The sequence below is a fragment of the Micromonospora sp. NPDC047074 genome, assembly GCF_040643815.1.
In the GTDB taxonomy this organism is placed as follows: domain Bacteria; phylum Actinomycetota; class Actinomycetes; order Mycobacteriales; family Micromonosporaceae; genus Micromonospora.
The window spans coordinates 1-56,304 of record NZ_JBEYVB010000038.1 but is presented as its reverse complement, the minus strand read 5'-3'; the positions used below and the strand labels follow the sequence as shown (position 1 = coordinate 56,304).

Annotated in this window: 56 protein-coding genes and 1 riboswitch (1 of these 57 only partly in view); of the genes, 13 read left to right on the top strand and 43 right to left on the bottom strand. The window is 73.5% G+C overall.

What is annotated here, in order from left to right; translation table 11 throughout:
* The 6 genes from ABZ809_RS28820 to ABZ809_RS28795 all read right to left on the bottom strand — a co-directional run.
* A protein-coding gene (locus ABZ809_RS28820) for an acyl-CoA dehydrogenase family protein (RefSeq protein WP_357565754.1) crosses the window boundary here: on the bottom strand, nt 1-1,755 show its 5' portion. Its footprint begins 267 nt before the window's first position; only the first 1,755 of its 2,022 coding nucleotides appear in the window; it begins with the start codon at nt 1,753-1,755; its stop codon lies off the left edge, out of view.
* Nucleotides 1,756-1,883: 128 nt separating this feature from the next.
* Nucleotides 1,884-2,387, bottom strand: a complete 504-nt coding sequence (locus ABZ809_RS28815) for a DUF6328 family protein (RefSeq protein ID WP_357565753.1) — start codon at nt 2,385-2,387, stop codon at nt 1,884-1,886.
* A 118-nt stretch (nt 2,388-2,505) separates the two neighbouring features.
* Entirely contained in the window at nt 2,506-3,255 is a 750-nt protein-coding gene (locus ABZ809_RS28810; protein WP_357565772.1) for an SIS domain-containing protein, read from the bottom strand.
* A gap of 66 nt (nt 3,256-3,321) precedes the next feature.
* Entirely contained in the window at nt 3,322-4,152 is an 831-nt protein-coding gene (locus ABZ809_RS28805) for an alpha/beta hydrolase (protein WP_357565752.1), read from the bottom strand.
* A gap of 30 nt (nt 4,153-4,182) precedes the next feature.
* Nucleotides 4,183-4,932, bottom strand: coding sequence for a TIGR03943 family protein (locus ABZ809_RS28800; RefSeq protein WP_357565751.1), 750 nt, complete (start codon nt 4,930-4,932; stop codon nt 4,183-4,185).
* Nucleotides 4,929-5,927, bottom strand: a complete 999-nt coding sequence (locus tag ABZ809_RS28795) for a permease (RefSeq protein WP_357565771.1) — start codon at nt 5,925-5,927, stop codon at nt 4,929-4,931. Before ABZ809_RS28795 ends, ABZ809_RS28800 begins: the two co-directional genes overlap by 4 nt.
* 199 nt (nt 5,928-6,126) lie before the next feature.
* Nucleotides 6,127-6,232, top strand: a riboswitch (TPP riboswitch).
* A gap of 72 nt (nt 6,233-6,304) precedes the next feature.
* Between ABZ809_RS28795 and ABZ809_RS28790 the strand changes: the two genes are divergently transcribed.
* The 3 genes from ABZ809_RS28790 (at nt 6,305) to ABZ809_RS28780 (ending at nt 9,342) form a co-directional block, all read left to right on the top strand.
* A complete protein-coding gene (locus ABZ809_RS28790; protein WP_357565750.1) occupies nt 6,305-6,895 on the top strand; it encodes an ECF transporter S component in 591 nt (196 codons plus the stop codon).
* Nucleotides 6,896-7,010: 115 nt separating this feature from the next.
* Nucleotides 7,011-8,426: an ABC transporter ATP-binding protein gene (locus ABZ809_RS28785; RefSeq protein ID WP_357565749.1), complete on the top strand. Its 1,416-nt coding sequence runs from the start codon at nt 7,011-7,013 to the stop codon at nt 8,424-8,426.
* A gap of 115 nt (nt 8,427-8,541) precedes the next feature.
* On the top strand, nt 8,542-9,342 hold the full coding sequence (locus ABZ809_RS28780; RefSeq protein ID WP_357565748.1) for an energy-coupling factor transporter transmembrane component T: 801 nt from the start codon (nt 8,542-8,544) through the stop codon (nt 9,340-9,342).
* 46 nt (nt 9,343-9,388) lie between these two features.
* On the opposite strand, the gene ABZ809_RS28775 is transcribed toward ABZ809_RS28780, so the two are convergent.
* The 6 genes from ABZ809_RS28775 to recO form a co-directional block, all read right to left on the bottom strand.
* Complete coding sequence (locus tag ABZ809_RS28775) at nt 9,389-9,625, bottom strand: hypothetical protein (protein WP_357565747.1); 237 nt, start codon at nt 9,623-9,625, stop codon at nt 9,389-9,391.
* A 469-nt stretch (nt 9,626-10,094) separates the two neighbouring features.
* Nucleotides 10,095-10,856, bottom strand: a complete 762-nt coding sequence (locus ABZ809_RS28770) for a pirin family protein (protein WP_357565746.1) — start codon at nt 10,854-10,856, stop codon at nt 10,095-10,097.
* A complete protein-coding gene (locus ABZ809_RS28765) occupies nt 10,853-11,047 on the bottom strand; it encodes a thioredoxin reductase (protein ID WP_357565745.1) in 195 nt (64 codons plus the stop codon). The genes ABZ809_RS28770 and ABZ809_RS28765 overlap by 4 nt, the downstream gene beginning before the upstream one ends.
* Nucleotides 11,048-11,366: 319 nt before the next feature.
* Nucleotides 11,367-11,552 (bottom strand): hypothetical protein, encoded by a 186-nt coding sequence (locus ABZ809_RS28760; RefSeq protein WP_357565744.1) that lies wholly within the window; start codon nt 11,550-11,552, stop codon nt 11,367-11,369.
* 64 nt (nt 11,553-11,616) lie between these two features.
* Entirely contained in the window at nt 11,617-12,429 is an 813-nt protein-coding gene (locus ABZ809_RS28755) for an isoprenyl transferase (protein WP_357565743.1), read from the bottom strand.
* Entirely contained in the window at nt 12,426-13,268 is an 843-nt protein-coding gene (gene recO / locus ABZ809_RS28750; RefSeq protein ID WP_357565742.1) for a DNA repair protein RecO, read from the bottom strand. The genes ABZ809_RS28755 and recO overlap by 4 nt, the downstream gene beginning before the upstream one ends.
* A gap of 100 nt (nt 13,269-13,368) precedes the next feature.
* Between recO and ABZ809_RS28745 the strand changes: the two genes are divergently transcribed.
* Nucleotides 13,369-14,196 (top strand): DUF4097 family beta strand repeat-containing protein, encoded by an 828-nt coding sequence (locus tag ABZ809_RS28745; protein ID WP_357565741.1) that lies wholly within the window; start codon nt 13,369-13,371, stop codon nt 14,194-14,196.
* On the opposite strand, the gene ABZ809_RS28740 is transcribed toward ABZ809_RS28745, so the two are convergent.
* The 8 genes from ABZ809_RS28740 to ABZ809_RS28705 form a co-directional block, all read right to left on the bottom strand.
* Nucleotides 14,183-15,268 carry an acyltransferase gene (locus tag ABZ809_RS28740; RefSeq protein ID WP_357565740.1) on the bottom strand — a complete coding sequence of 362 codons (1,086 nt, stop codon included), beginning with the start codon at nt 15,266-15,268 and terminating at the stop codon, nt 14,183-14,185. The two genes, ABZ809_RS28745 and ABZ809_RS28740, sit on opposite strands and share 14 nt — an antisense overlap.
* A 235-nt stretch (nt 15,269-15,503) precedes the next feature.
* Nucleotides 15,504-16,400 (bottom strand): GTPase Era, encoded by an 897-nt coding sequence (gene era / locus ABZ809_RS28735; RefSeq protein WP_357565739.1) that lies wholly within the window; start codon nt 16,398-16,400, stop codon nt 15,504-15,506.
* Entirely contained in the window at nt 16,397-16,783 is a 387-nt protein-coding gene (locus tag ABZ809_RS28730) for a cytidine deaminase (RefSeq protein WP_357565738.1), read from the bottom strand. Before ABZ809_RS28730 ends, era begins: the two co-directional genes overlap by 4 nt.
* A complete protein-coding gene (locus ABZ809_RS28725; RefSeq protein ID WP_357565770.1) occupies nt 16,776-18,188 on the bottom strand; it encodes a hemolysin family protein in 1,413 nt (470 codons plus the stop codon). The genes ABZ809_RS28730 and ABZ809_RS28725 overlap by 8 nt, the downstream gene beginning before the upstream one ends.
* Entirely contained in the window at nt 18,164-18,637 is a 474-nt protein-coding gene (gene ybeY, locus ABZ809_RS28720; RefSeq protein ID WP_357565737.1) for an rRNA maturation RNase YbeY, read from the bottom strand. Before ybeY ends, ABZ809_RS28725 begins: the two co-directional genes overlap by 25 nt.
* Before the next feature lie 15 nt (nt 18,638-18,652).
* Entirely contained in the window at nt 18,653-19,711 is a 1,059-nt protein-coding gene (locus tag ABZ809_RS28715; RefSeq protein ID WP_357565736.1) for a PhoH family protein, read from the bottom strand.
* Nucleotides 19,712-20,081: 370 nt separating this feature from the next.
* Nucleotides 20,082-21,458, bottom strand: a complete 1,377-nt coding sequence (locus ABZ809_RS28710; RefSeq protein WP_357565735.1) for a serine hydrolase domain-containing protein — start codon at nt 21,456-21,458, stop codon at nt 20,082-20,084.
* A complete protein-coding gene (locus tag ABZ809_RS28705; RefSeq protein ID WP_357565734.1) occupies nt 21,455-21,814 on the bottom strand; it encodes a histidine triad nucleotide-binding protein in 360 nt (119 codons plus the stop codon). The genes ABZ809_RS28710 and ABZ809_RS28705 overlap by 4 nt, the downstream gene beginning before the upstream one ends.
* A 172-nt stretch (nt 21,815-21,986) precedes the next feature.
* Here ABZ809_RS28705 and ABZ809_RS28700 point away from each other — a divergent pair, with 172 nt between their 5' ends.
* Nucleotides 21,987-22,748 carry an SDR family oxidoreductase gene (locus tag ABZ809_RS28700; RefSeq protein ID WP_357565733.1) on the top strand — a complete coding sequence of 254 codons (762 nt, stop codon included), beginning with the start codon at nt 21,987-21,989 and terminating at the stop codon, nt 22,746-22,748.
* Nucleotides 22,749-22,833: 85 nt separating this feature from the next.
* Here the strand turns inward: ABZ809_RS28700 and ABZ809_RS28695 are convergent, their stop codons facing one another.
* From ABZ809_RS28695 to hrcA, 3 genes are all read right to left on the bottom strand, one after another.
* Nucleotides 22,834-23,568 carry a 16S rRNA (uracil(1498)-N(3))-methyltransferase gene (locus tag ABZ809_RS28695; protein ID WP_357565732.1) on the bottom strand — a complete coding sequence of 245 codons (735 nt, stop codon included), beginning with the start codon at nt 23,566-23,568 and terminating at the stop codon, nt 22,834-22,836.
* A gap of 99 nt (nt 23,569-23,667) precedes the next feature.
* Nucleotides 23,668-24,810, bottom strand: coding sequence for a molecular chaperone DnaJ (gene dnaJ, locus ABZ809_RS28690; protein WP_357565769.1), 1,143 nt, complete (start codon nt 24,808-24,810; stop codon nt 23,668-23,670).
* A gap of 73 nt (nt 24,811-24,883) precedes the next feature.
* A complete protein-coding gene (hrcA, locus tag ABZ809_RS28685) occupies nt 24,884-25,906 on the bottom strand; it encodes a heat-inducible transcriptional repressor HrcA (protein ID WP_357565731.1) in 1,023 nt (340 codons plus the stop codon).
* Between the two features lie 241 nt (nt 25,907-26,147).
* Here hrcA and ABZ809_RS28680 point away from each other — a divergent pair, with 241 nt between their 5' ends.
* Complete coding sequence (locus ABZ809_RS28680; protein WP_357565730.1) at nt 26,148-26,879, top strand: DUF4870 domain-containing protein; 732 nt, start codon at nt 26,148-26,150, stop codon at nt 26,877-26,879.
* Between the two features lie 51 nt (nt 26,880-26,930).
* On the opposite strand, the gene hemW is transcribed toward ABZ809_RS28680, so the two are convergent.
* A complete protein-coding gene (gene hemW, locus ABZ809_RS28675) occupies nt 26,931-28,154 on the bottom strand; it encodes a radical SAM family heme chaperone HemW (RefSeq protein ID WP_357565768.1) in 1,224 nt (407 codons plus the stop codon).
* A gap of 19 nt (nt 28,155-28,173) precedes the next feature.
* Here hemW and ABZ809_RS28670 point away from each other — a divergent pair, with 19 nt between their 5' ends.
* The 3 genes from ABZ809_RS28670 to ABZ809_RS28660 all read left to right on the top strand — a co-directional run bounded on the left by ABZ809_RS28670 (nt 28,174) and on the right by ABZ809_RS28660 (nt 31,102).
* Complete coding sequence (locus tag ABZ809_RS28670) at nt 28,174-28,983, top strand: enoyl-CoA hydratase-related protein (RefSeq protein ID WP_357565729.1); 810 nt, start codon at nt 28,174-28,176, stop codon at nt 28,981-28,983.
* 134 nt (nt 28,984-29,117) lie between these two features.
* A complete protein-coding gene (locus tag ABZ809_RS28665) occupies nt 29,118-29,978 on the top strand; it encodes a hypothetical protein (RefSeq protein WP_357565728.1) in 861 nt (286 codons plus the stop codon).
* Between the two features lie 188 nt (nt 29,979-30,166).
* Complete coding sequence (locus tag ABZ809_RS28660) at nt 30,167-31,102, top strand: phytanoyl-CoA dioxygenase family protein (protein ID WP_357565727.1); 936 nt, start codon at nt 30,167-30,169, stop codon at nt 31,100-31,102.
* A 175-nt stretch (nt 31,103-31,277) separates the two neighbouring features.
* On the opposite strand, the gene ABZ809_RS28655 is transcribed toward ABZ809_RS28660, so the two are convergent.
* From ABZ809_RS28655 to ABZ809_RS28625, 7 genes are all read right to left on the bottom strand, one after another.
* A complete protein-coding gene (locus tag ABZ809_RS28655) occupies nt 31,278-31,919 on the bottom strand; it encodes an MOSC domain-containing protein (RefSeq protein ID WP_357565726.1) in 642 nt (213 codons plus the stop codon).
* Nucleotides 31,920-32,033: 114 nt separating this feature from the next.
* Nucleotides 32,034-32,864 (bottom strand): carbohydrate ABC transporter permease, encoded by an 831-nt coding sequence (locus ABZ809_RS28650; RefSeq protein WP_357565767.1) that lies wholly within the window; start codon nt 32,862-32,864, stop codon nt 32,034-32,036.
* A gap of 23 nt (nt 32,865-32,887) precedes the next feature.
* Nucleotides 32,888-33,874, bottom strand: coding sequence for a sugar ABC transporter permease (locus ABZ809_RS28645; RefSeq protein WP_357565725.1), 987 nt, complete (start codon nt 33,872-33,874; stop codon nt 32,888-32,890).
* Complete coding sequence (locus tag ABZ809_RS28640; RefSeq protein ID WP_357565724.1) at nt 33,871-35,160, bottom strand: sugar ABC transporter substrate-binding protein; 1,290 nt, start codon at nt 35,158-35,160, stop codon at nt 33,871-33,873. The genes ABZ809_RS28645 and ABZ809_RS28640 overlap by 4 nt, the downstream gene beginning before the upstream one ends.
* Before the next feature lie 216 nt (nt 35,161-35,376).
* Entirely contained in the window at nt 35,377-35,664 is a 288-nt protein-coding gene (locus tag ABZ809_RS28635; RefSeq protein ID WP_357565766.1) for a GlsB/YeaQ/YmgE family stress response membrane protein, read from the bottom strand.
* Nucleotides 35,665-35,991: 327 nt separating this feature from the next.
* The gene (gene lepA, locus ABZ809_RS28630; protein WP_357565723.1) at nt 35,992-37,869 is read right to left on the bottom strand and encodes a translation elongation factor 4; all 1,878 of its coding nucleotides are present in this window, start codon (nt 37,867-37,869) and stop codon (nt 35,992-35,994) included.
* A 156-nt stretch (nt 37,870-38,025) separates the two neighbouring features.
* On the bottom strand, nt 38,026-38,562 hold the full coding sequence (locus ABZ809_RS28625; RefSeq protein WP_357565722.1) for a DUF4240 domain-containing protein: 537 nt from the start codon (nt 38,560-38,562) through the stop codon (nt 38,026-38,028).
* A 190-nt stretch (nt 38,563-38,752) separates the two neighbouring features.
* Between ABZ809_RS28625 and ABZ809_RS28620 the strand changes: the two genes are divergently transcribed.
* A complete protein-coding gene (locus ABZ809_RS28620; RefSeq protein ID WP_357565721.1) occupies nt 38,753-39,739 on the top strand; it encodes an aminoglycoside phosphotransferase family protein in 987 nt (328 codons plus the stop codon).
* Between the two features lie 307 nt (nt 39,740-40,046).
* The gene (gene rpsT, locus ABZ809_RS28615) at nt 40,047-40,313 is read left to right on the top strand and encodes a 30S ribosomal protein S20 (protein ID WP_357565720.1); all 267 of its coding nucleotides are present in this window, start codon (nt 40,047-40,049) and stop codon (nt 40,311-40,313) included.
* A gap of 270 nt (nt 40,314-40,583) precedes the next feature.
* Here the strand turns inward: rpsT and ABZ809_RS28610 are convergent, their stop codons facing one another.
* The 10 genes from ABZ809_RS28610 to pepN form a co-directional block, all read right to left on the bottom strand.
* Nucleotides 40,584-41,072 carry a hypothetical protein gene (locus ABZ809_RS28610; RefSeq protein WP_357565765.1) on the bottom strand — a complete coding sequence of 163 codons (489 nt, stop codon included), beginning with the start codon at nt 41,070-41,072 and terminating at the stop codon, nt 40,584-40,586.
* A 26-nt stretch (nt 41,073-41,098) separates the two neighbouring features.
* Nucleotides 41,099-42,076 (bottom strand): DNA polymerase III subunit delta, encoded by a 978-nt coding sequence (gene holA / locus ABZ809_RS28605; protein ID WP_357565719.1) that lies wholly within the window; start codon nt 42,074-42,076, stop codon nt 41,099-41,101.
* 124 nt (nt 42,077-42,200) lie between these two features.
* Nucleotides 42,201-44,828, bottom strand: coding sequence for a ComEC/Rec2 family competence protein (locus ABZ809_RS28600; protein WP_357565718.1), 2,628 nt, complete (start codon nt 44,826-44,828; stop codon nt 42,201-42,203).
* Nucleotides 44,825-45,778, bottom strand: coding sequence for a helix-hairpin-helix domain-containing protein (locus ABZ809_RS28595; RefSeq protein WP_357565717.1), 954 nt, complete (start codon nt 45,776-45,778; stop codon nt 44,825-44,827). The genes ABZ809_RS28600 and ABZ809_RS28595 overlap by 4 nt, the downstream gene beginning before the upstream one ends.
* A gap of 126 nt (nt 45,779-45,904) precedes the next feature.
* Entirely contained in the window at nt 45,905-46,672 is a 768-nt protein-coding gene (locus tag ABZ809_RS28590; RefSeq protein WP_357565716.1) for an SDR family oxidoreductase, read from the bottom strand.
* Between the two features lie 173 nt (nt 46,673-46,845).
* Complete coding sequence (locus ABZ809_RS28585) at nt 46,846-47,706, bottom strand: DegV family protein (protein ID WP_357565715.1); 861 nt, start codon at nt 47,704-47,706, stop codon at nt 46,846-46,848.
* A gap of 39 nt (nt 47,707-47,745) precedes the next feature.
* Complete coding sequence (locus ABZ809_RS28580; RefSeq protein WP_357565714.1) at nt 47,746-48,369, bottom strand: histidine phosphatase family protein; 624 nt, start codon at nt 48,367-48,369, stop codon at nt 47,746-47,748.
* Nucleotides 48,366-48,776, bottom strand: a complete 411-nt coding sequence (gene rsfS, locus ABZ809_RS28575; protein ID WP_357565713.1) for a ribosome silencing factor — start codon at nt 48,774-48,776, stop codon at nt 48,366-48,368. The genes ABZ809_RS28580 and rsfS overlap by 4 nt, the downstream gene beginning before the upstream one ends.
* 110 nt (nt 48,777-48,886) lie before the next feature.
* A complete protein-coding gene (gene nadD / locus ABZ809_RS28570; RefSeq protein ID WP_357565712.1) occupies nt 48,887-49,483 on the bottom strand; it encodes a nicotinate-nucleotide adenylyltransferase in 597 nt (198 codons plus the stop codon).
* Nucleotides 49,484-49,554: 71 nt separating this feature from the next.
* Nucleotides 49,555-52,068 carry an aminopeptidase N gene (pepN, locus tag ABZ809_RS28565; protein ID WP_357565711.1) on the bottom strand — a complete coding sequence of 838 codons (2,514 nt, stop codon included), beginning with the start codon at nt 52,066-52,068 and terminating at the stop codon, nt 49,555-49,557.
* Between the two features lie 69 nt (nt 52,069-52,137).
* Between pepN and ABZ809_RS28560 the strand changes: the two genes are divergently transcribed.
* Nucleotides 52,138-52,356, top strand: coding sequence for a DUF397 domain-containing protein (locus tag ABZ809_RS28560; protein WP_357565710.1), 219 nt, complete (start codon nt 52,138-52,140; stop codon nt 52,354-52,356).
* Nucleotides 52,357-52,487: 131 nt separating this feature from the next.
* On the opposite strand, the gene ABZ809_RS28555 is transcribed toward ABZ809_RS28560, so the two are convergent.
* Both ABZ809_RS28555 and ABZ809_RS28550 read right to left on the bottom strand, forming a co-directional pair.
* Nucleotides 52,488-53,858, bottom strand: a complete 1,371-nt coding sequence (locus tag ABZ809_RS28555; RefSeq protein ID WP_357565709.1) for a cellulase family glycosylhydrolase — start codon at nt 53,856-53,858, stop codon at nt 52,488-52,490.
* Between the two features lie 191 nt (nt 53,859-54,049).
* Complete coding sequence (locus tag ABZ809_RS28550) at nt 54,050-54,442, bottom strand: hypothetical protein (RefSeq protein WP_357565708.1); 393 nt, start codon at nt 54,440-54,442, stop codon at nt 54,050-54,052.
* 494 nt (nt 54,443-54,936) lie between these two features.
* On the opposite strand from ABZ809_RS28550, the gene ABZ809_RS28545 reads away from it, so the two are divergent.
* On the top strand, nt 54,937-56,184 hold the full coding sequence (locus ABZ809_RS28545; RefSeq protein ID WP_357565707.1) for a cytochrome P450: 1,248 nt from the start codon (nt 54,937-54,939) through the stop codon (nt 56,182-56,184).
* Nucleotides 56,185-56,304: the final 120 nt, after the last annotated feature.

The window sequence follows — 56,304 nt, the reverse complement described above, 5'->3', positions numbered from 1 at the left end:
GGCGTGGGCGCGCACGCAGACCGCGGACATCGCGAACAACTCGGCGCCGATGTCCACCACCCGGCCGAGGAACGCCTGCTTGCGTTCCATCTTGCCCTGCCAGCGGGACATCGCGTAGAAGGTGGACCGGGCCAGCTTGCGCGAGGCGCGCTCGACCTGCCGCAGGTGGCCGGCGAGCGGGCCGAACTCGGCGTACGCCGACGGGCGTTGCCCCTTTCCGACGGCCAGGGTGGGCAGCCACTTCGCGTAGAAGGCACCGGCCCGCGCGCCGGCGCGGGCCTTGCGGCCGAGGCCGGCGTCGGGATCGATGATGTCGCCGGCGACCGACAGGTGCGCGTCGACCGCCTCCCGGGCGATGAGCAGATGCATGATCTCGGTGGAGCCCTCGAAGATGCGGTTGATCCGCAGGTCGCGCAGCATCTGCTCGACGGCGGCCGGTCGCTCGCCACGCGCGGCGAGGGAGTCGGCCGTCTCGTAGCCGCGGCCGCCCCGGATCTGGACCAGCTCGTCGGCGATCCTCCAGGCCATCTCGCTGGCGTAGAGCTTGACCAGCGCCGCCTCGATCCGGATGTCGTTGCGGTCGTCGTCGGCGAGCAGGCAGCAGAGGTCCAGCATGGTCTCCATGCCGTAGGTCGTCGCGGCGATGAACGAGAGCTTCTGGGCCACCGCCTCGTGTTCGCCGACCGGCCGCCCCCACTGCACCCGGTCGGCGGCCCACTCCCGGGCCACGTTCAGCGCCCACTTACCGGCCCCGACACACATGGCCGGCAGCGACAGCCGCCCGGTGTTCAGCGTGGTCAGGGCGATCTTCAAGCCCTTGCCCTCGCCGCCGATGACGTTCTCCTTCGGCACGAACACGTCGTGGAAGCGGGTCAGGCTGTTCTCCAGGCCACGCAGGCCGATGAAGGCGTTGCGCCGCTCGACCGTGATGCCCTCGGTGTCGCCCTCGACGACGAAGGCGGTGACCCCGCCCCGCCGTCCCTCGGTGGCCGGCACCCGGGCCATCACCACGAGCAGGGTGGCTACGGTGCCGTTGGTGGCCCACAGCTTCACGCCGTTGAGCCGGTAGCCGGTGCCGTCGGGCGTGGGCTCGGCGGTGGTCGCCACCCGGGCCGGGTCCGAGCCGACGTCCGGCTCGGTGAGCAGGAACGCGGACACCTCACCGGCCGCGAGCCGGGGCAGGAAGCGCTGCTTCTGCTCGGCGGTGCCGAACATCTTCAGCGGCTGCGGCACCCCGATGGACTGGTGCGCCGAGAGCAGCGCGCCGATCGCCGGGCTGACCGAGCCGGCCAGCATGAGTGCCCGGCAGTAGTGCAGGTTGCTGAGCCCGTGCCCGCCGTACGACCGGTCGACCTTCATGCCGAACGCGCCGAGCCGCGCCAGCCCGTGGAACACCTCGTCCGGGATGGCCGCGTCCCGCTCGATCGCGGCACCGTCCACCTCGGTGGTGAGGTACTCCCGGAACCGGGCGAGGAACTCGTCGGCGCGGGTCACGTCCGCCGGGTCGGGGCGCGGCCAGGGGTCGATGAGGTCGAGCCGGAACCGGCCGAGGAAGAGTTCCCTGCCGAAGCTGGGGCGGTCCCAGGCGGATTCCCGGGCCGCCTCGGCCACCTGGCGGGCCTCCTTCTCGGAGACCTGTCCCGCCTCCGTCGGCAGCGGCCCCACCACTGCGGCCTTCGCACCGTCGTCGGTCGTGGACTGGTGGTCCGCGCCTGAGCCGTCGGGCGCGGGTCGGCTGTTCTGTGTCGTGGTCACGGCGGCCCCCTCGAACCTCGGTCCGGATGCGTCAACGTGCTCGACGAACAGCACGCTACCCCCGGTTGTTACCCAGGGGTAGCGTGCGATAAATATCGAGTTCCGTCGACCCGGCGCCCGGGCGGCGCTCAGTCTTCGGCGGACGTCCGGGGGTTGTCGTCGTCATCGTCGATGTCGTCCTCACCCCAGTTGCGCCGGGAGAACGGCAGGATCGCCCAGAAGGTGAGGAACCACAGGGCGGTGAGCCCGCTGAGCAGCATGGCGATGCCGCGGTCCAGCACGAAGTCGGTGATCAGCAGCACCGCGCTGACCATCGAGATCAGCATGAAGGCGAGGCCGCCGCTGGCCATCCGGTGGGCGAACCGGACCAGTTCCGGCTTCCGGCCCTGCCGGAACAGCGCACGGTGGAAGGCCACCGGCGAGATGATCATCGCGGTGGCGGCGGCCGCCGCCAGCAACGAGACGATGTAGACGTCCTTCTGGAAAGCGCTGGTGCGGGTGAAGCCGTTGCTGAACGGCAGGGTGAGCAGGAAGGCGAAGAGGATCTGCACGCCGGTCTGGGCGACCCGCAGCTCCTGGAGCAGGTCGGCGAAATTGCGCTGCCAGCGCTGCTTCTCGGTTTCCTTGGACACGCGCTACCTCCGGTCAGACGGTACTGCCGGCGGGGGCGGCCGGCGGCAGCATCGCTGATGCCCCACCCGCCGGTCCGCGAAACCGACTCACCTCACGTCCCGGCGGACCGCCGACGGGTCAGGAGCCGCGCCGGATCCGCCCCGCGTACCGGGCCTCCAGGGCGTTGTTGTGCTCGTCGCCGCCGGCGATGTTGGCGGACAGGTAGACCGGGGGCCGCTCCCCCGCCGCCAGCAGCCGGGCCACCACCTCCACCGTGATCTGCTGCGCCAGCAGCGCCGCGGTGATCGACGAGACCGCACCGACCGCGCCGCCGTCGGGCAGCGGCAGCGTCGCGTCGCCGTACGGGGCGCCGTTGTCGAGCACGACGTCGGCGAAGTCGGCGAGCTTGCGACCGGACGGGTGACGCGAGGTCATCTGCCCGGAGTGCTCCGCCGAGGTGATCGCCACCAACCCGTGCCCCTTCTCCTTGACCAGCGACGCGAACTCCACCATCGCCCCGTTCACGCCGGAGTTGGAGGCGAGCACGAAGACGTCCCGGGGCCCGACCGGAGCCAGCTCGTAGAGGCGGTGCGCCACCGACGGGTCGCGTTCCAGCAGCGGCCCGAGCACGTCCGCCGGGGCGCCGCCGACCAGCACCAGGTCCCGCAGGGCGATCCGGTTGGTCGGCACCAGCCCGCCGGCCCGCCCGGCGATCTCCATGGCCAGCGCCTCGGAGTGCCCGGTGCCGAACGCGTGGACGACCCCGTCGGCCCGGACCGCGTCGGCGATCAGGTCGGCGGCCCGCGCCACCGCCGCACGCTGGCTCTCGGAGACCCGGTTCATCGTGGCGGTCACCACGGTCAGAAAATCGTCGGCGCTCAGCGTCATGTCTGCTCCGTCCATGTCGTACCTCCGTCGGGGTGCGGACCCGGCCGCTGCCGGGAGCGTCGGGGCTCAGGCCGGGTCGTGCACCCGGGCCAGGATCGCCTCGGCCAGCGGGGCGGGCGCCTCGTCGGGGATCCAGTGGCTCACCCGGGGCAGCTCGACGAACCGGTAGTCGCCGGTCACCTGGCCGGCGCACGCCTCGGCGGCGGACCGGCCGATCGCGACGTCACCGTCGCTCCAGACGAATGTGGTCGGCACCGCCACCGGCCCGATGGCCGCCAGGTCCCGGCGGGACATGGCCCGGTACCAGTTCAGGGCCGCCGTCAGCGCGCCCGGCTCGCGCATCGGATCCGCGTACCCGGCCACCCGCCGGTCGTCGCCGACCCCGCGCAGCATCCGGCGCAGCCCGGTCGCGCCCAGCGCCAGCAGCGCCTTCTCCGCCGTGCCCGGCCTGCGGAACAGCGTCATGTACGCCGACCGCGCCTTCTGCCCCGGGTCCTCGGTCAGGGCCCACGCCATCGCGGCCGGGTGCGGCACGGAGACCGCGGTCAGCGTGCGGGCCCGCTCGGGGTGGCCGGCGGCGACCGCCCAGGCCACCACCGCGCCCCAGTCGTGCCCCACCAGGTGCGCCGCGTCGACGCCCAGCGCGTCGAGTACGCCCACCGCGTCGGCGACCAGCTCCGGCAGCCGGTACGCCTCGACCGCCCCGGGCCGGGCGCCCGGCGAGTAGCCCCGCTGGTCGAGCGCGTACGTGCGCAGGCCGGCGGCGTGCAGCGCGGGCACCACGTCGTCCCACTCGCCGCCGTGCTGCGGGAAGCCGTGCAGCAGCAGGACGGGTGTCCCGCCCGCCGGCCCGCCGACGCGGACGTCGAACGTCAAACCCCGGGCCTCGATCCGCATGATCGTGAGCCTACCCAGGGCAGACGTGGGTCACTCGTACTGCTGCCGGGGGACGGGCACCTGCCGCCACGACTCCACGTCCAGGTAGGGGATCTCGGCGTCGTTGACCGGGTCCCGGGCGATCCGGTCGCTGTAGCGGCCGGTCACCTCGATCCAGGTGTCGTCGGCGAGGCCTTCCGGGGCCGCGCCGGTCAGGCCGAGTTTGACCGGCCGCCCGTCGGCGGCGCAGCAGGAGAGCACCATCCGGGCCAGCAGCGGCCGGCCGTCGGGGCCGGTGGTGACGAAGCCGGTCAGCTGGACCCGCCGGTCGCCGATCGAGGTGCCCCGGTCGAACAGCGCCCGCGAGGCGTAGTCGAGCACGGTGACCCGCACCGGGTCGCCCTCGGGCAGCGGCGGATAGTCGGACGGTTGCTGCCGGGTGGTGACGGCGGTGCCGGCCTGCCCGGCCGCGTACGAGCCCAGGGCCGGTGGGGCGACCAGCAGCAGCCCCAGCACGGGCAGGATCAGCAGCCAACCGACGCGCGGCTCGTGGTGCCCGTGCCCGTCGTGGTCGTGGCCGTCGGGTCCGTCGGCCGGTGCGGGTGCGTCGGCGCGGCGGAGGATCGGGCGCAGCTCGTACCAGAGGGTCATCACCGCGGTGGCCACCAGCAGCAGGCCGGCGGCGATCAGGAAGGGCCGCAGCCCCTCCTTGACGTAGCGCAGGTAGAGGTCGGTGAGGCTGGCCCGGATCACCGCGCCGCCCAGCAGCAGCAGGACGACCGCCTGCGCCTGCCGGTTCACAGCAGCACCGCCCCGGTCGCGACGGCCACCGCGACGGCCACCGCGAAGGTGGCCGGGGCGAACCGCAGGGCGAACCTCCGGCCGAAGACGCCGGTCTGCATCGAGATGAGCTTGAGGTCGACCATCGGCCCCACCACCAGGAAGACCAGCCGGGAGGTCAGCGAGAACTGTGCCAGGGAGGCGGCGACGAAGGCGTCCGCCTCCGAGCAGAGGGAGAGCAGCACGGCGAGCGCGGCCAGGGCGAGCACCGAGAGCACCGGGTTGTCGGCGAGCGTCTGCAACCAGCGCTCCGGCACGACGACGTTGATCGTGGCGGCGGCGGCCGCGCCGATCACCAGGAAGCCGCCGGCGTGCGTGACGTCGTGCCGGACGGCCGCCCAGAACGCCCGTCCGCGCGAGCTGTCGTCCAGCTCCGGCCGGCGCGGCAGCCGGATCCAGTCGGCCCGGCCGAGGCGCAGCCACAGCCAGCCCATGACCATCGCGACGACCAGGCTCGCGACGGCCCGGGCGAGCACCATCCGCGGGTCGTCGGGGAAGGCCACGGCGGTGGCGGTGAGCACGATCGGGTTGATCGCCGGGGCGGCGAGCAGGAAGGCGAGCGCGGCGGCCGGGGTGACCCCGCGCCGGATCAGCGACCCGGCGATCGGCACCGCCCCGCACTCGCAGCCGGGCAGCACGACGCCGGCCGCGCTGGCCACCGGCACCGCGAGCGCGGGGTGGCGCGGCAGCGCCCGGGCCCAGAACGACCGGGGCACGAAGACGGCGATCACCGCGGAGAGCAGCACCCCGAAGACCAGGAACGGCACCGCCTGCACCAGGACCGAGACGAAGACGGTGGTCCAGGTCTGCAACCGGGGCGTGGCGAGGGCGCCGGCCAGCGGCTCGCGGAAGACGACGAGCAGGATCAGCAGGCCGGCGAGGACCTCCACCGACCCGATCCGCCCGCCCGGGCGGTGGGGCGCCTCTTCCGGTACGCCCGGGGCGGCCACGCGCACCGCGCCGCCCTCGTCCCGCCCGTCCGGCGCGCGGCGGTCAGCCTCGGATGTCACGTACGTGTCCCTCTGCCGGTTTCCCAGTGGCCGCCCGAGAGTACCGGGCCGGAATCGGGTGCGTCGATCGAACCCGCGGGGTGAGCTGGGGATAGATCACTTTGCCCGATGATCTTCGAAGGTGTTAGCGTCGGCCCGACAACTTCACATCCGACAGGGGAGCGCACAGCGCTGAGAGTGCGGGCACCACCCGCAGACCCTCGAACCTGATCTGGGTAATGCCAGCGCAGGGAGTTCGGTCGACCTCCAGCCGCGTCGCCGTCCGGCACGTCCGGGCGCGGCGTGCGTCTTCTCCTGGTTCTCGTTCAGGACTGGGAGCAACCATGCGAGACAACACCACCGCCCGGTGGCGGACCATCGACGTCGTCGTCGCCGCGGTGATCGCGGTGGCCTTCGGCGTCATCTTCTGGGCCTGGGGCCTGCTGTGGCGGGCCGTCGACCCGGCGTTCGCGTTCTTCCCGGCCGGCCAGGCGATCATGTACGGCGTCTGGCTGGTCCCGGCCGTCCTCGGTGGCCTGGTGATCCGCAAGCCCGGCGCGGCGCTCTTCTGCGAGGCGGTGGCGGCGACGGTCTCCGCGCTGCTCGGCTCGGAGTGGGGCGGCATCACCATCGTGCAGGGCCTGATCCAGGGGCTCGGCGCCGAGCTGGCCTTCGCCGCGTTCCGGTACCGCTCGTTCCGGCTGCCCACCGCGCTGATCGCGGGTGCGCTGACCGGCCTCGGCGCGGCGCTGTTCGACTTCGTCGTCTGGAACGTCGACTACGCGCTGGGCAGCTACCGCATCCCGTACGCCCTGCTCACCGTCGTCAGCGCCACGATCGTCGCCGGTGCCGGCGGCTGGGCCCTGACCCGCGCCCTCGCCACCACGGGCGCCCTGGACCGCTTCCCCGCCGCCCGCACCCGCCCCCTGATCTGACCGCCCCGACCGACAGAACCGCGTTGATCATGAGGTTGACGGCGATGTGGATCTCCATTGGTGCCGCCAACCTCATGATCAACGCCACGGGGGCAGGCGGGAGGAGGGGGGCGGGGTGGGGGGTGTAGTCCTGCGGGGGTTCGGGTGGCGGCACGCCGGGCGGCGGGCCTGGGCGGTGCGCGGAGTGGATCTGCGCGTCGAGGCCGGGGAGCGGGTGCTGCTGCTCGGGCCGTCGGGGGCCGGCAAGAGCACCCTGCTCGCCGCGCTGGCCGGGCTGCTGCCCGAGGACTCGGGCGAGCAGGAGGGCACCGTCGAGATCGACGGGCTCGACCCCCGCAAGGGCCGGGAACGGGTCGGCATCGTCTTCCAGGACCCGGAGACCCAGCTCGTGATGGCCCGCAGCGGCGACGACGTCGCGTTCGGGCTGGAGAACCGCGGCACCCCCGAAGGGGAGATCTGGCCCCGCGTCGACGAGGCGCTGGCCCGGGTCGGCTTCCCGTACCACCGGGACCGCCCCACCGCCGCCCTCTCCGGCGGGGAGCAGCAGCGGCTCGCCCTGGCCGGCGCGCTGGCCCTGCGTCCCGGGCTGCTGCTGCTCGACGAGCCGACCGCCAACCTCGACCCCACCGGCGCGGCGCTGATCCGGGCGGCGGTGGCCGGCGCGCTGCACGCCGACACCACGCTGGTCCTGGTCGAGCACCGGGTCGCCGAGGCGCTGCCCCTGGTCGACCGGGTGGTCGTGCTCGAACCCGGCGGCGGCGTCCGCGCGGACGGCACGCCCGAGGCCGTCTTCGGCACGCACGGCGACGCGCTCGCCGCCGAGGGCGTCTGGGTGCCCGGCCGGCCCGTGCCGCCCCGCCACGCCACCGCGCCGGCCGGCGACGTGTTGCTCTCCGCCGACCGGCTCGGCCTGCCGCCCCGGCTGGCCGCCGTCGACCTGACGGTACGCGCCGGCGAGGCACTCGCCGTCCTCGGCCCGAACGGGGCCGGCAAGTCGACCCTCGCGCTGCTGCTCGGCGGGCTGCTCAGGCCGGGCACCGGCCGGGTCGTGGCGACCCCGGAACTCGCCGGCGCCGACGCCCGCACGCCCCCGCACCGCTGGCGCGCCCCGGCCCTGGCCCGCCGGATCGGCTCGGTCTTCCAGGACCCGGAGCACCAGTTCGTCACCAACACCGTCCACGACGAGCTGGCGCTCGGCCCGCGCCGCACCGGCCAGCCCGAGGCGAGGGTACGGTCCACTGTCGACGCGTTGCTGACCCGGCTGCGGTTGACGAGGCTCGCGGCGGCCAACCCGTACACCCTCTCCGGCGGGGAGGCACGGCGGCTGAGCGTGGCGACCGCCCTGGCCACCGCGCCACGCCTGCTCCTCTGCGACGAACCGACCTTCGGCCAGGACCGGCGGACGTGGCTGGAGCTGGTGGACCTGCTCGCCGAGTTGCGCGACGCCGGGCACGGCCTGGTCGCCGTCACCCACGACACGGAGTTCGTCGCCGCCCTGGCCGACCGCCGCGTCACCCTGGAGCGCCCGTGATCGCGGGTCTGGGCGCCGGAAGGCTCCGGTGGCTCAGCACGGCCCGCCGGTCCCGGTGGCCGGCGGGCGCGGACCCGACCGCCGCACCGGTCACCCGTCGCATTCTGGAGTGGGCGTGATCAGTTTCGAGCCGGTCGCCCGGCCGGAGGCGCCACTGGCCCGGCGCAACCCGGTGGCCAAACTCGTCGCGGCGCTGGTGTTCTCGTTCGTCCTGGTCGCCACCCTGGACCCGGTGGCCCCGGCCATCGCGATCGCCGTCGAGCTGGCCGTGCTGCCGCTGTTCGGGGTCCGCTACCGGGTGCTGGCCCGGCGGGCCTGGCCGCTGCTCGTGGGCGCGGTCGGCATCGTGGTGACGCTGGTGCTGTTCGCGGCCGAGCGCTCCGGCCGGGTGCTGGTCGAGGCCGGCCCGGCGGTGGTGACGTCCGGGGTGCTGCTCACCGCGCTCGGGCTGGTGCTGCGCATGTTCGCCGTGGCGCTGCCCGGTGTGATCGTCTTCGCCACCACCGACCCCACCGACCTGGCGGACGCGCTGATCCAGAACGCGAAGGCGCCGGCCCGGTTCGCCATCGGCGCGCTGGCGGCGTTCCGGCTGGTTCCGCTGCTCGGGCAGGAGTGGCAGATGATCTCCATGGCCCGCCGCGCCCGTGGCGTGGAGGCGGGGCACAACCCGCTGGCGAAGCTGCGGCTGTTCACCTCGACGGCCTTCACGCTGCTGGTCGGGGCGATCCGTCGGGGCACCCGGCTGGCCGTGGCGATGGACGCTCGGGGCTTCGACGCGGGAACCCCGCGTACCGTCGCCCGGCGGCAGCGTTTCGTCGCCGCCGACGGCCTGCTGATCGCCGGCGCGGCGGCGCTCGCCGGGGCCGCGCTGACCGTCAGCGTGCTGCTCGGCACGTTCCGCCCGCTGATCGGCTGACGGGCCGGGTGGAGTCGCCGACGACGACTCCACCCGGGTGACACGATCAGCTGCGCCGGAAGGCGTACCGGCGGGCCTGACCGGCCCGCTGGCCACGCAACGCGCCGGAGCGGCCGGTGCCGGAGACCGGCGGACCGGCCTTCGGCGCCGCCGGCCGCTCGACCGGCAGCACCGGCACGGCCGGCGCCACTGCCACCTCGTCGAGGTTGACCGGCGTCAGGTCCACGGTGGACGGCGTGGGCAGGGTGGTACGGGACTTCTTCGGGTTGCGCCTGGCAGGCATCCGTGCCTCCTTGGTCTGCGGGCCCTCCCGCCCCGGCACGACGGCCGGTGGCTGGTGCCCGCCTCGTCAGGTGACCGTCGCGCGACGGTCGGGCGGAATCGGGACTGCTGCCCGGGATCGACCACGAGGGACACCGCCGCCTCGACGACAGGTGCGGAATGCGGACGCCCGGGAGCACGCGGACCACTACCGCGGAACGCGGCGGGTCGGCTCGGAGTGGGGCGTCAGATACGCATACCCGCACACTATCCGACCCCCCACCCCCGCGCACCCGAATTACTCCCCGCCCGTCGCCCGTCGCCCCCGCACCCGCACCCGCACCCGCACCCGCACCCGCACCCGCACCCGCACCCGCGATCTTGCACTTTCGGCCCGCGTTATGGGGCTTATGCACTGTTCGCACGGGCAGAAACTGCAAGATCGACGGTGGGAGCGGGGGTGCGGGGGTGCGGGGCGAGGTGGAGGAGGGTCAGGCGAGGGTGGCGTGCATCTCCCAGACCAGGATCTCCGCCGGCTCGGTGGCGGTCACCCGCCGTCCGCCCGTCATGGTGAGCCGGGCGGCGTCTCCGGTGCCGAGCGGCCCGGAGTCCTCCAGGATGATCGCGCCGGTCGGGACGTACAGGTGGACGAAGGGCGCGTCCGGAAGGGTGACCTCGTCGCCGGGGTCGAGCCGGGCGGCGTGCAGGGCCGCGAACCGGTTGCGGATCCGGATCGCCGAGGCGCCGTCGTGGCGCTCCATCCCGGAGGCGACCGGCACCAGACCACCGTGCAGGAGCTGGTCGCCGATCTCGAGCTGCTCGTAGCCGGGCTTCACGCCCTGCTCGTCGGGGAGCACCCACATCTGCACGAAGTGGACGGGATCGGTGTGCGGATCGCGGCCGTCGAGCCGCCAGGCGTCGTTCTTCTCCGAGTGCAGGATGCCCGTGCCGGCGCTCATCCGCTGCGCCAGCCCGGGGTAGATCACGCCGGAGTGGCCGGTGGAGTCCTGGTGCACCAGAGATCCGCGCAGCACCCAGGTCACGATCTCCATGTCCTGGTGCGGGTGGGTCTCGAAGCCGGCGCCCGGCCGCACCACGTCGTCGTTGTTGACCAGCAGCAGCCCGTGGTGGGTGTTGGCGGGATCGTAGTGCCGGGAGAACGAGAACGAGTGCTTCGAGTCGAGCCAGGAGATCCGGGTGGCGAACCGGTCGTCGGCGCGCCGGACGTCGACGGACGGCGCGGGAGCGGTCACCAGGCACGCTGCCCGGTCTCGGCGGGCGCCCAGGTGAGGGCCGGCTCACCGGTGGCCAACTCGCCGATCTCCCCGGAGCGCAGTCGCGGCGCGTGGCCGAGTTCGTGGCAGTGCTGCTCGGCGATCTCGGCGCAGATCTCGGCGACCTGAGCGCAGATCGGGTCACCGAGGTCGGCCGCGCTCAACGCCATGATCATTTTGTATCGGAGATCCCGCATCCCCACCCCCGAGGTTCGACGCGGCCAGGGCATCCGCCCCGCTCCCCGATCCTAGGCACCCCCGCCCAGGCTGACCCCCGGAACCCGAACCCCCGATCCGACGGCCACCCGCGGTTCGGGGCCGATCACTCGACCCGGAGGCGGTCGCCGGGCACCAGAACCGCGTGAACGGCGGCCGGGGCGGGGCAGGTCCGGGCAGGGGCCGGAGGCGGGCGCGATTAGGGGCGGGGCGGGGTGCCGGGCCCACAAGTGCTGGGCCCGGCACACCCGCCCCGCCTCGACGCAGGGTGCCTCAGAAGAAGCGGCGGCGCTTGGCCTTCTGCGGACGGAGCATGTCGGCGCCCTTGGTGAGCAGGCGGGAGACGCCGGAGGGGCCCCGCCGGGCCTCGATCGTGTGGCTGAGCTTGCGGGCGCCTGCGGCCGCCACCGGCACGGCGACCGCCATCATCGCCCACTGGGCAACACGCTTCTGAATCATGTGGGTTCACCTCCGTCAGTGGCTGTTGACCGAGGTGGTACCCCGTACGGCCGGCCGGTAAGCCTCAGACCGGTGGGGCGACCGGGTTGGGCAGCGCGCCACCGAAGCGACGGTCCCGCTGCGCGTACAGCTCGCAGGCGTACCAGAGGTGGCGGCGGTCGAAGTCGGGCCAGAGCGTGTCGAGGAAGACCAGCTCGGCGTACGCGGTCTGCCAGAGCAGGAAATTGGAGATCCGCTCCTCGCCGGAGGGGCGCAGGAACAGGTCGACCTCGGGGACCTCCGGGTGGTAGAGGTACTTCGCGACGGTCTTCTCCGTCACCTTCGCCGGATCCAGCCGGCCCGCCGCGGCGTCGCGGGCGATGGCGGCGGCGGCGTCGGCGATCTCCGCCTGCCCGCCGTAGTTGACGCAGAACTGGAGGGTCAGCGTCGAGTTGCCCCGGGACATCTCCTCCGCCGTCTGCAACTCGGAGATGACGCTCTTCCAGAGCCGCCCGCTCCGGCCGGACCAGACCACCCGCACCCCCAGGTCGACCAGTTGGTCCCGGCGGCGGCGGATGACGTCCCGGTTGAAGCCCATCAGGAAGCGGACCTCGTCCGGCGAGCGCCGCCAGTTCTCCGTGGAGAAGGCGTACGCGGACAGGTAGGGGATGCCCATCTCGATGGCACCCTCGACCGTGTCGAAGAGGGAGAACTCCCCCGCCTCGTGGCCCTTGGTGCGGGGCAGCCCGCGGTCCTTGGCCCACCGGCCGTTGCCGTCCATCACCACGGCGACGTGCCGCGGCACCGCGTCGGCGGGCAGCGCCGGCGGTCGGGCACCCGACGGGTGCGGCGTCGGCGGTACCGGCTCGCGACGCCCGGCCCTCAACGATCGGATCACTCGGTTCTCCCCCTGCTCACACCGTCCACGTCGGCGCCGCCGCCGCGTGGCGGTGGCACCGGACCGGCCGTCGGGGCGCCCCGGTCGACCAGCGGCAGCGAGCGTAGCGCGCGTTCGAGGTGCCACTGCAGGTGCGCCGCGACGAGGCCGCTGCACTCCCGGCGTACGCCGGTCTCGGTGGCGTCGGCGACCCGCCAGTCGCCGGTGGTCAGCGCGGACATCAGGTCGATGGTGGCCGGGGCGGGATGGGCCGCGCCGGGCGGCCGGCAGTCCGGGCAGACCGCGCCCCCGGCCGGCACCGAGAACGCCCGGTGCCGCCCCGGCGTGCCGCAGACGGCGCAGGCGGTCAGCGCCGGCGCCCAGCCGGCCAGCGCCATCCCCCGCAGCAGGTACGCGTCGAGCACCAGAGTGGTGGCGTGGCTGCCCTCGGCGAGCGCCCGCAGCGCGCCCAGGGTGAGCTGGAACAGCCGCAGCGACGGCTCCCGCTCGACGGGGGTGAGCCGCTCGGCGGTCTCGGCGATCGCGCTGGCCGCCGTGTAGCGGGGATAGTCGCCGAGGAACCGCTTGCCGTAGAGGTCGATGCCCTCGACCTGGCTGACCGTGTGCAGCGAGCTGCCCTGGTTGCCCTTGGGGTCGCCGGCGAGCTGGAGGTCGACGTGGCCGAACGGCTCCAGCCGGGCGCCGAACTTGCTGGTGGTGCGGCGGACCCCCCGGGCCACCGCCCGGAGCCGGCCGTGCCGCCGGGTGAGCAGGGTGATGATCCGGTCGGACTCACCGAGCTTCTGCACACGCAGGACCACCGCGTCGTCGCGGTAGAGCTGTCGGCGGTACCCGGCCATCGGACCATTCTCTCTCGGGGTGCGGAATCAGGGTCGGCTCGGGGTGGACACACGCGGAACCCCGATGCGCGACGCGGCGGCCGCCTCGTAGCGTGCCCCCATGGCCCAGTACCGCGCTGCCGCCACGCTCGCCGTGGCCGCCATGCTGGTCGTCTCGACCGGCTGTGACAACCTCGCCTCCCGCCGGCTCGACTTCGACGACACCGAGGCGGCCCGGATCACGGCCGTACGGGTGCTTCCGGGAGCCGGCGACGTGAGCGTCCGGGGCATCGGCACGGCCGGCGAGGTGCGGATCAAGCGGGTGGTGCGCTACCACGGCGCCCAGCCCGACACCACGTACGCGGTCAAGGGTGGCGAGCTGGTGCTGGACACCGACTGCGGCGACGACTGCAGCATCTCCTACGAGGTCACCGTCCCCGAGGGGGTGAGCGTGACGGGCGAGACCGGTTCGGGCGACGTCAACCTGAGCAAGGTCGGCGCGGTGGAGATGAAGGTCGGTTCGGGCAACATCCGGGTGTCCGGCTCCGGTGCGGTCCAGGCCGAGACCGGCTCCGGTGACGTCGTGGTCAGCCGCGCCGCGGGTGCCGTCAACGTCAAGACCGGCTCCGGCAACGTCGAGGTGGACGACAGCACGGCCGAGGTCACGTTGCAGACCGGCTCCGGCGACATCACCGGGCGCCGGCTCGGCGCGGGGGTCGCCGCGGAGGCCACTTCCGGCAACATCACCCTCGACCTCTCCGCCCCCGCGTCGGCGCGCGCGCACGCCTCCAGCGGGGACGTCAAGCTGGTCGTCCCCGCGGGCCGCTACCAGGTCCGCTCCCGCACCGGCAGCGGCGACGCCTCGCTGGGGGTCACCCACGATCCGGCCGCGTCCCTGGTGCTGGACCTCTCCACCGGCAGCGGGAACCAGACCCTCACCGCGCGCTGACCTCGACGGTCTCCGATTCCCGGGCGGCCCGGGGTTGCGGCACCGCCACCCGACCGGCGCCCGGGCCGGGACGGGCGCCTCCGGGGACCAACTCCACCGGCCTGCGTGCCGCCAGGTCCTCCACCCAGCCGACCAGCACGGTCACCACCGCGACCAGCGCGAAGACCAGCACCACCCGGATCGCCAGCCCGAGCGGGTCCTGGTGCGACCAGCCCACCACGTCCACGAGCGGGGTGAGCGCCACCACGAACGGCATGTGCCACAGGTAGACGGTGAGCGCCCGGCGGTTCACCACGGTCACCGCCCGGCCGAACGTCGCCCGCCGGTCCACCCAGGCCGCGCTCGCCGGCCCGCGGCCGAGCAGCACGAGGATGAAGGCGGCCGACCAGAGCGCGTTGCCCAGGGGGTTGTCGTTCAGGTCGTACCCGCGCGGGCCGGGGTGGGTGACGATCCAGGCGGCCCCGGCCGCGGCGAGGGCCAGCGCCACCGGCACGAGCACCCGGTTGGCCAGTCGGCGCAGCATCCCGGCCTGGTGTGCGAAGCCGAGCAGCCAGGCCCCGAAGTAGAGCCCGAAGTGGTGCAGCGCCCCCGGCACCGGCGGGAGCAGGCCGAGTTCGGCCGCGACGAGCAGGACGTACGGGGCGATCAGGGTGGGCACCGGGGCACGCCGGAACAGCCAGAGGGCCACCGGCGAGGCGAGTACGAACCAGAGGTAGTCGCGCAGGTACCAGATCACGCTGAGCGCCACCGCGCCCCAGCCGTTGGCCGGCGGGTCGGCGATGGGGAAGAGCCAGAGCAGCACCTTCGGGCTCAACGGCAGCCCGGTGAGCAGCATGGCCGGCACGAAGACGGCGGCGAGCACCCAGAGCGACGGCAGCAGGCGCCGCAGCCGCCGGACGACCGCACCGGTCCCCCAGCGCTGCAACGAGGCAGCCATCAGGGAGCCGGCCAGCGCGAACATCACCGACATCGCCGGGAAGACGAGGGTCAGCGTGGCCCAACCGGTGACGTGGTAGACGACCACTCGAACGATGGCCAGGAAGCGGAGCAGGTCCAGGTATCGGTTTCGCATCAGCCTGCATCTATGTCCGGAGGTGCGGGGGCTGTCCTTTCTCCTACCCTCCGGAATCGGCACGGCAAACGGCAACCGCCCCGGCTGATCGTGACATCCTCCATACGGCCGACCGATATCGATCATCCGTCGGCACGCTATCGACCGACCAGCCGACCCCGGCCGCACGGGAGCACCCGCTCCGGCGCACACCGATCACGTGCGGGAGCGCCGCGCCCGGGGCCGGACCCAGGCGTCAGAAGCCCAGCTTGCGTAGCTGCTTCGGATCCCGCTGCCAGTCCTTCGCCACCCGGACGTGCAGGTCGAGGTAGACCCGGGTGCCGAGCAACTCCTCGATCTGCCGGCGGGCCGTGGTGCCGACGTGCTTGAGCCGGCTGGCCCGGTGGCCGATCACGATCGCTTTCTGACTGGGCCGTTCGACATACACGTCGGCGTATATCTTCATCAGTTGGCCCTCGGGAATCATCTCCTCGACGACCACCGCGATGGAATGCGGCAGTTCGTCGCGGACGCCCTCCAGCGCGGCCTCCCGGATCAGCTCGGCCACCAGCACCTGCTCCGGATCGTCGGTGAGCATGTCGTCCGGATAGAGCTGCGGCGACTCGGGGAGGTAGCCGGTCATCACGTCGACCAGCGTGTCCACCTGGTGCCCGGAGACCGCGCTGACCGGCACCACCTGGGCGAACTCGCCCAGCTCGCTGACGGCGAGCAACTGCTCGGCCAGCCGCTTGCGGTCCACCAGGTCGGTCTTCGTGACCACCGCCAGCACGGTGGCCTTCAGCTCGGCCAGCTCGCCGGTGATGAACCGGTCGCCCCGCCCGATCGGCTCGTCCGCCGGGATGCAGAGGCCGATCACGTCGACCTCGCTCCAGGTCTGTCGGACCAGGTCGTTGAGCCGTTCGCCGAGCAGCGTACGGGGGCGGTGCAGGCCCGGGGTGTCGACCAGCACGAGCTGGGACTCGGGGCGGTGCAGCACGGCCCGGATGACGTGCCTGGTGGTCTGCGGCTTGTTCGAGGTGATGGCGATCTTCTGCCCGACGATCGCGTTGGTCAGCGTCGACTTGCCGGCGTTCGGCCGGCCGACGAAACAGGCGAAGCCGGCCCGGTAGGGATGCTGCTGGAGGTCGCTCACTCCACCACCGTGCCCAGCACCGTGCCGTCCGGGGCGGCCACGTGGATCGGCGCCTCCGCGGCGAGGTCGCGCACCGCCGCGTGCCCGGCACCGTCCAACGTCGACGCCTCGGTCACCACCACGGCCGCCTCCAGCCGGGTCGCGCCGGCCGCGACCGCCGAGGCCACCGCGAGCTGGAGCGCGGTGATCGTCAACGAGGGCAGCGAGACGCTGGCGGCGGCGTACGTCCGGCCGTCCTGGTCGCGGACCGCCGCGCCCTCCACGGCACCCACCCGGCCACGCGCCCCCCGGGCCAGGACGACCAGCTTGCCGTCCTCGGCGCTCAGCTCGACCGGGTCGGACGGAGTGGGCTGGGAGCCCGGTACGGCGGGTGACTCAGGCATCGGCGGGTTGCCTCTCCTCGGATCGGTTCGTGTCGTCCCGGGGCTCGGCCTGCTCGGCACGGCCCGGGTCGTTCTGTGGATCGGTCGACTCCGCCCGGCTCACCAGCACGGTGTCGATCCGGTTGCGCCGGCCGGTGGTGCCCTCGGCGATCAGCCGGAGCCCGGCGACCTCGACCTGCGCCCCCGGGATCGGGACCCGACCCAGGGACTGGGCGAGGAGGCCACCGACGGTCTCCACCTCGTCGGTGGGCAGCTCGGTGTCGAACAGCTCGCCGAGATCCTCCACGGGGAGCCGTGCGGTGACCCGCACCGCCCCGTCGTCGAGGTGCTCGACCGGCGGGCGCTCGACATCGTACTCGTCGGTGATCTCGCCGACGATCTCCTCCAGGATGTCCTCGATGGTGACCAGGCCGCCGGTGCCGCCGTACTCGTCGACGACGATGACCAGGTGGTTGCGGGCGGCCTGCATCTCCGAGAGCAGGTCGTCGACCGGCTTGGACTCGGGCACGAAGGTGGCCGGGCGCATCAGCTCGGCGACCGGGACCTGGCGGTCCGCCGAGGCGCCGCCCTGGGTCCGCCGGATCAGGTCCTTGAGGTAGAGCACGCCGAGCACGTCGTCGACGCTCTCGCCGATGACCGGGATCCGCGAGAAGCCGGAACGCAGGAAGAGCGCGAGCGCCTGGGAGAGCGTCTTGCGCTCCTCGATCCACACCATCTCGGTACGCGGCACCATCACCTCGCGGGCGATGGTGTCGCCGAGCGCGAACACCGAGTGGATCATCTGCCGCTCGCCGTGCTCCACGACGCCGCGCTGCTCGGCCAGGTCGACCAGCTCGCGCAGCTCCACCTGGGTGGCGAACGGCCCCTCCCGGAAGCCACGCCCCGGGGTCACCGCGTTGCCGATCAGGATGAGCAGCGAGGCGAGCGGGTTGAGCGCCCGGCCCAGCCAGCGGACCAGCGGCGCCACGGACCGCCCGACCACGTACGCGTGCTGCCGGCCGATGGTCCGTGGGCCGACCCCGACCACCACGAAGCTGATCACGGTCATCGCGCCGGCGGTGATCAGCGCGGCGCGCCAGCCCGCGCCGAAGGTGTCGACCGCGACCAGCGCCACCAGGGTGGTGGCGGTCAGCTCGGCGAGCAGCCGCAGCAGCAGCAGCAGGTTGAGGTGGCGGACCACGTCCGCGGCGACGGTCTGGAGCGTCCGCGCGCCCCGTGCGCCGTCGCGGGCCAGCTCGGCGGCGCGGGCCGGCGAGACCGCGGCGAGCGCCGCCTCGGTCATGGCGATCAGGCCGGCCAGCACCACGAGGCCGGCCGCGAAGACCAGCAGTTGCAGGTCAGGTAGGCCGGTGGCACCGGCCGCCAGTGTCGGGGTGGTCATCACCGGGACCGGGTCGACCGCCAGCTCGCCAGCAGCCGGGCCTGGAGGGCGAACATCTCCCGCTCCTCCTCCGGCTCGGCGTGGTCGTAGCCAAGCAGGTGCAGCACCCCGTGCACGGTGAGCAGGTGCAGCTCGTCGGCGGAGGAGTGCCCGGCGGTGGCCGCCTGCTTAGCCGCCACCTCGGGGCAGAGCACGATGTCGCCGAGCAGTGCGGGCTCCCCGCCGGCCGCGGTCGTCTCGCCGGGGCCGTGGTCGACGCTGCCCTCGTCCATGGGGAAGGCGAGCACGTCGGTCGGGCCGTCACCACCCATCCACCGGTGGTTGAGCTCGGTCATGTAGTCGATGTCGACCAGCAGCACGGACAGCTCGGCGAGGGGGTTGACCCCCATCTCGTCGAGGGCGTGCCGGGCGACGGCGAGCACGGCGTCCGTGTCGACGTCGACACCGGACTCGTTGGCGATCTCGATGGACAACAGTCTTCCCTCGGTCTAGCGGCGCCGGCCGGCCCGGCCGCCCTGGGCGGGCCGCCCGGGCACGGCGTGCACGCTCTGCGCCTGCTGGTTCTCCCGCTCGGCGTCCCAGCGGGCGTACGCGTCGACGATCTCCCCGACCAGCCGGTGCCGGACCACGTCGGAGCTGGAGAGCTGGGCGAAGTGCACGTCCTCGACGTTCTCCAGAATCTCCCGGACCACCCGCAGGCCACTGGTCGTGCCGCCGGGGAGGTCCACCTGGGTGACGTCACCGGTGACGACGATCTTGGAACCGAAGCCGAGCCGGGTGAGGAACATCTTCATCTGCTCGGGCGTGGTGTTCTGCGCCTCGTCGAGGATGATGAACGCGTCGTTCAACGTGCGGCCCCGCATGTATGCCAGCGGCGCGACCTCGATCGTGCCCGCCGCCATCAGCTTGGGGATGGTGTCGGGGTCGAGCATGTCGTGCAGCGCGTCGTAGAGCGGGCGCAGGTAGGGGTCGATCTTCTCGTTGAGCGTGCCCGGCAGGAAGCCGAGCCGCTCCCCCGCCTCGACCGCCGGCCGGGTGAGGATGATCCGGTTGACCTGCTTGGCCTGCAACGCCTGGACGGCCTTCGCCATCGCCAGGTAGGTCTTGCCCGTGCCGGCGGGGCCGATGCCGAAGACGATGGTGTGCGCGTCGATCGCGTCGACGTAGCGCTTCTGCCCCAGCGTCTTGGGCCGGATGGTGCGGCCGCGCCGGGAGAGGATGTTGAGCGTCAGGACCTCGGCGGGCCGCTCGGCGCCGCCCTGCTCGAGCATGCCGACGGTACGCCGGACGGCGTCAGTGGTCAGGGTCTCGCCTTTCTCGATGAGCTCGAGCAGCTCGCTGAAGAGCCGCTCGGCGAGCGCGTTGTCGGCGGGGGCGCCGGTGATCGTGATCTCGTTGCCCCGGACGTGCACGTCGCTGTCGACCGAGCGCTCGACCAGTCGCAGGATCTCGTCACCCGCGCCGAGCAGGTTGACCATGATCTTCGAATCCGGGACGGTGATCCTGGTCTGTACCCGGGGCGGGCCGGGAGGTGGGGTGCCGGTCATAGGTCGGGCCGAGGGGCCCTACGCCACCTGCTCTCGATCTCGGCGCCGGGCCTGGCGGCGCGGCGTGCTGACGTTCCCTCCATGGTATCGGTTCAACAGCGGCGGCACCTCGCCCATTTCCCCGCGTGCGGGACGGCCACGGCCGGGCGCCGTCGACCGGCGCCGGACCGGACAGCAGGGCGGACAGCGCCCGAAGACGACGGATCGCGCGTGCGAACGCGGAGCGGGCGCGCCGACGACAGGGCACGTGCGGAGACGACGGGCCCGGCGGGGGGCCACGGACGGGATCCGGGTGGGGCGGGCACGTTCGGCCCGCTCCCGCCCGTCCGCCTGATCGCGGTTCCGCCCGGCCGCCCGGCCGCGCCGCAGGTCAGGAGCCGGACCGGAAGTCGTACCGGTCGAAGGTCTGCTGGACGCGGGTGAACCGGTAGGTCGCCCAGTGCATCCGGACCACCTCGCCGCGCTCGTCCCGGGTCAGCCGGAGCAGTTCGCCCGCCTCCCGGCCGGAGACCGTACGGAACACGTCCGGCCGCTCCGGCAGCGGGGCGAAGACCGACGGCGGTCTGCCCGCCGGATCGTCGGCGCCCCGGGCCCGCAGCGCACCGTCGTGCCAGGAGAAGACGTACTCGAAACCCTCGCCCCACCAGCGCCCCAGCAGCCCGCGTACGTGCTCCGGGGCGGGCGGGCCCGGCTGCCACGGCGCGACGTCGGCCGGGTCGTGCTCGACCGCGGCGGCCAGCAGCCGGTGCGGGAGGTCGAGGACCTCGCCGGCGGTGCCGGAGGAACCGAGCACCGCGACGCCCATCGCGCCGGGGGTGCCCTCCCCGCCCCGCCGCCCGTAGACGCCGGCCAGGAAGCCGGGCATCGCCCCGTCGTGCCCGACGTGCATGATCCGCTCGCCCTGCGGCACCAGGATCAGGCCGAGCCCGAAGCCGACGGCCCAGAGCGTCTCGTCGGTGACCGTCGCCGGCCAGCGCATCTCCTCCAGCGTGGCCGGGGCCAGCACCGCGCCGGCCGGGTCCAGCGCCGCGGGGTCGGCGAGGAAGGCCGCCCACCGGGCCATGTCGGCGGCCGTGCTCCAGAGCTGCGCCGCCGGGCCGATCGCGGCGAAGTCGGCGGGCGGCTCGGGGTGCGCCTCGTCCGAGTACGCGTCGACCAGGAACCCGGTCGCGGCGCGCGGCCCCGGCTCCGTCGAGGTCTCGGCCAACGCCAGCGGGGTCAGCACCCGCTCGGCGAGCACCTCCGCCCAGGTGCCGCCGCGCAGGTGGCCGACGAGCCGGCCGAGCAGCGCCATGCCGAGGTTCGAGTAGTGGTAACGCCGGCCCGGTGGCAGCACCCGCTCGGCCCGGGCCAGGTCGGCGACCAGCCCCTCGGCGTCCGGAGCGCACAGCGTGTCCCAGACGTCGCCGTACGGCTCCCGTTGCAGGCCGGCGGTGTGCGACAGCAGCCGGCGCACCGTCAGCTCGCCGTGGGCCGGCAGCTCCAGGTGCCGGCCCAGCTCGTCGTCGAGGTCGAGCAGGCCGTCGTCACGGCATTGGAGGGTCAGCACGGCGGTGAACGTCTTGGTGACCGACCCGATCCGGAACCGGGTGCCCGGCCCCAGCTCGGCCTCGTTGCCGGTCCCGCCGACGGCGCACGTCCAGAGCGGGCGGTCGGCCCGGTGCAGGGCCACCGACACCGCCGGCACCCGGGCCTGCGCCTGGACCGACCGCACCAGCCGGGCCAGGCGGTCGGTCACCGCCGTCACGCGAGGTCCCGGGCCAGCATGGGGCCCAGCGGCGCGCCGCCGAGTACGTGCGCGTGCACGTGGAAGACCTCCTGGCCGCCGTACGCGCCGGTGTTGAACATCAGCCGGAAGCCGTCGCCGAGCAGCCCCTCGTCCTCGGCCACGGCGGCGGCCGTGGCGAGCACGTCCCCGGCCAGTGCCGGATCACCCTGGGCGAGCGTCGCCACGTCGGCGTAGTGCTCCTTCGGGATCACCAGCACGTGCACCGGCGCCTTCGGGGCGATGTCGCGGAAGGCGAGCGTGGTGGCGGTTTCCCGGACGACCGTGGCCGGGATCTCCCCGGCGACGATGCGGCAGAACAGGCAGTCGGTTCCCATGCGGGGCAGTGTAAGGAAGGGCACCTTATTAACGCCTGCGGTAGAGGAAGGGGCCCTTCCTAACGGCGGGCAGCGGCCGACGCACGACGCGGGGACCGGCGCGCGGCGGGCAGGCCGGCGCGGTACGGGGGCCGGCGTACGGCGCGGGGGCCGGCCAGGCATGATGGCCGGCGTGACTTCACGGGCGGTACTGGTGACGGGAGCCTCGCGCGGCATCGGGCGGGCGGTGGCGACCGCGTTCGCCGCCGGCGGTGACCGGGTGGCGATCCACCACCGGGACTCGGCGGAACTGGCCGAGGGGCTGCGCGCCGAACTGCCCGGCGAGGGACACGTGGTGGTCCGCGCCGACCTGACGGACCCGGACGCCGTACGGGCCATGGTGGACGAGGCGGCCGGCCTGCTCGGCGGGCTGGACGTGCTGGTCAACAACGCCGGGGTGTACGGCGACCGGAACGCCCCGCACCCGGTCTTCGGCGCCTCCTACGAGCAGTGGCGCGCGCAGTGGCGGCAGGTGCTGGAGACCAACCTGACCGGGGCGGGCAACGTCATCTGGTGCGCCGCGCAGCACATGCGCGACCGGGGCGGGCGGATCGTCAACGTCTCCTCCCGTGGGGCCTTCCGGGGAGAGCCGGAGCAGCCCGCCTACGGCGCGAGCAAGGCCGGGCTGAACGCCCTCGGGCAGTCGCTGGCGGTGGCCCTCGCCCCGTACGGCATCACGATCGCCACGGTGGCCCCGGGTTTCGTGGAGACCGACATGACCACCGGCCACCTGAGCGGGGACCGGGGCGCCGCGATCCGGGCGCAGAGCCCGTTCAACCGGGTGGCCCGCCCCGAGGAGATCGCCGCCGCCGTGCACTGGCTGGCGTCCCCGCAGGCGGAGTGGGCCTCCGGCACCATCGTCGACCTCAACGGCGCCTCCTACCTGCGCACCTGACCCGCCCGGCCCGGACGGAACCGGCCAGGATCCCGGCCGGAGAGGTCGGAACCCAGGCAGCAGGATCACAACCCGGGGCGACGGGTCACCAGTGGGCGAGGCGGGTGGCGAGGACCGAGAGGGCGGCCACCCCGGCCGTCGAGGTGCGCAGCACCGAGGGCCCCAGGCGTACGGCGCGGGCCCCGGCGGCCAGGAAGGCGTCCAGCTCGGCGTCGGCGATGCCGCCCTCGGGGCCGACGACCAGCACGATCTCCCCGGTGGCGGGCAACTCGACGGTGGTCAGCCGCTCCTGCGCCTCCTCGTGCAGCACGAACGCGGCAGCGGCTCCGGAGATCCGGCGGGTCACCCGGGTCGTCGACTCGTCCGGCGTGCCGGCGACCACGGGCAGCCAGGCACGGCGGGCCTGCTTGGCCGCCTCCCGGGCGGTCGCCGCCCACTTCTCCCGCGCCCGTACGCCCCGGTCGCCGCGCCACTGGGTCACCGACCGGGCGGCCGCCCAGGGCACGATCTCGTCCACGCCGACCTCGGTCATCGCCTGCACGGCCAGCTCACCCCGGTCGCCCTTGGCGATGCCCTGCACCACCACCAGGCGCGGCACGGGCGCGTCGACGTACCCCCGGGAGGTGATCTCGAGGTCGAGGGTGCCGCGGCCGACGGCGGTGACCACGGCGGTGGCCGTGCCGCCCCGCCCGTCGGCGAGCAGCAGGCGCTCCCCGACCCGCAGCCGTTGCACGGTCGCGGCGTGGTGCCCCTCGGGGCCGTCGAGGACCAGCCGGTCGTCGGTGGGCAGCGGATCGACCAGGAACAGCGGCGCGGACACGACGATCAGGCTAGCCGCCCCGCCCGGCGCCGGGGCGGCCAGGCGCACACCGAGCCGGGCCGACGGGCCGCCGCGCCTGCGGCGACCCGGGCCGGACCGTCAGGCGTGGCCGTTGAAGGCGTCGCGCATCCGGGAGAAGAAGCCGCCCTGCTTGCTCAGCTCGGCGACCTCCTCGCCCCGGGTCTTGGCGAAGTCGCGCAGCATCCGCTCCTGGTCGGCGTCGAGCTTGGTGGGCGTGCGCACGTCGAGGTGGACGTAGAGGTCGCCCCGGCCGGTGCCGCGCAGGTGCGGCACGCCCCGGGCACGCAGCCGCAGCGTGCTGCCCGGCTGGGTGCCGGCCTTGACGTCGACCGTCTCCTCGCTGTCCAGCGTCTTGATGGTCAGTCGGGTGCCGAGCGCCGCCGCGGTCATCGGCACCGTGACCCGGCAGTGCAGGTCGTCGCCCTTGCGGGAGTAGACGTCGTGCGGCCGCTCGTGGATCTCCACGTAGAGGTCGCCGGCCGTGCCGCCGCCCGGACCGACCTCGCCCTGCTGGGCGAGCCGGATGCGCATGCCGTCCTCGACGCCGGCCGGGATCTTGACGGTCAGCGACCGCCGCGTCCGGACCCGGCCGTCGCCCGCGCAGGTCGGGCAGGGCTGCGGAATGGTGGTGCCGTGCCCCTGGCAGACCGTGCACGGACGGGCGGAGACGACCTGGCCGAGGAAGGTGCGTTGCACGGACTGCACCTCGCCCCGGCCGGCGCACGCCTCACAGGTGGCCAGGTGGGTGCCGGCCGCCGTGCCGGCGCCCGAGCAGGTCGTGCAGAGCACGGCGGTGTCGACGGTGATCGGCGCCTCGACGCCGAACGCGGTCTCGTGCAGGTCCAGTTCCAGCCGCAGGATCGCGTCGGCGCCGGGCCGGGTCCGTGGCCGTGGCCCCCGCGAACCGCCGGCCGCTCCGCCGAAGAACGCGTCCATGATGTCCTGGAAGCCGACGAACGGCCCGGCACCGCCGGGACCGCCCGGGCCCGCGCCCCCGCCGCCGGGGGCGAGCGGGTCGCCGCCCAGGTCGACGATCTGCCGTTTCCGGTCGTCCGACAGGACCTCGTACGCGGCGTTGATGTCCTTGAACTTCTCCTGGGCCTCCGGATCCGGATTCACATCCGGGTGGAACTGCCGCGCCAGCTTGCGGTAGGCGCGCTTGATCTCGTCGTCGGAGGCTTCCCGGCTCACCCCGAGAATGCCGTAGTAGTCCCTGGCCACTGCGTTCCGTGTCCTCATGTTCGTCTCGCGTTGCACCGGTCGCCGGCCGGAACCGGCCGTCGGCCCTGACTGGTCAGTTCTGGGCCAGCAGCTCGCCCACGTAGCGTGCCACGGCCCTCACCGTGGCGATGGTGCCGGGGTAGTCCATCCGGGTCGGCCCGAGCACCCCGAGGCCGCCCACGCTGGTCGAGCCCGGCCCGTAGCCGGTACTGACCACGGAGGCGGCCCGCAGGTTGTCGATCTCGTTCTCGTCGCCGATCAGTACCCGCGTCGTGCTCGGCTCCGCCTCGCCGATGAGCTTGAGCATCACGACCTCCTCCTCCAGCGCCTCCAGGATGGGGCGCAGCGAGCCCTGGAAGTCGAGCAGGCCCCCTCGGGTGAGGTTGGCGGTGCCGGCCAGCGCGATCCGCTCCTCGTGCCGCTCGATCAGCGTCTCGAGCAGCACCGTGGAGAGGGTGGTCATGGCCGGCCGCAGGTGCGGCACCGACTCCTCGACCAGCGCCTGCACCAGCGGCGGGGTCTCCGACAGGCGGGTGCCGACCAGCTTCTCGTTGACCAGCCGCCGCAGGTCCATGACGTCCTCGGCGGGGATCGGCGCGGGCAGCTCGACCAGCCGCTGCTCGACCCGGCCGGTGTCGGCGATCATGACCAGCATCAGCCGGGTGGTCGAGATCGGCACCAGCTCCAGGTGACGCACCGAGGAGCGGGCCAGGCTCGGGTACTGCACCACGGCGACCTGCCGGGTGAGCTGGGCCAGCAGCCGGACGGTGCGGTGCACCACGTCGTCCAGGTCGACCGCGCCGAACATGAAGCGCTCGATCGCCCGGCGCTCGGCCGGACTGAGCGGCTTGACCCGGGACAGCCGGTCCACGAAGAGCCGGTAGCCCCGATCGGTGGGCACCCGGCCGGCACTGGTGTGCGGCTGGCGGATGTAGCCCTCCTCCTCCAGCACGGCCATGTCGTTGCGGACGGTCGCCGGGGACACCCCGAGCTGGTGCCGCTCGACCAGCGCCTTGCTGCCGATGGGCTCCTGCGTGGCGACGTAGTCTTCGACGATCGCGCGGAGCACGGCGAGCTTGCGGTCGTCGAGACCCATCCGCCCCACCTCCTGTCGCACGTCGGCCCCGCCACCCGGTGGACCGGGCGGCTGCTGGCACTCGACTGTAGCGAGTGCCAGTCTACGTCGGCAGACCCACCGACGCGATGATCAACCTCGGGCGATCGGGCCGACCTCCCGCACCCGGGGCCCGGTCCGGCGCCGGCCCGCACCGGCCATTCGGACATCACGGCCGGTGTCACGCTGGTGCCGCCTTGCCGGCTGCCCCTACCGTGACCTCATGACTGAACCACCTCGCCCTCCCGGAGCGGGGGACCCCGGCGCCCAGCCGGACCCGGCCGCCCCGCCGGGGTTTCCCGGCTCTTCCGGCACCAACGAACCCACCGCACCACTGTCCGGGCCGCCGGGCCCGGGCGGCTATCCCCCGCCCGGTGGCTATCCACCACCCACCGGTGACCAACCGCCGTCGGGCGGCTACCCTCCGCCGGGCGACTATCCCCCGCCGGGTGACTATGCCCCGCCTGGAGGCTACCCACCGCAGGGAGGCTATCCGCCGCCCGGCGCCTACCCGCCGCCCGGCGACTACCCGCCCGGCGGGTTCCCCCCGCCGGGGGCCGGCTACCCGGCCGGTGGTGGCTACGGCCCGCCCACCGGCGGCTACGCCAGCGCCGAGGACAAGAACTGGGCGCTGATCGCCCACTTCGGCGGCGCGGCCGGCGTGATCCTCGGTGGCGGGCTGCTGGGCTGGCTGGCACCGCTCATCGCGATGATGACCCGCGGGCAGCAGTCGCCGACCGTCCGCGCGCACGCCGTCGCGGCGCTGAACTTCCAGATCACCTGGACGATCATCGGCGTGCTGAGCTGGGTGCTCACGCTGATCACCTGCGGCATCCTGTTCTTCGTCCCGATGCTCGTCTGGCTGGTGCCGCTGATCTTCGGGATCGTCGGCGGGGTCAAGGCCAACGAGGGCGTGCTCTACCGCTACCCGATGGTGTACAGCTTCGCCAAGTGACCCGGGGGGCCGGCCGCTCCCCCGGCTGGCCCCCGGCCACGGCCGCCCGGCTCAGGGCAGCAGGTCGCGGACGACCGCGTCGGCGAGCAGCCGCCCCCGCAGGGTCAGCACGGCCCGGCCGGCCGCGTACTCGCCGGCGGCCAGCAGCCCGTCGGCGAGCGCCCGCTCGGCACCGTGGCGGCCGGCGGCGTCGAGGGCGTCCAGCGGCAACCCGGAGGCGAGGCGCAGCCGGAGCATGACGTCCTCCATGTGCGCCTCGCCAGCGGTGAGCACCTCGCGGGCCAGGCCGGGCGACTCGCCGCCGGCCAGGCGTTTCGCGTACGTCGTGGGGTGCTTGACGTTCCACCAGCGCACGCCGCCGACGTGGCTGTGCGCCCCCGGGCCGAGGCCCCACCAGTCGGCGCCCGTCCAGTAGAGCAGGTTGTGCCGGCACCGGGCCGCCTCGCCGCGGGCCCAGTTCGACACCTCGTACCAGGAGAGCCCGGCCGCGTCGAGGGCGGCCTCCGCGGCGAGGTAACGGTCCGCGGCGACGTCGTCGGAGGGGTACGGCAACTCGCCGCGCCGCATCCGGGTGGCCAGCCGGGTGCCGTCCTCCACGATCAGGGCGTACGCGCTGACGTGGTCCACCCCGGCGGCGACGACCTGGTCGAGGGAGGCGGCGAAGTCCGCCTCCGTCTCCCCCGGCGTGCCGTAGATGAGGTCGAGGTTGACGTGGTCGAACCCGGCGTCGCGCGCCTCCCGGGCGGCGGCGACGGCCCGGCCGGCGCTGTGGGTCCGGTCCAGGATCGCCAGCACCCCCGGCGCGGCGGACTGCATGCCCAGCGAGATCCGGGTGTAGCCGGCGGCCCGCAGCGCCTTCAGCGACTCCGGCGTGACCGACTCGGGGTTGGCCTCGGTGGTCACCTCGGCGTCGGGCGCGAGCCCCCAGGTGCGGTCGATGCCGTCGAGGATCCGGGCCAGGTCGTCGGCGGGGAGCAGGGTCGGGGTGCCGCCGCCGACGAAGACCGTGTCGACCCGGGGCGGCGGGGCGTCGCCCAGCACCCGGCGGGCGAGCGCCAGCTCGGCCAGCACGGTGTCGGCGTACTCCTCGCGGCTGGCCCCGCCGCCCAACTCGGCGGCGGTGTACGTGTTGAAGTCGCAGTAGCCGCAGCGGCTGGCGCAGAACGGCACGTGCACGTACACGCCGAAGCCGCGCGCGCCGACGGCACGGGTGGCGGTGGCGGGCAGCGAGCCGTCGGCGGGGACGGTTTCGCCTTCTGGAAGGACGCCGGGCATGGCCACTAGTGTGCCCGGCATGACCTCTCCCGACGTGCTCGTGCGGGCCGCCACGGCCCGTGGGGTGACCACGCTCACCCTGGACAGCCCGCACAACCGCAACGCGCTCTCCACGCCGCTGATGACCCAGCTGCTGGCCGGGCTCGCCGAGGCGGTCGCCGACGACGCCGTACGCGTGATCGTGCTGGACCACACCGGCCCGGTCTTCTGCTCCGGCGCGGACCTGAAGGAGACCGCCGCGGCGTACGCCAGCGGCACGGTGCCGGCCGGGATGCTCGGCGACGTGCTCGCGGCGGTCTGGGAGTGCCCGAAGCCGGTGCTGGCGAAGGTGGCCGGGCCGGCCCGGGCCGGCGGCCTGGGCCTCATCGCGGCGGCCGACCTGGCGGTGTGCGCCCGGGAGGCGACGTTCGCCTTCACCGAGGTGCGGATCGGCGTGGTCCCGGCGGTGATCTCCGCGACCGTGCTGCCCCGCCTGCACGCCCGCGCGGCGGCCGAGCTCTACCTGACCGGCGACACCTTCGACGGTCAGCGGGCGGCCGAGATCGGCCTGGTCACCGCCGCCGTGCCGGCGGACGGGCTGGAGGCGGCGGTTGCACGGTACTGCGACGCTCTGGTGCGGGGGGCACCGGGCGCGCTGGCCGGGGCGAAGCAGTTGCTGCGCCGGCCGCCCGCCACGGACCTGCGGGCGGAGATCGCCGAGCTGGCCGCCCTCTCGACCGGGTACTTCCTGTCCGAGGAGGGACGCGAGGGCGTCCTGGCGTTCCGGGAGAAGCGGCCGGCGCGCTGGGTGCCGGCCGACGGTGACGTTCCAGCGGGCATCGACGGGTAACGGATGCCGGCGGGCGGGTGAGGCGGCGCGGGAAACGGGAAGGTCCGCACTCCGCCCGGCGGTCGGGGAGAAACGGGCGGACGGCCCGGGAGGTGCCACGGGGGACGTACGCTTGGCGGACTGTCGATCAGGGGGTGTGGGTGCGAACTCGGGCAGTCGTGGCGGGTGGCGTCGTGGTCGTCCTGGTCGCCGTGGTCGGCGTCTGGATCGTCCTTCGGCAGGTGGGTGGAAATCTGCGCCTTCCCCTGGCCAGCCGGACGTGCACGGTGCAGGCGGACGGCCGGGTGGCACTGGACGCCGACCAGATGGCCAACGCGGCGACGATCGCGGCGATCGGCATCCAGCGGAAGATGCCCGAGCGGGCGGTCGTGGTGGCGCTGGCCACCGCGTACCAGGAGTCCGGCCTGCGCAATCTCGTTGGTGGCGACCGCGACTCCGTCGGGTTGTTCCAGCAGCGCCCGAGCCAGGGCTGGGGCACTCCGGAGCAGATCCGCGATCCCCGGTACGCGGCCAAGCGGTTCTATGCCGCGCTGAAGAAGGTGCGCGGCTGGGAGGGGATGCGGGTCACCGACGCGGCGCAGAAGGTGCAGCGCTCGGCCTTCCCGGAGGCGTACGAGAAGTGGGCGGACGAGTCCGAGGTGCTGACCCGGGCCCTGGTCGGGCACGCCACCGGCGCGGTCGCCTGCACGGTGGGCCGCGACCCGGTGCTGCGTGGCGTGGCGGCGACCAGCGCGCTGCACCGTGGGCTGTCGCTGGACTGGGGACTGGCCACCACGGCCGAGGCTGCGGGTCTGACGGGCCTGACGGTCCCCGCCGCCGACGAGCGCCGGGGCTGGCGGTACGCGCACTGGCTGGTCTCGCACGCACACGACAACGGCGTGAAGCGGGTGCGGTTCGGCGACCTGGAGTGGACGGCCCGGGACGGCACCTGGAACCGGACCAGCGACACGCCCGCCACCGGGCGGGTGGTCGCGGAGGTCTTCGCCGAGGGGTAGGGACCCCGATCTCTTTACCGGCAGTGACCGCACAAACCGTCATTTCCGAGAATATGCCCCATTTACCCCCAGCATCCTGACGGAAAGTTGTCGGATCGCTCCCCACGGTCGGGACACGAGCGCGCAACGCACCGGGCAGTGCCCCGTCCCGGAACCAGCGCGTTACGATCGGCGGCCTGTGCCAGACAATGGTTTCGCCACATGGGGAGGGGTACGTCGAGGTGTTCGACTACGGCGACCGGACCGGTTACGAACCGATCAGTGACACCGACCGCAAGGAATTCCACGAGCAGGGCTTCCTCCTGCTGCGCAACGTCCTGACCGAGGACCACCGGGCGGCGCTGGAGGCGGCGGTGGACCGCGTCTACGCCGAGGAGCAGGCCAAGGGCACCACCACCAAGGACGGCACCCTGCACCTGCTGGGCTTCCTGGAGCGCGACGAGCTCTTCGGCGACCTGCTGACCCACCCGATCGCCTTCCCGTACATGTGGGGCCTGGCCGGCTGGAACATCTACACCCACCACAACCACCTGGACGTCACCCCGCCGGCGGCGGAGCCGGAGAAGCCGTACTGGGGGTGGCACCAGGACGGGTACCGGCAGAACTCCGACCCGGAGACGATGGACCCGAACCTGCCCCGGCCGATGTTCTCGCTCAAGGTGGCCTACGTGCTCTCCGACCTGTCGGAGAACGGCCGGGGCGCCACGAAGGTGATCCCGGGCAGCCACCTGTGGAACTCGCTGCCCCGCCCGGCGGACACCTCCGTGCACAACCCGGACCCGGAGGGCACGGTGGAGATCACCGCCAACCCGGGTGACGCGTTCATCTTCGACCGCCGCCAGTGGCACTCCCGGTCGACCAACCTGTCGACCATCACCCGCAAGATGCTCTTTGTGGGCTACACCTACCGGTGGATCCGCCCCCTGGACGAGCTGCACATCGACAAGGACGGCGAGTGGTGGGGCAACCGCACGCCGGTGCAGCGCCAGCTCTGCGGTGAGGGCACCCACACCGCCAACTACTGGGGCATCAACTGGGACGGCTACATCGACGACGAGATCCCGCTGCGCAAGGAGCTCAAGCAGCGCGGGCTGCTCGACCGCAGCGTCCCCTGGCTGCGCTGAGTCGATCAGGCGGCAGCCCGGCCGCGCCGTACCGATCGGCGGCCTTCCGGCCGCGCTGACTCGGTCGGCCGCACCACGACGGTGACGCCGAACGGGCCCCTCCCCTACGGGCGGGGCCCGTTTCCGTTCCCGGGGCGATCCTCGCGACTGCCGCCCGGCGGTCAGCCGGCGTGGGTCAGCTCCGGCCGGTGAGCCGGCGGTGTGCCTTCTCCCGGACGGAATCAGGCAGTTCCGGCGCGTCGAGCAGCCGGGGCAGCAGCTCCGGCTCCAGACTCAGGGCGCGGAACACCTCGCCGATCGTCACGCCGTGCGCCGGCCGGTCCACCACCTCGACCGGGTCCCCCGCGCCGACCTCGCCCTCGCGCAGCACCCGCAGGTACGCCCCGGGCGCCGCCCGCGCCGTGAACCGCTTGATCAGGTCGGGTACGCCCCAGAAGCCGGCGAAGGTGGTGCACGGGGTCCGCGCCTTGGTGACCTGGAGCAGCGCCGACCCGACCGCCCACTGCTCGCCGATCACGGCACCCGTCACGTCCACCGCGTACGTGGTCAGGTTCTCGCCGAAGCCGCCCGGGCGGATGCTCCGGCCGAGCTCAGCCGCCCACCACGCGGCGTCCTCCTCGGCGTACGCGTAGACCGCCTGGTCCGGCCCGCCGTGGTGGGCGCGCTCACCGATGAAGTCGCCGGCCACCCCGTCGGCGCGGAGCAGCACCGGGCCGTCGACCGGCCGCTTGTCGATGCCACTGCGACCGCTCGCGTCGCCCGCCCATGCCGCCTCGGTCACGACGCCGAGGTTCACCGATGCCAGCCTGCCCGTCATGGCGGTCAGCCTAGCCCGCCCCACGGGCACCCCCGCCAGGTGTAAGGAAGGGCCCCTTGCTAACGCATAGCGTTAGCAAGGGGCCCTTCCTTACACCTCGTCCCGGCGTGGGCCTCAGCCCTTGACGGCTCCGGCCACCAGCCCGGAGACCATCCGCCGCTGCACCAGCAGGAAGAAGATGATCACCGGCAGGGTGAACAACGTGGAGGCGGCCATCACCGGACCCCAGGCGGTGTCGTCCCGGCCGAAGAAGAACGTCATCGCGACCGGCAGCGTGTAGCTCTCCTGGTCGTTGATGAAGGTCAACGCGAAGATCAGCTCGTTCCAGGCGGTGATGAACGAGAAGATGCTCGTCGCCACCAGGCCGGGCGCCACCAGCGGGAAGAGGACCTTCCGGAAGATCTGCGCCCGGCTGGCCCCGTCGATGGCGGCGGCCTCCTCCAACTCCTTGGGCACCGCGGCGACGAAGCCGCGCAGCATCCAGACCGCGAACGGCAGCGAGAAGCCGAGGTAGGTGAGGATCAGGCTGGGCAGGGTGTTGTAGAGCCCGAGCCGCTGGATCATCAGGAACAGCGGGATGACCAGCGCCTCCAGCGGGATCATCTGCACGATCAGCAGCATGATCAGGAAACTGGTCCGCAGCTTGAACCGGAACCGGGCCACCGCCGTGGCGGCCAGCAGCGCGACCAGGCCGCTGAGCAGCACGGTGGAGACGGCGACCAGCACGCTGTTGAGGAAGAAGTCGCCGAAGGTCACGCCCGGGATCAGGTTGCCGGTGAGGATCTGCCGGTAGTGCTCCAGGGTCGGTTCGCTCGGCACCGGCCGGGGCGTGGTCGAGAAGATCTCGGAACTCGGCTTCAGCGAGGTGGAGATCATCCAGTAGACCGGGAACGCGGCGAAGAGCGCCACCAGCAGGCCCGCGCCGTTGAGGGCGATCCGCTTCACGCTCGCACCGCCTCCGCGTCGCGTCACGCGTCCTCCTCCTGCTTGAGCACCATGCGGACGTAGACGCCGGTCACCACCAGCAGGATCAGGGTGAGGATCACCGCGATCGCGGCGCCGAGGCCGTACTTCGGCGGGGGTGAGAAGGCCTCCGCGTACGAGTAGATGGAGAGCATGAACGTCGGCCGGTCCTGCGTGCCGCCCGCCAGCACGAACTGCTGGGTGAAGACCTTGAAGTCCCAGATGGTGGAGAGCACGATCAGGATCCCGAAGACCGGCCGCAGCAGCGGGAAGGTGATCTTCCAGAACACCTTCCACGGCCCGGCCCCGTCGACCCGGGCCGCCTCGTGCAGCTCACTCGGCACGCTCTTCAACCCGGCCAGCACGCTGACCGCGATGAACGGGAACGAGTGCCAGACCACCACCAGGGTCAGGATCGAGAAGAACAGCAGGGGCGAGTTGAACCAGCCGTAGCCGGTCCAGTCGCTGCGCCCGAAGAGGCTCTGCGAGAGCCCGTCGGGCAACGCGTTGAACAGCCAGGTGACCAGGCCGCTGGTGTCGTCGAAAATCCACTTCCAGACGATCGTGCCGGTCAGCGCCGGGGTGGCCCAGGCGAGCATCACGCAGCTCGCCACGAAGGCGGCCATCCGCTTGCCGAGCCGGTTGAGCAGCAGCCCGACCAGGGTGCCCAGGATCATCGTGAGCACGACGTTGGCCACGGCGAACAGGACGGTGTTGCGCAGCACCGTCAGGAAGAAGGGGTCACCGAGGATCTCGGCGTAGTTGCCCAGCCCCACCCACGGCCACTCGCGGTCGCCGCGCAGCTGTCGGACGTTGTTGAGCCGGTGGAAGGACATCACCACCACCTGGCCGAGCGGCCAGAGCAGCAGCACGCCGATGATCACCAGGCAGGGCAGGAGCAGCAGGTACGGCAGGCGGTCCACCCGGCGACGCCGCCGCGCGGGGGTCTCCCGCGCGGCGGCCGTCTCCGGCGCCTCGGTCAGCGTGGTCACTTGGAGTTGAGGATGCTTTCCATCTCCGTGGCCGCGTCGGCGGTAGCCTTCTCGACCGTCTTCTGACCCTTCATGACCGAGCTGTTCATCGCCTGGGTCACCGTCTTGGTGCGGCTGACCTCCACCCACTTGGGGGTGAGCGGCGTGAGCTTGGTGTTCTGCATCGTGGTGGCGAACGCCGCCATGATCTTGTCGCTGGCGTACTTGTCGCCACCGACCAGGTCCTTGTAGACCGGGAAGAAGCCGAGGCTGTCGGCGAAGGCCTGGTCGTTCTTCTTGCTCAGCAGCACGGTCAGGTAGTCCCAGGCGAGGCTCTGCCGCTCGCTGTCCTTCCAGATCGCGATGTCGGAGCCGCCGGCGAAGCCGGGCGCGGCCTTGCCGTCGGGACCGGGGATCGGGAACGTGCCCCAGACCTTCTCGATCTCCGGGTTGTCCTTCTTGATGGCGCCCTGCTGCCAGCTACCGCCGAAGGCCATCGCCGCCTTGCCGGTGGCGAACTGGGTGCGCGCGTCGATCTCGTTCCAGCCGGCGGCGGCCGGCGGGGCCACCTTGTGCACGGTCACCAGGTCGGTCCAGAACTTGACGGCCTTCTGCGCCTCGGGCGTGGTGTAGCCGGACTTCCAGGAGTCGCCCTGCTGGGTGGCGATCTCCGCCCCGGCGCCCCAGAGGAACGAGTAGAAGGGCAGCTCGGAGTTGCCGGGCAGGGCGATGCCGTACGTGTTCGGCTTCTTGGCCTGCACGGCCTTGGCGGCGGACACCAGCTCCTCCCAGTTCGTCGGCGGCTTCACGCCCGCCTCGGCGAACCAGTCGGTGCGGTAGTACATCGCCCGGACGCCGGCGTACCACGGCACGCCGTACTGCTTGCCGTCGAGCTGGGCGTTCTTCACCAGGTCGGGGAGGATGTCCTTGCCCTCGGCCCAGCCGTTCATCTTGTCGGTCACGTCGGCCAGGGCCTCCTGCGCCGCCCAGCCCTGGGTCTCGGTGTTGCCCAGCTCGGTGACGTCCGGTCCCTCACCGCCGGCGAGGGCGGCCTGGAACTTCTTCGGCGCCTCGAGCCAGGGGATGTACTGGACCACCACGTCGGTGTCCGGGTGCTTCTGCCGGAACTCGGTCTCGACGCTGTCGAGGAACTTCGTCTGGGCCTCGCTGCCCTCGCCCATCATCCAGACCGTGAGCTTGCTGTTGTCGGCAGCCTTCTCCTCGTCGGAGCCACCGCAACCGGCCAGGACCATCGCGGCCGAGGCCACGACGGCGGTGACCGGGGCCAGCCGCTTCCACCTGTTCACGCCATATCTCCCTCATGCCGCTTGGCACTAACCTTCTCCGCCGCACCTTAGTAGGAAAAATTCCTTTACGACAGTGGGCGCTTCGGCGAAAGACAGGCGACGGTACCGCAGCGGGTGGATCACGCGCGGCGCGGCGGCGGGCGAAACGGTCGTACCCAGACGAACGGGCGCCCGACCTGTCGGTCGGGCGCCCGTTCGGTTCGGTCTGTGCGCGGGTTACCGGTGGGTGACGCTGCGGCGGCCACCCACACCGGCGACCAGGGCCACGGCGATCGCCGCCAGCACCACCTGGACCAGCAGCTCGCCCCAGTCGACACCAGACGTCTCCGTGGCGATGCCCATCGCGCGGGCCAGCACGGTACCCAACAGCGCGGCACCGACGCCGATCAGCATGTGCAGCCACATCGGCATGTTCTGGCGGCCTGGCACGAGCAGGCGACCCAGAGCGCCGACGATGAGACCAACGATGAGCGCAGTGACGATGCCCCAAACGGTGAGCTCCACGTCGCCCTCCTTCTCAGAAGTTTTCAGATCCACGGTCTGTGGTGTTCCTGTCGTGACGGTTAGGTTCCCGACCGACCGAAAATCCAAACCGGATCGATTCCGAGAGGCGGGCGGCACACCGGCGGCGGGCCGCGAGATGATCACCATCGCGCGATCATCCGCGCAGGTGACGGCACGTCCGGGCGGCGGGCGGAGCCCTTCCCGGCGAGCCGAAAATTTCCTACGACGGAACGGCCGGCGCTCCGGCCCGGGTGGGACACCAGAGGGTCGCAGCCCGGGCCGGGGCGCCGGCCGTCGTACGTCGTCATCCGCCGGACCGGCGGCGCGTCACTTCTTGCCGGGGGCCTTGCCGTCGCCGGAGTCGGAGGAGAGCGCGGCGATGAAGGCCTCCTGGGGGACCTCGACCCGGCCCACCATCTTCATCCGCTTTTTGCCCTCCTTCTGCTTCTCCAGCAGCTTGCGCTTACGGCTGATGTCACCGCCGTAGCACTTGGCGAGCACGTCCTTGCGGATCGCCCGGATCGTCTCCCGGGCGATCACCCGGCTGCCGATCGCCGCCTGGATCGGCACCTCGAACTGCTGGCGCGGGATCAGGTTGCGCAGCTTCGCCGCGATCGTGACGCCGTAGTTGTACGCCTTGTCCTTGTGCACGATCGCGCTGAACGCGTCCACCGGCTCGCCGTGCAGCAGGATGTCGACCTTCACCAGGTCGGACGCCTGCTCGCCGGAGGGCTCGTAGTCCAGCGAGGCGTAGCCCTTGGTGCGGCTCTTCAACTGGTCGAAGAAGTCGTAGATGATCTCCGCGAGGGGCAGGGTGTAGCGCAGTTCCACCCGGTCGGCGGAGAGGTAGTCCATGCCGAGCAGGCTGCCCCGGCGGCCCTGGCAGAGCTCCATCACCGCGCCGACGTAGTCGTTCGGGGTGAGCACGGTGGCGCGCACGACCGGCTCGTGCACCTCGGCGATCTTGCCCGTGGGGTACTCGCTCGGGTTCGTCACGACGATCTCCTGACCGTCCTCGGTGATGGCCCGGTAGACCACGTTCGGCGCGGTGGAGATCAGGTCGAGGTTGTACTCGCGCTCCAGCCGCTCCCGGATGATCTCCAGGTGCAGCAGGCCGAGGAAGCCGCAGCGGAAGCCGAAGCCGAGCGCGCCCGACGTCTCCGGCTCGTAGTCGAGCGCGGCGTCGTTGAGCTTGAGCTTGTCCAGCGCCTCACGGAGGTTGGGATAGTCGGATCCGTCGATCGGGTAGAGGCCCGAGTAGACCATCGGCTTCGGGTCCTTGTAGCCGCCCAGGGCCTCCGTCGCCGGCCGGGAGTTGATGGTGACCGTGTCACCGACCCGGGACTGCCGGACGTCCTTCACGCCGGTGATCAGGTAGCCCACCTCGCCGACGCCGAGCGCGTCGGCCTTCACCATCTCCGGCGAGATGACACCGATCTCCAGCAGCTCGTGCACGGCCGCCGTGGACATCATCTTGATCCGGTCGCGGGCGCTGATCCGCCCGTCGATGACCCGGACGTAGGTGACCACACCCCGGTACACGTCGTAGACCGAGTCGAAGATCATGGCCCGGGCGGGCGCCTCGGCGTCGCCGACCGGGGGCTTGAACTGCCGGACGATCTCGTCGAGCAGGTACGGCACGCCCTCGCCGGTCTTGCCGGAGACCCTGATGCAGTCCTCCGGGTCGCCGCCGATGAGGTGCGCCAGTTCCTCGGCGTACTTCTCCGGCTGGGCGGCCGGAAGGTCGATCTTGTTGAGCACCGGGATGACGTGCAGGTCGTTCTCGAGCGCCAGGTAGAGGTTCGCCAGGGTCTGCGCCTCGATGCCCTGCGCGGCGTCGACCAGCAGGATCGCCCCCTCGCAGGCGGCCAGCGACCGGGACACCTCGTAGGTGAAGTCGACGTGGCCCGGGGTGTCGATCATGTTGAGCACGGCGGCTTCCCCGGCCCGGTCGCCCTCCCGGACGGTCCAGGGCATCCGGACGGCCTGGCTCTTGATCGTGATGCCGCGCTCGCGCTCGATGTCCATCCGGTCGAGGTACTGCGCACGCATCTGCCGGGGGTCGACCACACCGGTGAGCTGCAACATCCGGTCGGCCAGGGTCGACTTCCCGTGGTCGATGTGGGCGATGATGCAGAAGTTCCGGATGCGCGCCGGGTCGGTGGCACCAGGAGCGTTCGCGCCGGAATCGAGCGTCGGTGGCACAGCGGTCCGTTCTGGTCGGCTGACGTGAGCGGGCCGGCGACACCGGCCCCCTCTATGCTCCCACGTCCCCGCCGCGTCTCCGCTGCGCGGGCGATCCCCGCCGCCGGCACCGCCCCGCGCACCGTCGTCGCGAAGGCGCCCCTGCCGGCGGGCGGGTCACTCGACGGGCGGCTCGACGAAGAGCGCGGCGAGCCTGGGCAGCCGCCGTTTCGCCTCCTCCTCGTCGTCGAAGTCCCAGAAGTCGTTCAGGTCCGGCACCGGCACCGGCTCCCGGTCCGCCGGCAGTTCCGACGCGGTGGCCCGGCGGTACGCGTCCCACGGCACCGCCAGCATCCCCGCGGCGGAGAACTCCTCCCCGCTGAGCGAGGCCGCCCGCACCTGCGGCAATCCGGCCAGCGAGTCCGGGTCGGCGACGGCCCGGGCGAACACCTCGCGGCCCTGGGTCATCAGCCAGCCCCGGAAGTGGTGGAAACCCTCGTCGGACACGCCACCGTTGATCAGGTAGGCGGCGCCCCAGAGGTCGACCCGGTGCGACGCGGCCAGCACCCGGGCCTGGTGACGCGCGTACCCGACGATCTCCTCCGGATCGCGCTCGGCGAGCAGGGCGACGGCCCGCCCGGCCACCGCGTGCGGCTCTCCCCCGCCGCCGGCCCGGGCCCGGTCGATCAACTGCCAGAAGTCGTCGGTCCTCATGGCCTGGCAGTCTGGCAGACCACACCGGCCGCCCTCGTCCACGGCGCGAGCAGCCCGGCGGGTCGCGGGCACCGACCGCCGCGGCAACTCCCTGGGCGCGGCCCGCACCGTCCTGGTGCGGTGCGGGCCGTCCTGGTGCGGCCCGCCCCGTCCCGGTGCGGTGCGGGCAGCCGACGGGCAGCATGGTGGCGTGACCTCCACGTCCCCGCCGCCCGTGCCGTACCACGCGACCGCCCGCCGGCCCGCGTGGTCGACGCTGCCGGCGGCGCTGCGCACCGCGATCGGCGACCGGCTCGGCGCGCCGGTGGTCGCGGCCCGGGTCGCCGGCGCCGGCTTCACCCGGGGCTTCGCCGCCGTGCTCCAGACCGCCGCCGGAGGCCGGGCCTTCGTCAAGGCCGCGCCCGCCGCCGAGCAACCGCGACTGGTCGACTGGTACGCCCGGGAGGCCGCGATCCTCGACCGGCTCCCGGCGGGGCCACGGGCGCCCCGCCCCCGATGGACGCTCTACGAGGCCGGCTGGTTCGTGCTCTGCCTGGACGCCGTCGACGGGCACACTCCCCGGCTGCCCTGGGCCCCGGCCGAGCTGACCGCCACCCTGACCGGGTACGCGGACGTCGCCGCCGCGCTGGCCGCGCCCCCGGCCGGGCTGGTCGGCCTCGGGCTGCCCCACCTCGCCGACCTGGCGCGGGAGGACATCCTCTGCTGGGGCGACGTCGTCACCGGCCGGGAGCCCGTCCCGCCGCTGCCCACGCCGCTCCGGGACCGCCTGCCCGAGCTGGTCGCGCTGGAGTCCCGCCTCCCCGGGTACGCCGCCGGAGCCACCGGCCTGCTCCACGGCGACCTCCGGCTGGACAACGTGCTGATCGACCGGGCGGGGCGGGCCTGGTTCTGCGACTGGACCTGGGTCTGTCACGGGCCGGCCTGGTTCGACCTGGCGACCCTGCTCCTCACCGCGTACGCCGACGGGCTGGACGCCGACGCGCTCTTCGCCCGGCACCCGGCGGCGGCGGGCGCACCCCCCGACGCGCTGGACGCCGCCCTCGCCGCGCTCGCCGGCTACTTCCTCACCACGGCCGCCTCGACGCCCGCTACGGCGTCGCCACATCTGCCCGCGCACCAGTGGTGGAGCGGGACGCAGTCACTCGGCTGGCTGGCCCGCCGGCAGGGCTGGACCTGACCGAACGCGTGGGTTTGGTTCCCGTGGGCCTCGGCTCGCGTGGGCTTGACTGGCTCATGGGCCTCGGCTGGCTCGTGGGCCTTGGCGGTCGGTGGGCCGGCCCTGGCGTGCCTGGGCCTGGCTGAGGCGTGTCGGGCCTGGGACTGGTGGCGGTGGTCGTCGTCCGGCAGCTCCGCCCCATCGGTGGGGGCGGAGCCGTTTTGGCTCGTCCCAGGCGACCTGGTAACCTGGCTCTTCGCGCAGCGATGACGCATGCTCGTCGCGCGCGGAAGCAGACCAACCCGAGCTATCAAGACGAGGCTGTCGCGTGGCGAACATCAAGTCCCAGATCAAGCGCAACCGGCAGAACGAGAAGCGCCGGCTGCGTAACAAGTCGGTCAAGTCGTCGCTGAAGACCGCCGTCCGGAAGTTCCACGAGGCTGCGGAGGCCGGTGACGTCGAGAAGGCCACCGCCCTCATGCAGGACGCCTCGCGCAAGCTGGACAAGGCGGTCAGCAAGGGCGTGATCCACTCGAACCAGGCCGCGAACCGCAAGTCCGCGATCGCCAAGCGCGTGGTGTCGCTCTCCGCCTGACGAGTCGACCTCAGACCTGACCGGAAACCCCGGGCACTGCCCGGGGTTTCCGGCTGTCGGCGTTCCCACGTTCCGCACCACCCGCTGCCGTTTCCGCCCCCGGCTGACACGCTCGGCTGGCGTCACCAGATGGCGCCACGCCAGAGATCTTGGTAGGGAATGGCCCCCAGAGGGGCACTTTCCTACCAAGATTCAATCGTGCGGTGCCCGCCGCGGATGGCAAGGGCCCGCAGCGGGGCCGGACTCTGTCCGGCGGCGGGCGGGAGACCGTCAGCTCAGCGGATCACGGTGGGCAGGCTGCGGGCCGAACTCGGCGCCGGTGCGGCCGACCCCGTCCCCCGGGGCGTGCCGCAGGTTCGGGTGCGCCTGCCCGTCGCGTACGGCCCGCGTGGCGCGCGGCACCGACGACGCCGCGACGACGACGCCGGGCACGGTGTGCCTGACCCAGTCGACCCTGGCCCGCCCGACCACGGGCTCCATCTGCTGCCGGAAGCGGTCCCGCTCCTGCTCGGGCACGAGGGCGGCGGACCGGACCACCGCTGCGGCCACCATGTCGTTGAGCTTCACCATCGCCGCCACCGTGGCGGGCAGGATCAGCACCGCCCACCAGGTGACCAGCTCGGCGAGGGCGAGCAGGGCGGCGAGCGCGACGGCGCCCTCGAAGAAGAGGAAGCAGAGCACCCCGCCCGGGTTGACGAACCGCAGGCCGAGAAGGCGGGCGTAGAGCGGGCGGTAACGCTCCTCGTCGGCGGGGACCATGGCCCACGAGCCGCGGGGCGATCCGCTCACCGGGCGCCGCCCTGCCGGGCGGCCGCGACCGAGAAGACAGCCCGCTCCAGCGCGTACGCCCGGTCGTCCGAGCCGCCCTTGACGGCCGCGTTGCACTCGGCGGCGGCCCGCATCGCCTGGACCAGCCCCTCGGGCGTCCAGCCGCGGGCCCGCTGCTGCGCGGACCTGATCTTCCACGCCGGCATGCCGAGGGTGCCCGCCAGCTGGTAGGGGTCGCCCCGACCGGCGGCGGCGACCCGGGCCACGGTGCGGACGCCGTCCGCGATCGCGTCGGCGATCGGCACCGGGTCGACCCCCACGTGCAGCGCCCAGCGCAGCGCCTCCAGTGCCCCCGGCACGTCGCCCACCATGGCGGCGTCGGCGACGGTGAAGCCGGTCACCTCCACCCGGCCCCGGTAGTAGCGGGCGACCGTGTCGGCACCGATCCGGCCGTCGGTGTCGGCCATCAGCTGGGAGCAGGCGGCGGCCAGCTCGCGCAGGTCGTTGCCGACCGCGGCGATCAGCGTCTCGGCGGCGTCGTCGGTGCACTTCCCGCCGGCCCGGCGGATCTCGTCCCGGACAAAGGCCACCCGTTCGCGGTGCCCCTTGAGCTTGGCCGCCGGCACCACCGTGGCACCGGCCGCCTTCAGCCCGTCGGCGAACGCCTTGCCCTTGGCCGCGCCGAGGTGCAGCACCACCAGTTGCACGTCCGGGTCGGGGTTCTTCGCGTACGCCAGCAGGGCGGCCACCAGGTCCTTGCGGGCGTCCTGACCGGCGCGGAGCACCAGCACCCGCCGCCCGCCGAAGAGGGAGGGACTGAGCATCTCGGCGATCTCCCCGACGACCAGGGTGCCGGCCTGGTACTCGCGGACGTCCACGTCGGGGTCGACGCTGCGGGCCTTCGCAACGGCTTCGGTGACCGCACGCGTGGCGAGCAGCTCCTCGTCGCCGAGGACGAGCAGAATAGGAGCGAGGCTGGCGGTCACGCCGCCCATATTCGCACGGCCGGCGGCCGGATCCAGCCTGCTCGTCGGCACTTCGGTTGCGGAGCCCGCACTCCACGCAAATCCAGACATTAATCTCAATCTCGCGTTAATGCCTAGAATCGACATCGATCTCCTACGGCTGCCGGCCGGGCGGCGTGCCGCGCGTCGCCACCGCGAGACCCGCCCGGCTGACCACCGCCGCCACGTCCCCGTCCGTGTCGGTACGCAACACCCGCGCCCCGCCCCGGGCCAGGCGCCCGAGCACCGCCGCGTTGGGATGGCCGTACGTGTTGCCCGCTCCCACCGGCACGAGGGCGACCAAGGGGCGGACCGCGTCCAGGAAGGCCGGGTCCTGGTAGGCCGAACCGTGGTGTGCGACCTTCAGCACCTCGGCCCGCAGCCCGCCAGACGCGGTGCCGTCAAGCAGTGCCCGCTGCTCCTCGGTCTCGGCGTCCCCGGCGAGCAGGATCCGGACGCCGGATACGGTGGCGAGCAGCATCAGGGAGTTGTTGTTCGGATCCGACCGGGTGCCCCGCATCGGCTGGGGCGGGCCGATCACGGTGAACTCGACCCCGCCCTCCCGGTACCGCCAGCCGGCGGCACCCGCCACCACGCCGACCGAGTGCGCCGCCGCCTCGGCCCGGACCAACTCCCTCCCGGCAGCGGGCTCCGGCCACTGCGGGGTGAGCACGGCGTCCACTCGTCGCCCCCGGAACACACCCGCGACGCCGCCGGTGTGGTCCACGTGGAAGTGGCTGACCACCAGCAGCGTCACCTCGCGTACGCCCAGCCGGCGCAGGCAGCCGTCCGCCGCCGCCGGATCCGGACCGGCGTCGACCACCACCGCCCGGCCGGCCGCCACCGGCAGCACCACGGTGTCGCCCTGGCCGACCGCGCAGACGGCCACCACCCAGCCCGCCGGGGGCCAGCCGGGGGCCGCCACCCGGATCGGCAGCGTGCCGGCCAGCACCGCGACGACGACCACCGCCACCAGCCGGCGGACCACCGGGTGCCGGGTGGCCACCAGCAGCGCGACGGTCAGCCCGGCCAGCAGCAGCGCCCCGGTCACCCCGCCCGGCCACGGCAGCGTCCCGGACGGCAGTCGCGCCCCGTGCCGGGCCACCGTGACCAGCCACCAGGCCGGCCAGCTGGCCAGCCACGCGACGAACTCCGCGCCGGCGGGCCAGACGGGCGACACCGCCGCCGCCAGCACGCCGAGCACCGTGGCGGGCGCGATCGCCGGCACCGCGAGCAGGTTCGCGGGCACGGCGACCAGGCTCACGGTGCCCGAGATCCCGGCCACCACCGGCGCGCAGGCGAGCTGTGCGGCGGCCGGCACGGCCAGCGCCTCGGCGAGCCCGGCCGGCACGCCACGCCGGCGCAGCCCGTCGCGCCACCTCGGGGCGAGCAGCAACAGGCCGCCGGTGGCCAGTACGGAGAGTGCGAAGCCGGCGTCACCGGCCAGCTCCGGGTCGAGCAGCACCAGCACGGTCACCCCGGCGGACAGGGCGGGCAGCGCCGCCCGGGGACGCCCGGCCGCCAGGGCGGCCAGCCCGATCGCGCCCATGGTGGCGGCCCGCACCACGCTCGGCGACGGGCGTACCAGGATGACGAAGCCCACCAGGGCCAGCCCGCAGAGCCCGGCGGCCAGCCAGGGACCGGCCCGCGCCCAGCGGGCCACCAGCAGCACGGCGCCGACGACGATGGCCACGTTGGAGCCGGACACCGCGTTCAAATGGGTCATGCCGGTGGCGAGGAAGTCCTCCTCGACCGTGGGCGGCAGCCGGCTCGTGTCACCGACCACCAGCCCCGGCAGCAGACCGCCCTGCTCGTCGGGGAGCGGCGCACAGGCACGTTGCAGGCCGGCGCGCAGCGCTCCGGCGGCCCGCTGCGACGACGGCGCCGCGCCGTGCGGCACGGGCGGGCCGGCCGCGCTCAGCACGGCCGCCGTCAGGTCGCCCCCGCGCGGCGCCGCGAGCCGCCCCTCGGCGGTCAGCTGCTGCCCGGGCAGCAGCCCTCGCCAGCCGGGACCAGTGGCCAGGACCAGCACCCGGACCGGCGCGGAGATCCGCCGCCCGTCCGGGCCGGTGACCCGGGCCAGCTCGGCCGACACGAGCAGGGTGGCCGGGCGTCCGGCGACGCCGCGTACCGGGCGGGGATCGTCGCGGACGACCAGCTCGGCGGTGACGGTGGCACGCTCCTCGACCAGGGCGCGGACCGGCCCGGCGTCGCGTACGGACAGTCGCGCGGCGGTCGCCGTCGCGCCGCAGACCACGCCGAGCAGCACGGCGACGACGATCCAGCCGTACCGCTGGACCGGCGCGGACGGCCGTCCGAGGACTCCGGCCAGGTGCAGTCCACCGAGGCCGGCCGCCCCGGCCGCCGCCCCGGCCACGAGCAGTGTCACGCCAGCGGTCAGGTGCAGCCCGGCCAGCGCGGCGAGCCAGGCGGCCACCGCCAGGCCGGCCAGCCGCAGGTCGACCTCGCTCGAACGGCCGACACCCTCCGAGAAGCCCGCACCACCGGAACGGCCCGCACCACCGGAACCGCCCCAACCACCGGAACGGTCGGCGCCGCCGGAACCGGCCCCACCGCCGGAACCGGCCCCACCGCCGGAACCGGCCCCACCGCCGGAACCGGCCCCACCGCCGGAACCGGCCCCACCGCCGGGACCGGCCCCACCGGAACGGCCCGCGTTGCCGGCAACGGGCGCCGCCGGTGGCGACCTGTCCGCCCGCGCGCGCCGGCTGCCCGCCGTCACACCGTCACCAGGTCCTTGAGCTGCTCGTAGCGGGCGTCGCCGATGCCGTCGACCTGGCGTAGGTCGCCGACCGAGCGGAAGCCGCCGTGCTGGTCGCGATGGGCGAGGATGCGCTGGGCGAGCACCGGGCCGACTCCCGGCAGCGCGTCGAGCTGCGCGAGCGTCGCGGTGTTGAGGTTGAGCCGGCCACCCGCACCCGGCGCCGTTCCCGGCGCGCCACCGGCCGCCGTACCCGGCGAGGGCGCCGCGCCCGGCGGTGCCGCGACACCGACCAGGATCAGCTCCCCGTCGGTGAGCTTGCGGGCCGGGTTGAGCAGGGCCACGTCCACCCCCGGCAGTGCCCCGCCGGCCGCCTCGACGGCGTCGGCGACCCGCGCACCGGCCGGGACCCGGACCAGCCCGGGACGGCGCACCTTGCCGGCGACCGCGACCACCAGCTCACCGGCCGGGCTCGCGGCAGGCTCGGCGAGCCCCGTCGCCGCTCCGGGTGCCTCGGCCGTGGCCACCGGGTGGACCGGCTCGGCCTGCGGCCGGGACCGCCAGGCCCAGAGGCCGGCCCCGAGCACCACCAGCGCGGCGACGACGGCCAGCGCCCGCACGCCGCGCCGCCCGGGGTCGAACGCGCCCGGCCCCGCCAACCGGGACGGCGCGGCGGTCTCGGCACCCGCCCCCGGTGCCTGCCCCGGCGGATCGGGCTCCGGCAGCGCCGCCACGCCGGCCGCGACCCGGGCCGATGTGGACGCTGCGATCGGGGCCGATACGAAGGCCGAGATCGGGGCAGGTGCGGATGCCGCGGTCGGGGCAGTTTCGGGAGCCTCCGGGGGCAGGAGCCCCGGACCGGGTGAGCCGGCCGGCGACGACAGGCCGTCCGGGCCGGCGGCAACGGCCGGCGGCGCCCCCACCAGCCGGCGCAACCGTTCCCGTACCACCGTCTCCTCGTCGTCTGACACCAGGCGAGGCTAGGACCGCGGCGGCGGGCCGGCGGGCTGCCCGGCGACCGGCTGTGGACGACGGAGGCTCCTGTGGACAACCCCCTGATCATGTGCGAGATGTGCTAGCGCCCAGAGATTCCCAGCTCAGCGTGCCTCCGGATCCGGGCCGAACACGGACCGTCCGCCGTCCACCGGCAGGGTCACCCCGTTGACGAAGCTCGCCGCCGGTGACAGCAGGTACGCGACCGCCGCCGCGGCCTCCTCCGGCCGGCCGATCCGGCCGACCGGGTGCAGCCGGGTCAGCTCGGCGTCGATCCACTCCGCCGTGGCCGGCTCCTGACCCGCCAGGAAGGCGGTGTGCCGCTCGGTGGCGATCGAGCCCAGCGCCACCGCGTTGGTCCGCACGCCCCGTGGCCCGTACTCGACGGCCAGCGCCCGGGTCAGCCCTTCGACGGCCGCCTTGGCGGTGGCGTACGGCAGGCAGCCGGGCACCGGCCGGCGGGCCTGGTGGGACGAGACGTTCACGATGGCCCCGCCGGTGTCGGCGGCCAGGAAACGACGCACCGCCGTCGCGGCCCCGACCACGGCGGGACGCAGGTTGCGCCCGATCAGGTCGAGCACCTCGCCGACCGGTGCGGCGTGCAGCGAGGCGTCCCGGAACACCGCCGCGTTGTTGACCCAGCCGGTCAGCGGCCCGGTCCGTTCCGCGAGGTCGGCGGCGCGGGCGGCGACCCGCTCGTCGGCGGCGTCACCGACGACCGCAGCCAGCCGGTCGGCGGCCGGATGCGCGGTCAGCCACGCCACCGCGTCCGGGTCGTACTCGATCACCACGACCGAGTCCCCCGCGTCGAGGAGCCGCTCCACGACGGCGCGACCGACGCCGCGCCCGCCACCGGTGACCACGCAGGACATCGCGTCCTCCCCCGTTTTCCCGCCGCATCGAGATCGGCGTCCACGTCGACGGGCCACGGCACCCCCGCCCTTCGCGGGCGGCCGGGCCGTCACCCGCGCGCCGGACGCCCTGCTGCCCCGTCCGGCGGGGCAGGCCGACAGCGTCGGCGGGCGTGGCCGTCGCGGGATCGACGTTAGCGGGTGGTGGGCGGGCGACGGTGCACGACCACGCAGGCCAGGCCCGGACCGGCGTGCGCGGCGACGACGGCGCCGGCCTCCGAGACGTACGTGTCGTGCAGGCGGTCGCCCAGCCGGGCCCGCAACGTCTCCAGCAGCGCCTCGGCCCGCTGCGGTGCGGCGAGGTGGTGCACGGCCAGGTCGACCTCCGCGTCACCGGCCGCCTCGACCGCCAGATCGACCAGGCGGGCGACACCCCGGCTGGCGGTACGCACCTTGTCCTTGAGGACGATCGTGCCGTCCGGCATGTGCATGATCGGCTTGACCGACAGCGCGGTGCCGAGCAGCGCCTCGGCCGCGCCGATCCGGCCGCCCCGGCGGAGGAACTCCAGCGTGTCGACGTAGAACCAGATGCTGGTACGGGCGACGGCGTCGACCGCCGCGTCGCGTACGCCCGGCAGGTCCCCGCCGCGCTCGGCGGCGGTGGCGGCGGCGACGGCGGGGAAGCCGAGGCCCATGCCCGTCGAGCGGCTGTCGACCACGGCGACCCGGTCGTCGAACTCGGCGGCGGCCAGCCGGGCGGCCTCCACCGTGCCGGAGAGCTCGGCCGACAGGTGCACCGAGACGATCCCGTCGGCGCCGGCGTCGAACAGCTCCCGGTAGGTCCGGGCGAACTGCTCCGGGGCAGGGCGGGAGGTGCTGACCGAGACCCGCCGGCCGCCCAACGCCCGGGTGGCGTCGGCCGGGGTGGTCTCCACGCCCTCCAGCCCTTCGGCGCCGTTGAGCACGACGGCCAGCGGCACCACCGTCAGCCGGTGGGCGCGCAGCAGCTCGGGTGGGAGGTAGGCGGTGGAGTCGGTGACGACCGCGACGGGCATGCCCGGCAGGCTAGCCGATGCGGCTGGTGGACACCGGGGTCAGACCGGCTCGGTGGTCACCGGCACAGTGATCAGGCCTACGTTGTGGGCGCGCAGGTGCCAGCCGCGGTCGTCGTCGTTCCGCAGCTCGGTCCAGTGGCAGTTCTGCAACGCGCCGACCACGCGCGCGACGGCGGGATCCCAGCCGAGCAGGTGACTGCAGCCCTGGCGGGCCGCGCCGCCGTGGGTGGCCACCACCACGGTGCCGCCGAGCGCGGCGGCGTCGGCCAGCGCGGTGCCGACCCGCTTGCCGAGAGCGTCGAGGCTCTCGATCCCGGAGCCCGGGTCCGGGTCGCCGGCCAGCCAGCGCGCGTACTCGGCGGGGTGGCGCGCCGCGGCCTCGGTGCGGGCGAGCCCCTGCCAGGACCCGAAGTGCCGCTCCCGCAGCCGCGCGTCGGTGCGCACCGGCAACCCGGTCAGCGCGGCCAGCGCGGCGGCTGTGTCGGCCGCGCGGCTCAGGTCGCTGGCCACGATGGCATCGGGCCGCAGCGCGGCGAGCAGGGGCGCGGCCGCGCGGGCCTGCTCGCGGCCGAGGTCGTTCAGTGGTACGTCGGTCTGCCCCTGGATGCGGTTGGTGGCGTTCCAGTCGGTGTTGCCGTGCCGCCAGACGATCAGGCGGGTCATTCGGCGTTGGTGGAGCCGGTGCCGGACTCGGCGTCGACGAGGTCCCGGTCGACGAACGGGATCGTCGGGCAGTCCTTCCAGAGCCGGTCGAGGGCGTAGAACTCGCGTTCCTCGGTGTGCTGGACGTGCACCACGATGTCGACGTAGTCGAGCAGCACCCACCGGCCGCCCCGCTCGCCCTCACGCCGGACCGGCTTGGCCTTCTCCGGCAGCTGGAGCAGCCGCTCCTCGATGGCGTCGACGACGGCGAGCACCTGACGCTCGTTGGGAGCCGCCGCCAGCAGGAACGCGTCGGTGATGGCGAGCTGGTCGCCCACGTCGATGATGACGATGTCCTGCGCCTTCTTGTCGGCCGCAGCCTGGGCGGCGGCGATCGCCAACTCGTGAGCGCGTTCGGAAACTGTCACCGTTCTCCTTCGATCAACCGTGCGATGCTCCAAGCGTCTCACACCCGGCGGAATCCCGACTCGTCAGTTCTGGCGCGTTACCCGCCCGAACCACCCGATACCGGGCCGAATCACGGCTGATAGAGGCGTCGCTTGGCGATGTACTGCACCACACCGTCCGGTACGAGATACCAGACCGGCTCCCCCCGGGCGACCCGCGCCCGGCAGTCCGTGGACGAGATGGCCATCGCCGGGACCTGCACCAGGCTCACCGCGTCGGCCGGCAGGTGCGCGGCGGTCAGCTCGAAGCCCGGCCGGGTCACGCCGATGAAGTGGGCCAGCTCGAAGATCTCGTCCAGGTCCTTCCAGGAGAGGATCCGTTCCAGCGCGTCGGCCCCGGTGATGAAGAACAGCTGCACCTTCGGGCCGTACTCGGCGTGCAGGTCACGCAGGGTGTCGACGGTGTAGGTCGGGCCGCCCCGGTCGATGTCGACCCGGCTGACCTGGAAACGGGGGTTGGAGGCGGTGGCGATGACCGTCATCAGGTAGCGGTCCTCCGCCGGGGTGACCGTCTCGTCCGCCTTCTGCCACGGCTGGCCGGTGGGGACGAAGACCACCTCGTCCAGCCCGAACCGGTCCGCCACCTCGCTCGCCGCGACCAGGTGCCCGTGGTGGATCGGGTCGAAGGTGCCGCCCATGATGCCGACCCGCCGGATGTCTTCCTCCACCCCGCGATCCTAGGCCGGGCGGAACCGGCGGCCCGTCCGGGCCGCCGGGCTCTCCCGTTCGGTGGGCGGCGTCACGCCGCCGCCGCGGCGACCGCCGTCCGGGCCACCAGGGCCCGCCGCAGGTCGTCGTCGGCGTCCGTCACCACCCGGCGCAGGCCGGGGGTGAGGTCGTCGCGGGCCAGCAGCGCCGCGGCCGCCTCCCGGGTGGGCTGCGTCACGGCGTAGCGGGGAAAGGCCAGGGTCGCGACATAGTCCGCCACCCACGACGTACGCAACCGTGCGGCGGCCGGCATGTCGGCGAAGTACCGCTCGACGTAGCCGGCGGTCAGCTCGGCCTGTTCGGGCTGCCAGAAGCCCTGCGCGGTCGCCTCGACGAGCCGGTTGGACAGCTCGGTGTTCGACACGACGATCTCCCACGCGGCCCGCTTGCCGGCCGGGTCGGGCAGTGCCGCCCGGCACTGGGCGGCCCGCTCGGCGCCGCTGGCGCTCGGGTCGGCCGCCGCCTCGGCGGTGATCTCCGCCGCGCCGGCGGCGCCGAGCACGACGAGCCGGAGCAGCAGCGCCCAGCGCAGCTCGGCGTCGACGGCGAGGCCCGGCGGGACGTTCCGGCCGGCGAGCCAGCCGGCCAGCCGGTCGGTGTCGGTGCTGGCGGAGAGCCAGCCCCGGGCCGCGGCGAGCTGGAGCGACCCGCCGGGAGGGGCGCCGTCGAGCAGCTTCTGGCAGGCGTCGGCGACCTGCGTCAGGGCGGCCTCGCGGGCGAGCGGGTCGAGGTAGCGGTCGACCAGCGAGCGGCTGAGCGTGAGCACGTCCTCGGCGATGATCACCTCGGTCTCGACGGGGAGCGCGGCGGCGATCAGGGCGACCAGGCCGGCGACCGGCCGCTCCCCGTCGGTCACGGCGTCCAGCGCCTCACCCCAGAGCAGCGCCCGGGCCAGCGGGTCGGCCAGGCCGGGCAGCACCAGCGGCACGGCGTCCGCCGACCCGGGGTCGAGACGGATCTTGGCGAACGTCAGGTCACCGTCGTTGGGCAGCAGCAGCCGGGCCGCCGGCTCGCCGACCAGCCCGGTGAGCACCGTCCGGCCGCCGTCGGCGTCCGGCGCGAGATCGACCTCCGTCCGGGCGACCGTGCCGTCGGCGGCGTACCGGCCGACGCCGATCCGGTGCGGGCGCAGCACCGGATGCGACTCGGGGGCGGTCTGTCCGATCGCCACCTCGGTGTAGCGGCCGTCCGCGTCGACCGTGACCTCGGCGCGCAGCGTGTTGACCTGCGCCGAGCGCAGCCAGCGCTCCGCCCAGCCGGACAGGTCGCGCCCGGCCGCGGCGGCGAGGCTGCCGAGCAGGTCGGTCAGGGTGGCGTTGCCGAACCGGTGCTTCGCGAAGTGGGCGTTGAGGCCGGCGAGGAAGGCGTCGTCGCCGAGCCAGGCGACCAGCTGCCGCAGCACGCTGGCGCCCTTGGCGTACGAGATGCCGTCGAAGTTGAGCAGGCCCTCGGCGGCGTCGGCGACCCGCTCGGGCGCCACGGGGTGGGTCGAGGGGCGCTGGTCGGCCGCGTAGCCCCAGGCCTTGCGGCGCATGGCGAACGTCGTCCAGGCCCGGTCGAACCGGGTCGCCTCGGCGGTCACCCGGGTGCCGAGGTACTCCGCGAAGGACTCGTTCAGCCACAGGTCGTCCCACCAGCGCATGGTGACCAGGTCGCCGAACCACATGTGCGCCATCTCGTGGGCGATGGTGGTGGCGCGTCGCTCCCGCTCGGTGTCGGTGACCGCGGAGCGGAAGATGTAGTCGTCGCGCAAGGTGACCAGGCCCGGGTTCTCCATCGCGCCGGCGTTGAACTCCGGCACGAACGCCTGGTCGTACTTGCCGAACGGGTAGCGCTCGGCGAAGAGCTGGTGGAACCGGTCGAGGCACTGCCTGGTGACGGTGAAGATCTCGTCGGCGTCGGCGTCGAGGTGTGCCGCCTGGGAGCGCCGGCAGTAGAGGCCGAGCGGGATGCCGTCGTGCTCGTCCCGCCGGACGTGCCAGGGACCGGCCACGAGCGAGACGAAGTACGTGGCCAGCGGTGCCGTCGGGGCGAACTCCCAGCGCCCGGGGCGCGGCGTGGCGGCGAGCTGGCCGTTGGCCGCGACGACCCAGTGCGGCGGGGCGGTGACCGACACGGTGAACGGGGCCTTCAGGTCGGGCTGGTCGAAGGCGGCGAAGATGCGCTGCGCGTTGTCCAGGAAGGACATCGCGTAGAGGTAGGTCTCGCCGTCGAGGGGATCGACGAAGCGGTGGATCCCGTCGCCGGTGTTCGAGTACGCCATCTCGGCGGAGACGGTGAGCGTGTTGGTCCCGGCCAGCCCGGTCAACGGCAGCCGGTTGCCGGCCAGCGTGGCGGGGTCGACGTCGCGGTCGTTGAGGCGTACCGCCAGCAGTTTCGCGGGTTGGACCTCGACGAAGGTCTCCGCGTCGGTGGCCCGGAAGCGGATCGTGACGTCGGAGCGGAAGCGCTCGCCGTCGCCGCTGAGGTCCAGGTCCACCTGATAGGACTCGACAGTAATCGCCGCGCCACGCGCGGTCGCCTCTACACGGGTCAGGCTCGGCATCCGCTTATCCTGCCCGATGGGGAACCGGACGTGTCTCCCCATAACCCCCTGGCACTGGAGGACTGAACGATGGCTTCGCACCCCAAGGGCGATTTCGACCTCTCCCGGGCGGTCTGGCAGCGGGCCGAGGGCGACACCTCCGACAGCGCCGTCGAGGTCGCGTTCGTCGACGACCTGATCGGTATGCGCAACTCCGCGGAGCCGGAGGGCCCCGTCCTGGTCTTCACGCAGGCCGAGTGGGACGCCTTCGTCGCCGGCGCCCAGGACGGCGAGTTCGACCTGGCCTGAATCCGGCCTGACGGCCCTGCCCGCGGCACGGTCGGGGCGGCCGCCGGGCGTGTTCGTCGGGCGGAACATCCGATGTGCCGCCGGGGTGCGGACCGGGCGCGGTTGGCGCGCCCGGCCCGCACGCCGGTCGGTCAGGTGGCGGTACAGGTCAGGGGCGGGATGGGGTTGGTGCCGCTCCACGAGCCGAGGAAGCCGACGACCGTTTCGGCACCCGGGCTGAGGCTGCCGTTGTAGCTCACGTTGCGCGCGGTGACGGCGGATCCGCTGGTGGTGACCGTCGCGTTCCAGGCCTGGTTGACGGCCTGGCCGGAGGCGAGGGTCCACGCCGCGGTCCAGCCGCTGATCGCCGCACTCCCGGCGGTGATCCGGATCTCGCCCTGGAAGCCGCCCGGCCACTGGCCCACGATCCGGTAGGCGGCGGTGCAGGACTTGCTGCCGCTGGTCGGGGTGGGGGTGGGCGGGTCCGTCGGGGTCGGCGAGACCGTCGGGCTGACCGTGGGCGTCACCGTCGCGGTGGGACTCGGCCCACCACCGAAGATCGTGGCCTCCCGGGCGGTGGCCCTGATGCCGTTGGCGCCGTTGAAGATCCGCTCGCCCCAGGTGGTGAGTCGTGTGGGGTCGAAGCTGGTGGCCATGTCCAGGATCGGGTCGGTGTTGCCGCTCCAGGACCAGCCGAGGTAGCCCAGGCCACGGGCCTGAGCCTCGGCCAGGATCGTCTCGTGGTCGACCTCGTTGGCGTTGAACCGCCAGCCGAACTCGCCGATGACCAGCGGCCAGCCGTTGTCCTCGAACCGGTCCAGGTAGTTGGTGATGGCCGCGGCCGTGTTGAACACGGCGTACATGTGGATGGACAGCACGGTGTTGTGCCGGCTGTCGGCGTCCAGGATCGTCTGCGCGTTGTCCCGCATGACGTACTGCCAGTCCTGGCCCCAGTTGGGCCCGTCGACCATGAGCAGGTGCTCGAAGCCGTTGGCGCGCATCTTCGTGATCGCGGCGGTGGTCGCGGCGGTCCACTGGCCGGCGTTGACGTTGCCGATCGGCTCGTTGCCGATGTTGATGACGACGTAGTTCTCCTGGCCGACGAGCGCGCTCTTCTGGCTGATCCAGTAGTCGACCGCCTCGTCGAGCGACGCGGCGGCGCCCTCCTCGCCGTAGCCGGTGGTGTCGTGGACCTCCAGTACGCAGATCATCCGGTGCTGCTTGCACAGCGAGATCACGTTGGCGACGTCGGTGGACGGGCCCCAGCGCTTGCCGGTGCCCAGCACCACCCGGACGGTGTTGGCGCCGAGCGCCTTGACGTCGGCGAACGAGTCGGTCTCGCCCGTGTACCAGACGTGGGGGTGGTTGACGCCCCGCATGACGAACGGCTGGCCGTTCGCCTCGACGATGTTGCGTCCGTCGATGTGCAGCCCCACGGCCGCGTCCGCCGGCTTGACGAACACCAGGACGGACGCGGCGACGGCGAGCAGCGCAGCGCCGACGGAGAGAAGTCTTCTCTTCATTGCCTACCTCAGGGTGAGGCCCCGACAGGTCGGGGCACAGGCACGCCTGCCCAGGCGCACGCGAATGGCGGTGCGCGGCGCGCTCGTGACGAGTGCGACGTACGGGTGCGGGGCCGGCTCGGCTCGGCAACGGTGCCAAGTTACTCGCGGTCGCACAGGCTGTGCAATAGGACAATGTCGATGCGGGCCGGCTAATCTCCGTCGCCCCAGCCCAGCCCGCCCGGCCCCGGGGCGTGGTGGAACCCGGGGTGGCCGGCCACGTCGACGCAACGCTCGCCGTCCGGGCCGGACGCACCGCAGAACAGCCGTTCGGCCCGCTGCCACGCGTCGGCCGGCGACAGCGCCGAGGCGCCCAGGGCCAACTCGGGCCGCAGCAGGCTCAGCGCCTCCGCGTATCCCACCGCGAGTTCCCGGGCCGTCTCCGTGTCGGACGCGGTGAAGCCGAGGTGCACGGTGAAGAACCGGTCCGGCCGCGCCGGGCGACGGGTCGGCGCGATCAACGACGCGTCGGCCGGCTCCCGTGCCGCGCCGAGCGCCTCCACCGCCCGCCGCTGCCGCCAGTACGGTGGCCTGTTGTCGCGCATCGCGCCCTCCCCATGACGTTCATGGGCGGGGTCCCTCCGGAGTGGCCCGCCCGCGTTCCAGCCGGCTGCCGGTCGTCGGCACGCCGTCGGCGACCCGACCATCGGACCGCTCCCCGAGCCAACCAGCTTCCCGCGCTCCTGGGAGGGGCCAGCAGACCCGCCGTCCACTGGCCCCCTCCCCGCACGTCTGTTCTTCACCCGGTCCGCTCTCCGCCCGGCCTGCTCTCCGCCCGGCCTGCTCGCCGTCCGGTCTGCTCTCCGCCCGGCCTGCTCGCCACCCGGTCTGCTCGCCGCCCGGCCGGCCGGTGCGCGCCGCGGGCGGCGACGGACAGCGCGAACGACCGCGGGCGGCGACGGACAGCGCGAACGACCGCGCCCGACCCGGGGGCGCCCGCCGCCCCGTCCGGCGAGATTCAGCCACGCCGGCCTGGGTAGACCAAGACGACGGACGAGGATCCGGCCGGCAACGGCCGCCACACCGGTCAGGAGGCCCGATGGCGACCATCCCGACGGAGCGCGTCCCCGACAGCACGCTGGCGTTCCTGCGGGACGGCTATCGCTTCATCGGCCGACGCTGCGACCGGCACGGCAGCGACATCTTCCAGGCCCGACTGCTGCTGGAACCCACCATCTGCCTGCGCGGCCGGCCCGCGGCGGAACTCTTCTACGACACCGAGCGCTTCGCGCGGGCGGGCGCGATGCCGAAACGGGCGCAGCGCACCCTCACCGGCCGGGGCGGCGTGCAGGGCCTCGACGGGGCCGACCACGCCGACCGCAAGGCCATGTTCATGTCGATCATGACGCCGACCGCGATCCGGCACCTCGCGCAGCTCTTCGACGACGAGTGGCGGGCCCGCGTACCGGCCTGGGAGACAGCCGGCCCGGTGCGGCTGTACGACGAGGTCGGCCGGATGCTGACCCGCGCGGTCTGCGCCTGGGCGGGCGTACCGCTGGCGGGCTCCGAGGCGCAGCGACGGACCGCCGAGCTGCACGCCATGATCGAGGGGCCGGCGGCGCTCGGTCCCCCGCACTGGCGTGGTCTGTGGGGTCGCCGCCGGGGTGAGCGCTGGATCGAACAGATCGTCGACCGGGAGCGCGCCGGCACGCTCCCGGCCCCCGAAGGCAGCGCGCTACGGGTGATCGCCGAGCACCGGGACGCCCACGGACGGCTGCTCCCCCGCCGGACAGCCGCCGTCGAACTGCTCAACGTGCTGCGCCCCACGGTCGCCGTCGACCGTTTCGTCGTCTTCGCCGCGCTGGCCCTGCACGACCACCCGGCGTGGCGGCAGCGGGTCCGCGAGAGCGGGGAGGCCGCCGAGAGCTTCGTGCAGGAGGTACGCCGCTACTACCCCTTCTTTCCGGTGGCCGCCGCCCGGGTCCGCCGCTCGTTCGACTGGCAGGGCTACCACTTCCCGCGCGGCCGGCGGGTGCTGCTGGACCTGTACGGCACCAACCACCACCGGGTCCTCTGGCCGGAGCCGGAGCTGTTCCGGCCGGAACGCTTCACCGGCTGGCGGGGCGACCCGTTCGCCCTCGTCCCGCAGGGCGGCGGCGACCACCTGGCCGGCCACCGCTGCGCCGGTGAGTGGATCACGATCGAGCTGATGAAGCGGGCGGTGACCCACCTGACCACCACGATGCGCTACGACGTACCCCCGCAGGACCTGGCGCTGAGCCTGCACCGGATGCCGACGCTCCCGCCGAGCGGCTTCCTGATCACCAACGTCCGTCGCACGGCCTGAGCGGACGCCGCGCCGCGGGGGCGGGGCCGCGGCGCGGGGGCCCCGCAGGCCGGGGGGAGGGCGCGTAGCAGGGAGCCGGGCACCGGCTTAGCGGACAAAGACCCCCGGGCGCGCCCGCAC

What these genes read in the sequence shown, in the direction of transcription:
- ABZ809_RS28810 (WP_357565772.1), bottom strand. Translation starts at nt 3,255, where the DNA reads ATGACGCTGAGCGCCGACGATTTTCTGACCGTGGTGACCGCCACGATG.
- ABZ809_RS28805 (WP_357565752.1), bottom strand. Translation starts at nt 4,152, where the DNA reads ATGCGGATCGAGGCCCGGGGTTTGACGTTCGACGTCCGCGTCGGCGGG.
- ABZ809_RS28790 (WP_357565750.1), top strand. Translation starts at nt 6,305, where the DNA reads ATGCGAGACAACACCACCGCCCGGTGGCGGACCATCGACGTCGTCGTC.
- ABZ809_RS28775 (WP_357565747.1), bottom strand. Translation starts at nt 9,625, where the DNA reads ATGCCTGCCAGGCGCAACCCGAAGAAGTCCCGTACCACCCTGCCCACG.
- ABZ809_RS28765 (WP_357565745.1), bottom strand. Translation starts at nt 11,047, where the DNA reads ATGGCGTTGAGCGCGGCCGACCTCGGTGACCCGATCTGCGCTCAGGTC.
- ABZ809_RS28760 (WP_357565744.1), bottom strand. Translation starts at nt 11,552, where the DNA reads ATGATTCAGAAGCGTGTTGCCCAGTGGGCGATGATGGCGGTCGCCGTG.
- recO (WP_357565742.1), bottom strand. Translation starts at nt 13,268, where the DNA reads ATGGCCGGGTACCGCCGACAGCTCTACCGCGACGACGCGGTGGTCCTG.
- ABZ809_RS28745 (WP_357565741.1), top strand. Translation starts at nt 13,369, where the DNA reads ATGGCCCAGTACCGCGCTGCCGCCACGCTCGCCGTGGCCGCCATGCTG.
- ABZ809_RS28740 (WP_357565740.1), bottom strand. Translation starts at nt 15,268, where the DNA reads ATGCGAAACCGATACCTGGACCTGCTCCGCTTCCTGGCCATCGTTCGA.
- ABZ809_RS28730 (WP_357565738.1), bottom strand. Translation starts at nt 16,783, where the DNA reads ATGCCTGAGTCACCCGCCGTACCGGGCTCCCAGCCCACTCCGTCCGAC.
- ABZ809_RS28715 (WP_357565736.1), bottom strand. Translation starts at nt 19,711, where the DNA reads ATGACCGGCACCCCACCTCCCGGCCCGCCCCGGGTACAGACCAGGATC.
- ABZ809_RS28705 (WP_357565734.1), bottom strand. Translation starts at nt 21,814, where the DNA reads ATGGGAACCGACTGCCTGTTCTGCCGCATCGTCGCCGGGGAGATCCCG.
- hrcA (WP_357565731.1), bottom strand. Translation starts at nt 25,906, where the DNA reads ATGGGTCTCGACGACCGCAAGCTCGCCGTGCTCCGCGCGATCGTCGAA.
- ABZ809_RS28680 (WP_357565730.1), top strand. Translation starts at nt 26,148, where the DNA reads ATGACTGAACCACCTCGCCCTCCCGGAGCGGGGGACCCCGGCGCCCAG.
- hemW (WP_357565768.1), bottom strand. Translation starts at nt 28,154, where the DNA reads ATGCCCGGCGTCCTTCCAGAAGGCGAAACCGTCCCCGCCGACGGCTCG.
- ABZ809_RS28670 (WP_357565729.1), top strand. Translation starts at nt 28,174, where the DNA reads ATGACCTCTCCCGACGTGCTCGTGCGGGCCGCCACGGCCCGTGGGGTG.
- ABZ809_RS28660 (WP_357565727.1), top strand. Translation starts at nt 30,167, where the DNA reads ATGGTTTCGCCACATGGGGAGGGGTACGTCGAGGTGTTCGACTACGGC.
- ABZ809_RS28655 (WP_357565726.1), bottom strand. Translation starts at nt 31,919, where the DNA reads ATGACGGGCAGGCTGGCATCGGTGAACCTCGGCGTCGTGACCGAGGCG.
- ABZ809_RS28625 (WP_357565722.1), bottom strand. Translation starts at nt 38,562, where the DNA reads ATGAGGACCGACGACTTCTGGCAGTTGATCGACCGGGCCCGGGCCGGC.
- ABZ809_RS28610 (WP_357565765.1), bottom strand. Translation starts at nt 41,072, where the DNA reads ATGGTCCCCGCCGACGAGGAGCGTTACCGCCCGCTCTACGCCCGCCTT.
- holA (WP_357565719.1), bottom strand. Translation starts at nt 42,076, where the DNA reads ATGGGCGGCGTGACCGCCAGCCTCGCTCCTATTCTGCTCGTCCTCGGC.
- ABZ809_RS28590 (WP_357565716.1), bottom strand. Translation starts at nt 46,672, where the DNA reads ATGTCCTGCGTGGTCACCGGTGGCGGGCGCGGCGTCGGTCGCGCCGTC.
- ABZ809_RS28585 (WP_357565715.1), bottom strand. Translation starts at nt 47,706, where the DNA reads ATGCCCGTCGCGGTCGTCACCGACTCCACCGCCTACCTCCCACCCGAG.
- ABZ809_RS28580 (WP_357565714.1), bottom strand. Translation starts at nt 48,369, where the DNA reads ATGACCCGCCTGATCGTCTGGCGGCACGGCAACACCGACTGGAACGCC.
- pepN (WP_357565711.1), bottom strand. Translation starts at nt 52,068, where the DNA reads ATGCCGAGCCTGACCCGTGTAGAGGCGACCGCGCGTGGCGCGGCGATT.
- ABZ809_RS28560 (WP_357565710.1), top strand. Translation starts at nt 52,138, where the DNA reads ATGGCTTCGCACCCCAAGGGCGATTTCGACCTCTCCCGGGCGGTCTGG.
- ABZ809_RS28555 (WP_357565709.1), bottom strand. Translation starts at nt 53,858, where the DNA reads ATGAAGAGAAGACTTCTCTCCGTCGGCGCTGCGCTGCTCGCCGTCGCC.
- ABZ809_RS28550 (WP_357565708.1), bottom strand. Translation starts at nt 54,442, where the DNA reads ATGCGCGACAACAGGCCACCGTACTGGCGGCAGCGGCGGGCGGTGGAG.
- ABZ809_RS28545 (WP_357565707.1), top strand. Translation starts at nt 54,937, where the DNA reads ATGGCGACCATCCCGACGGAGCGCGTCCCCGACAGCACGCTGGCGTTC.